56 protein-coding genes and 1 tRNA gene (1 of these 57 running past the window's edge) are annotated in these 54,458 nt (G+C 63.3%); 39 read left to right on the forward strand and 18 right to left on the reverse strand.

Annotated features, from left to right (window positions below; all coding sequences use genetic code 11):
* Positions 1-255: 255 nt before the first annotated feature.
* From AC0L3H_RS26840 to AC0L3H_RS26855, 4 genes are all read right to left on the reverse strand, one after another.
* Positions 256-1,452, reverse strand: a complete 1,197-nt coding sequence (locus AC0L3H_RS26840; RefSeq protein WP_473492256.1) for a porin — start codon at positions 1,450-1,452, stop codon at positions 256-258.
* A gap of 403 nt (positions 1,453-1,855) precedes the next feature.
* A tRNA-Ser gene (locus AC0L3H_RS26845) sits at positions 1,856-1,946 on the reverse strand.
* 52 nt (positions 1,947-1,998) lie between these two features.
* Positions 1,999-2,907, reverse strand: coding sequence for an alpha/beta fold hydrolase (locus tag AC0L3H_RS26850; RefSeq protein WP_473587465.1), 909 nt, complete (start codon positions 2,905-2,907; stop codon positions 1,999-2,001).
* 177 nt (positions 2,908-3,084) lie between these two features.
* On the reverse strand, positions 3,085-5,139 hold the full coding sequence (locus AC0L3H_RS26855) for a lytic transglycosylase domain-containing protein (RefSeq protein ID WP_473587501.1): 2,055 nt from the start codon (positions 5,137-5,139) through the stop codon (positions 3,085-3,087).
* Between the two features lie 334 nt (positions 5,140-5,473).
* On the opposite strand from AC0L3H_RS26855, the gene dapA reads away from it, so the two are divergent.
* The 3 genes from dapA to AC0L3H_RS26870 all read left to right on the forward strand — a co-directional run bounded on the left by dapA (position 5,474) and on the right by AC0L3H_RS26870 (position 7,943).
* A complete protein-coding gene (gene dapA, locus AC0L3H_RS26860) occupies positions 5,474-6,355 on the forward strand; it encodes a 4-hydroxy-tetrahydrodipicolinate synthase (protein ID WP_473587466.1) in 882 nt (293 codons plus the stop codon).
* Between the two features lie 246 nt (positions 6,356-6,601).
* Positions 6,602-7,081: an SsrA-binding protein SmpB gene (smpB, locus tag AC0L3H_RS26865; protein WP_128172698.1), complete on the forward strand. Its 480-nt coding sequence runs from the start codon at positions 6,602-6,604 to the stop codon at positions 7,079-7,081.
* A gap of 118 nt (positions 7,082-7,199) precedes the next feature.
* On the forward strand, positions 7,200-7,943 hold the full coding sequence (locus AC0L3H_RS26870; RefSeq protein ID WP_473587467.1) for a glycoside hydrolase family 25 protein: 744 nt from the start codon (positions 7,200-7,202) through the stop codon (positions 7,941-7,943).
* Here the strand turns inward: AC0L3H_RS26870 and AC0L3H_RS26875 are convergent.
* Together AC0L3H_RS26875 and AC0L3H_RS26880 are read right to left on the reverse strand one after the other, a co-directional pair.
* Complete coding sequence (locus AC0L3H_RS26875) at positions 7,915-8,589, reverse strand: uracil-DNA glycosylase (RefSeq protein ID WP_473587468.1); 675 nt, start codon at positions 8,587-8,589, stop codon at positions 7,915-7,917. The genes AC0L3H_RS26870 and AC0L3H_RS26875 overlap by 29 nt on opposite strands.
* Positions 8,586-9,167 (reverse strand): LabA-like NYN domain-containing protein, encoded by a 582-nt coding sequence (locus AC0L3H_RS26880; protein WP_023800773.1) that lies wholly within the window; start codon positions 9,165-9,167, stop codon positions 8,586-8,588. Before AC0L3H_RS26880 ends, AC0L3H_RS26875 begins: the two co-directional genes overlap by 4 nt.
* Before the next feature lie 320 nt (positions 9,168-9,487).
* On the opposite strand from AC0L3H_RS26880, the gene rpoZ reads away from it, so the two are divergent.
* The 4 genes from rpoZ to AC0L3H_RS26900 all read left to right on the forward strand — a co-directional run bounded on the left by rpoZ (position 9,488) and on the right by AC0L3H_RS26900 (position 13,416).
* Positions 9,488-9,889 carry a DNA-directed RNA polymerase subunit omega gene (rpoZ, locus tag AC0L3H_RS26885; protein ID WP_473587469.1) on the forward strand — a complete coding sequence of 134 codons (402 nt, stop codon included), beginning with the start codon at positions 9,488-9,490 and terminating at the stop codon, positions 9,887-9,889.
* A 111-nt stretch (positions 9,890-10,000) separates the two neighbouring features.
* Entirely contained in the window at positions 10,001-12,229 is a 2,229-nt protein-coding gene (locus tag AC0L3H_RS26890) for a RelA/SpoT family protein (protein WP_023800771.1), read from the forward strand.
* Between the two features lie 127 nt (positions 12,230-12,356).
* The gene (gene pyrE / locus AC0L3H_RS26895; RefSeq protein WP_473492262.1) at positions 12,357-12,935 is read left to right on the forward strand and encodes an orotate phosphoribosyltransferase; all 579 of its coding nucleotides are present in this window, start codon (positions 12,357-12,359) and stop codon (positions 12,933-12,935) included.
* Between the two features lie 100 nt (positions 12,936-13,035).
* A complete protein-coding gene (locus AC0L3H_RS26900) occupies positions 13,036-13,416 on the forward strand; it encodes a VOC family protein (RefSeq protein WP_027152729.1) in 381 nt (126 codons plus the stop codon).
* 117 nt (positions 13,417-13,533) lie between these two features.
* On the opposite strand, the gene AC0L3H_RS26905 is transcribed toward AC0L3H_RS26900, so the two are convergent.
* Positions 13,534-14,037 (reverse strand): MarR family winged helix-turn-helix transcriptional regulator, encoded by a 504-nt coding sequence (locus AC0L3H_RS26905; RefSeq protein ID WP_473587502.1) that lies wholly within the window; start codon positions 14,035-14,037, stop codon positions 13,534-13,536.
* Positions 14,038-14,120: 83 nt separating this feature from the next.
* Between AC0L3H_RS26905 and AC0L3H_RS26910 the strand changes: the two genes are divergently transcribed.
* From AC0L3H_RS26910 to AC0L3H_RS26980, 15 genes are all read left to right on the forward strand, one after another.
* Complete coding sequence (locus AC0L3H_RS26910) at positions 14,121-14,666, forward strand: DUF417 family protein (protein WP_473587470.1); 546 nt, start codon at positions 14,121-14,123, stop codon at positions 14,664-14,666.
* 3 nt (positions 14,667-14,669) lie between these two features.
* Positions 14,670-15,239, forward strand: coding sequence for a putative glycolipid-binding domain-containing protein (locus AC0L3H_RS26915; RefSeq protein WP_473587471.1), 570 nt, complete (start codon positions 14,670-14,672; stop codon positions 15,237-15,239).
* A 351-nt stretch (positions 15,240-15,590) separates the two neighbouring features.
* Positions 15,591-15,992, forward strand: coding sequence for a holo-ACP synthase (gene acpS, locus AC0L3H_RS26920; RefSeq protein WP_473587472.1), 402 nt, complete (start codon positions 15,591-15,593; stop codon positions 15,990-15,992).
* An 89-nt stretch (positions 15,993-16,081) separates the two neighbouring features.
* Entirely contained in the window at positions 16,082-16,831 is a 750-nt protein-coding gene (lepB, locus tag AC0L3H_RS26925; protein ID WP_473509948.1) for a signal peptidase I, read from the forward strand.
* 3 nt (positions 16,832-16,834) lie between these two features.
* Positions 16,835-17,560: a ribonuclease III gene (rnc, locus tag AC0L3H_RS26930; protein WP_473587473.1), complete on the forward strand. Its 726-nt coding sequence runs from the start codon at positions 16,835-16,837 to the stop codon at positions 17,558-17,560.
* Positions 17,557-18,489, forward strand: coding sequence for a GTPase Era (gene era, locus AC0L3H_RS26935; RefSeq protein ID WP_473587474.1), 933 nt, complete (start codon positions 17,557-17,559; stop codon positions 18,487-18,489). Before rnc ends, era begins: the two co-directional genes overlap by 4 nt.
* 41 nt (positions 18,490-18,530) lie before the next feature.
* Complete coding sequence (locus tag AC0L3H_RS26940) at positions 18,531-19,454, forward strand: aminoglycoside phosphotransferase family protein (RefSeq protein ID WP_473587475.1); 924 nt, start codon at positions 18,531-18,533, stop codon at positions 19,452-19,454.
* 41 nt (positions 19,455-19,495) lie between these two features.
* On the forward strand, positions 19,496-20,257 hold the full coding sequence (recO, locus tag AC0L3H_RS26945; RefSeq protein WP_027152721.1) for a DNA repair protein RecO: 762 nt from the start codon (positions 19,496-19,498) through the stop codon (positions 20,255-20,257).
* The gene (locus AC0L3H_RS26950) at positions 20,254-20,448 is read left to right on the forward strand and encodes a hypothetical protein (RefSeq protein WP_473587476.1); all 195 of its coding nucleotides are present in this window, start codon (positions 20,254-20,256) and stop codon (positions 20,446-20,448) included. Before recO ends, AC0L3H_RS26950 begins: the two co-directional genes overlap by 4 nt.
* Positions 20,449-20,511: 63 nt before the next feature.
* Positions 20,512-23,247, forward strand: a complete 2,736-nt coding sequence (locus tag AC0L3H_RS26955) for a DUF2339 domain-containing protein (RefSeq protein ID WP_473587477.1) — start codon at positions 20,512-20,514, stop codon at positions 23,245-23,247.
* A gap of 66 nt (positions 23,248-23,313) precedes the next feature.
* Entirely contained in the window at positions 23,314-23,556 is a 243-nt protein-coding gene (locus tag AC0L3H_RS26960) for a type II toxin-antitoxin system VapB family antitoxin (protein ID WP_473587478.1), read from the forward strand.
* A gap of 293 nt (positions 23,557-23,849) precedes the next feature.
* Positions 23,850-24,368 carry a sigma-70 family RNA polymerase sigma factor gene (locus AC0L3H_RS26965; RefSeq protein WP_128172707.1) on the forward strand — a complete coding sequence of 173 codons (519 nt, stop codon included), beginning with the start codon at positions 23,850-23,852 and terminating at the stop codon, positions 24,366-24,368.
* Positions 24,365-25,156, forward strand: a complete 792-nt coding sequence (locus AC0L3H_RS26970) for an anti-sigma factor family protein (RefSeq protein WP_473492275.1) — start codon at positions 24,365-24,367, stop codon at positions 25,154-25,156. The genes AC0L3H_RS26965 and AC0L3H_RS26970 overlap by 4 nt, the downstream gene beginning before the upstream one ends.
* A 259-nt stretch (positions 25,157-25,415) precedes the next feature.
* Positions 25,416-26,513 carry a peptidase C39 family protein gene (locus tag AC0L3H_RS26975; RefSeq protein ID WP_473587479.1) on the forward strand — a complete coding sequence of 366 codons (1,098 nt, stop codon included), beginning with the start codon at positions 25,416-25,418 and terminating at the stop codon, positions 26,511-26,513.
* Positions 26,514-26,518: 5 nt separating this feature from the next.
* Positions 26,519-27,982, forward strand: coding sequence for a RimK family protein (locus AC0L3H_RS26980; RefSeq protein ID WP_473492278.1), 1,464 nt, complete (start codon positions 26,519-26,521; stop codon positions 27,980-27,982).
* A gap of 101 nt (positions 27,983-28,083) precedes the next feature.
* Here the strand turns inward: AC0L3H_RS26980 and AC0L3H_RS26985 are convergent, their stop codons facing one another.
* Together AC0L3H_RS26985 and ygfZ are read right to left on the reverse strand one after the other, a co-directional pair.
* Positions 28,084-28,716, reverse strand: coding sequence for an HD domain-containing protein (locus AC0L3H_RS26985; RefSeq protein ID WP_128170814.1), 633 nt, complete (start codon positions 28,714-28,716; stop codon positions 28,084-28,086).
* Positions 28,716-29,576: a CAF17-like 4Fe-4S cluster assembly/insertion protein YgfZ gene (ygfZ, locus tag AC0L3H_RS26990; RefSeq protein ID WP_473587480.1), complete on the reverse strand. Its 861-nt coding sequence runs from the start codon at positions 29,574-29,576 to the stop codon at positions 28,716-28,718. Before ygfZ ends, AC0L3H_RS26985 begins: the two co-directional genes overlap by 1 nt.
* Before the next feature lie 82 nt (positions 29,577-29,658).
* Here ygfZ and AC0L3H_RS26995 point away from each other — a divergent pair, with 82 nt between their 5' ends.
* Positions 29,659-30,990, forward strand: coding sequence for a dihydroorotase (locus tag AC0L3H_RS26995; RefSeq protein ID WP_473587481.1), 1,332 nt, complete (start codon positions 29,659-29,661; stop codon positions 30,988-30,990).
* Between the two features lie 122 nt (positions 30,991-31,112).
* Here the strand turns inward: AC0L3H_RS26995 and AC0L3H_RS27000 are convergent, their stop codons facing one another.
* From AC0L3H_RS27000 to AC0L3H_RS27015, 4 genes are all read right to left on the reverse strand, one after another.
* On the reverse strand, positions 31,113-31,916 hold the full coding sequence (locus AC0L3H_RS27000) for a hypothetical protein (RefSeq protein ID WP_473587503.1): 804 nt from the start codon (positions 31,914-31,916) through the stop codon (positions 31,113-31,115).
* A 118-nt stretch (positions 31,917-32,034) separates the two neighbouring features.
* Positions 32,035-32,292, reverse strand: coding sequence for a hypothetical protein (locus AC0L3H_RS27005; RefSeq protein ID WP_023800747.1), 258 nt, complete (start codon positions 32,290-32,292; stop codon positions 32,035-32,037).
* Positions 32,293-32,638: 346 nt separating this feature from the next.
* Positions 32,639-33,016: a TIGR02301 family protein gene (locus AC0L3H_RS27010; RefSeq protein ID WP_473587482.1), complete on the reverse strand. Its 378-nt coding sequence runs from the start codon at positions 33,014-33,016 to the stop codon at positions 32,639-32,641.
* Positions 33,017-33,064: 48 nt separating this feature from the next.
* Positions 33,065-33,484 (reverse strand): NUDIX hydrolase, encoded by a 420-nt coding sequence (locus AC0L3H_RS27015; RefSeq protein ID WP_473587483.1) that lies wholly within the window; start codon positions 33,482-33,484, stop codon positions 33,065-33,067.
* Positions 33,485-33,608: 124 nt separating this feature from the next.
* Here AC0L3H_RS27015 and AC0L3H_RS27020 point away from each other — a divergent pair, with 124 nt between their 5' ends.
* Positions 33,609-34,367 carry an SOS response-associated peptidase gene (locus tag AC0L3H_RS27020; protein ID WP_473587484.1) on the forward strand — a complete coding sequence of 253 codons (759 nt, stop codon included), beginning with the start codon at positions 33,609-33,611 and terminating at the stop codon, positions 34,365-34,367.
* Between the two features lie 79 nt (positions 34,368-34,446).
* On the opposite strand, the gene AC0L3H_RS27025 is transcribed toward AC0L3H_RS27020, so the two are convergent.
* Positions 34,447-34,602 (reverse strand): hypothetical protein, encoded by a 156-nt coding sequence (locus AC0L3H_RS27025; protein WP_023800743.1) that lies wholly within the window; start codon positions 34,600-34,602, stop codon positions 34,447-34,449.
* 389 nt (positions 34,603-34,991) lie between these two features.
* Here AC0L3H_RS27025 and cysS point away from each other — a divergent pair, with 389 nt between their 5' ends.
* The 8 genes from cysS (at position 34,992) to AC0L3H_RS27065 (ending at position 42,215) form a co-directional block, all read left to right on the forward strand.
* Complete coding sequence (gene cysS, locus AC0L3H_RS27030; RefSeq protein WP_473587485.1) at positions 34,992-36,461, forward strand: cysteine--tRNA ligase; 1,470 nt, start codon at positions 34,992-34,994, stop codon at positions 36,459-36,461.
* A gap of 121 nt (positions 36,462-36,582) precedes the next feature.
* The gene (locus tag AC0L3H_RS27035) at positions 36,583-36,969 is read left to right on the forward strand and encodes a VOC family protein (RefSeq protein ID WP_473587486.1); all 387 of its coding nucleotides are present in this window, start codon (positions 36,583-36,585) and stop codon (positions 36,967-36,969) included.
* A gap of 4 nt (positions 36,970-36,973) precedes the next feature.
* On the forward strand, positions 36,974-37,465 hold the full coding sequence (locus AC0L3H_RS27040) for a GFA family protein (RefSeq protein ID WP_473587487.1): 492 nt from the start codon (positions 36,974-36,976) through the stop codon (positions 37,463-37,465).
* Positions 37,462-37,938 (forward strand): GFA family protein, encoded by a 477-nt coding sequence (locus AC0L3H_RS27045; protein ID WP_473492290.1) that lies wholly within the window; start codon positions 37,462-37,464, stop codon positions 37,936-37,938. The genes AC0L3H_RS27040 and AC0L3H_RS27045 overlap by 4 nt, the downstream gene beginning before the upstream one ends.
* The gene (gene pip / locus AC0L3H_RS27050) at positions 37,935-38,891 is read left to right on the forward strand and encodes a prolyl aminopeptidase (protein ID WP_473587488.1); all 957 of its coding nucleotides are present in this window, start codon (positions 37,935-37,937) and stop codon (positions 38,889-38,891) included. Before AC0L3H_RS27045 ends, pip begins: the two co-directional genes overlap by 4 nt.
* A 2-nt stretch (positions 38,892-38,893) precedes the next feature.
* Positions 38,894-40,510: a citramalate synthase gene (gene cimA / locus AC0L3H_RS27055; RefSeq protein WP_473587489.1), complete on the forward strand. Its 1,617-nt coding sequence runs from the start codon at positions 38,894-38,896 to the stop codon at positions 40,508-40,510.
* An 83-nt stretch (positions 40,511-40,593) separates the two neighbouring features.
* Complete coding sequence (rarD, locus tag AC0L3H_RS27060; protein ID WP_473587490.1) at positions 40,594-41,514, forward strand: EamA family transporter RarD; 921 nt, start codon at positions 40,594-40,596, stop codon at positions 41,512-41,514.
* A gap of 14 nt (positions 41,515-41,528) precedes the next feature.
* Entirely contained in the window at positions 41,529-42,215 is a 687-nt protein-coding gene (locus AC0L3H_RS27065; RefSeq protein WP_473587491.1) for a glutathione S-transferase family protein, read from the forward strand.
* 9 nt (positions 42,216-42,224) lie between these two features.
* Here AC0L3H_RS27065 and AC0L3H_RS27070 read toward each other — a convergent pair whose 3' ends face one another.
* Entirely contained in the window at positions 42,225-43,226 is a 1,002-nt protein-coding gene (locus AC0L3H_RS27070; protein WP_473587493.1) for a transporter, read from the reverse strand.
* A 205-nt stretch (positions 43,227-43,431) separates the two neighbouring features.
* Here AC0L3H_RS27070 and AC0L3H_RS27075 point away from each other — a divergent pair, with 205 nt between their 5' ends.
* Entirely contained in the window at positions 43,432-44,763 is a 1,332-nt protein-coding gene (locus AC0L3H_RS27075) for a PQQ-dependent sugar dehydrogenase (protein ID WP_473587494.1), read from the forward strand.
* Positions 44,764-44,865: 102 nt separating this feature from the next.
* Here AC0L3H_RS27075 and AC0L3H_RS27080 read toward each other — a convergent pair whose 3' ends face one another.
* Positions 44,866-45,477 (reverse strand): LOG family protein, encoded by a 612-nt coding sequence (locus AC0L3H_RS27080; protein ID WP_473587495.1) that lies wholly within the window; start codon positions 45,475-45,477, stop codon positions 44,866-44,868.
* 164 nt (positions 45,478-45,641) lie between these two features.
* Here AC0L3H_RS27080 and AC0L3H_RS27085 point away from each other — a divergent pair, with 164 nt between their 5' ends.
* From AC0L3H_RS27085 to AC0L3H_RS27095, 3 genes are all read left to right on the forward strand, one after another.
* On the forward strand, positions 45,642-47,054 hold the full coding sequence (locus AC0L3H_RS27085) for an Ig-like domain-containing protein (RefSeq protein WP_473587496.1): 1,413 nt from the start codon (positions 45,642-45,644) through the stop codon (positions 47,052-47,054).
* A gap of 64 nt (positions 47,055-47,118) precedes the next feature.
* Positions 47,119-47,445: an ArsR/SmtB family transcription factor gene (locus AC0L3H_RS27090; protein WP_473509986.1), complete on the forward strand. Its 327-nt coding sequence runs from the start codon at positions 47,119-47,121 to the stop codon at positions 47,443-47,445.
* 97 nt (positions 47,446-47,542) lie between these two features.
* Positions 47,543-49,429: an ABCB family ABC transporter ATP-binding protein/permease gene (locus AC0L3H_RS27095; protein WP_473509988.1), complete on the forward strand. Its 1,887-nt coding sequence runs from the start codon at positions 47,543-47,545 to the stop codon at positions 49,427-49,429.
* 3 nt (positions 49,430-49,432) lie between these two features.
* Here AC0L3H_RS27095 and AC0L3H_RS27100 read toward each other — a convergent pair whose 3' ends face one another.
* On the reverse strand, positions 49,433-50,305 hold the full coding sequence (locus tag AC0L3H_RS27100) for an SMP-30/gluconolactonase/LRE family protein (protein WP_473509990.1): 873 nt from the start codon (positions 50,303-50,305) through the stop codon (positions 49,433-49,435).
* A 244-nt stretch (positions 50,306-50,549) separates the two neighbouring features.
* Between AC0L3H_RS27100 and AC0L3H_RS27105 the strand changes: the two genes are divergently transcribed.
* The 3 genes from AC0L3H_RS27105 to AC0L3H_RS27115 all read left to right on the forward strand — a co-directional run bounded on the left by AC0L3H_RS27105 (position 50,550) and on the right by AC0L3H_RS27115 (position 52,523).
* Positions 50,550-51,248 carry a phosphatidylserine decarboxylase gene (locus tag AC0L3H_RS27105; protein ID WP_473587497.1) on the forward strand — a complete coding sequence of 233 codons (699 nt, stop codon included), beginning with the start codon at positions 50,550-50,552 and terminating at the stop codon, positions 51,246-51,248.
* Between the two features lie 3 nt (positions 51,249-51,251).
* Entirely contained in the window at positions 51,252-52,067 is an 816-nt protein-coding gene (locus tag AC0L3H_RS27110; protein ID WP_023800727.1) for a CDP-alcohol phosphatidyltransferase family protein, read from the forward strand.
* A gap of 192 nt (positions 52,068-52,259) precedes the next feature.
* A complete protein-coding gene (locus AC0L3H_RS27115) occupies positions 52,260-52,523 on the forward strand; it encodes a hypothetical protein (RefSeq protein ID WP_023800726.1) in 264 nt (87 codons plus the stop codon).
* A 137-nt stretch (positions 52,524-52,660) separates the two neighbouring features.
* Here the strand turns inward: AC0L3H_RS27115 and AC0L3H_RS27120 are convergent, their stop codons facing one another.
* Positions 52,661-54,458 carry the 3' portion of an AMP-binding protein gene (locus AC0L3H_RS27120; RefSeq protein ID WP_473587498.1) on the reverse strand. Its footprint extends 425 nt past the window's final position, so 1,798 of the gene's 2,223 nt are visible here — the last part of the coding sequence; the start codon falls outside the window, past its right edge — the gene reads right to left on this strand; it ends in the stop codon at positions 52,661-52,663.

Consider the following 54,458-nt stretch of genomic DNA (forward strand, 5'->3'; position numbering starts at 1 on the left):
AATGTGGCCTGATTGCGTTTCAAAAAACGCCCCATGCGCCATCTGCGCCAAACTTCGGCCCCCGTGCAAAGCCCTCACAAGGGGAGAAGGAAGAGCCCTGTCCGGCAGGACAGAGGGGGGCGCGAAGGATCGCCGCTGCTTTCATTCTGTGCAGCTGCATTATTCGGCTGAAAACATTCCGCCCTTGACAGGCACGCCGACACGAAAAAACCCGGCGGTTGCCCGCCGGGTTCGATTTCAGTCAGACGATGCTGATTAGAACGAGCGCTGGAAGCGGAGCATGCCGCCGAGGCTGTCTTCGTCGTCCGCGTCGGTCCAGTTGTCGAAGCCGGCCTCGCCGAACTCGCCGGCGTGCAGGTAGTCGACTTCGGCCGTGATCGTCAGGCCCGGAACGATGTCGTAAGCGATGTTGGCAGCGATGCCGAGGTTTTCGCCTTCGTCATAGGAGATCTGGGTGTTGAACGAGGTCTTCTCGTTGATGGTGTAGGTGCCACCGCCCCAGACCGCCCAATTGCCGCTCCACAGCTTGTACATGCCGCGGCCGCCGGTGGCGGGGAGTGCAAAGGTCCCGTCCGTGTAGTTGTCGTCGGTGCCGTAGCCGGCCATGATGAACAGCGACAGGTTCTCCATCGGGGTGAGGTCGAGGCGAACCTTGCCGGCCACCTCTTCGTAGTTGGCGTCGTAAGCAATGACGCCGGTGATGGCGCCCCAGCCCTGCGTCCACTTCAAGCCGCCGACGACATGCGGAACATAGCTGTCGATCGTGAAGTCGCCATAACCCTGTTCGAGCGAGGCGACGGCCGAGAAGCCGTTGCCGAAGTCGAAATAATACTGGACGACGTTGGTGTCGAAACCGCCGTAGGGAACCAGCGTATCCTGGATGACGTTGCCGGCATAACCGATGAACGTATCGAAGGCCGATTCGTCTTTACCGACGCGCAGGCCACCGAGCTGGATCCAGGCGAAGTTCAGCGAAATGCCTTTGTTTCCGGCAGGGTTATCGACAATGGTCGTGACCGGCAGCAGCGGACCGGCACCGTCCGGATCGACGGTGTCGATGCTGACGTGTCGGTTGTTGTTGCCGAAGTTGAAGCGGGTCTCGGTGAAGGTCTTCAAGGTGCCGAGTTCGGTTTCCTGGCCGGTCCAGGTCCTCAGCGTGAAGCGGGCCTGCTTGTAGTAGGTGTCCTGGATGTCGCCATCCTCGACGTCGAAGTTCTCAGCACCGTCGAACGAGCCGACGTCGCCGACGCCGATGTCGTAGCGGATGTAGCCGCCGATGCGCAGGCAGGTCTCGGTGCCGGGGATGTAGAAGTAGCCAGCGCCGTAGACGTCGCAGATGCGGACGTATTCAGCGGGTTCCGGCTCGGCGACGACGACGGCGTCGGCGGCGCGCGCACCGGAAACTGCGACCAGAGCCGCAGCGGAGCCAAGAAGAAGGCTCTTGATGTTCATTTTCTGACCTCCAGTCAAAAGTTAAAAAACGGGTCTGGGTATTCTTTGCTGAAGGACAGCGTTCCCTGCCCCATCCCCACTACCGAAAAAGATGCGCACCGCGCCGCTCCTTCGAACCCGACATTACCCATGAGGCGGCGGCGTTCAACAACCATCGCATCGGCGGCAGGTCTGTGCAGGCGCTATCACCCTGCCTTGTTGCACAAATGACACGATTTGGCCTCACTCGGAAAGCTCCCGTTAACCATCGAGCCGTCGCAGACCCTTGGGCGAGCCCTTGCAATCCGGCCGATTCCGGCAATTGGCTGCCGCAATTGCGGCGATGTCTGTGAGTCGCCGGCCAAGGCATTGCCGCAGAATCGCCGCATGGCGAAAAGCGGCGAGCGCGAAGCGCGAAGCGGGATGGCGGAGAGGATGGGATTCGAACCCACGAGAAGCTTTTGACCTCTACTCCCTTAGCAGGGGAGCGCCTTCGACCACTCGGCCACCTCTCCGTTGCGCTGGTGGATAAAGAAAAGCGCCGGCACAATCAACAAGCCTGACCCATTATCGTTGAAAAAACCGGCTCCCGGCGAAGCGTTGCTCGGTCCTGTCCAGAAAAGCGGCGATGGCGCCGGGCAGGCCGCCGGTCTCGAGGAAAGGCGCATGGCCCTGGCCTTCGACCGTGATCGTCTCGACACAAGGATGACGGTTTCGCATTTGTTCGAAGGTCTCGGCGGACAGCAGCTTCGAATTGGCGCCGCGTATGGCGAGCAAGGGTATTGCCTCCAGCGCCTCGAACTGCGGCCACATGTCTGGCAGCTTCTGGGTCAGGTCGAGTCCCGCCAGCGTCTCGACCAGCTTCGGGTCGAAATCCGGCAATAATCCTTCAACCGTCTCTCGGTAGAGCGCCGCTACCATCCGCTCCCAATCCGCCTCGGTCAGGGCAGGAAAGTCGCTGCCATGCGCGCCGCGCTGGGCGCCGACGGCCTCGGCGTGGGTTTTCGGCTTCGGCGCGCGCTCGAGATAGGAGCGGATATGGGCGAGACCGCCGGCCTCGAGCACCGGGCCGATATCGTTGAGCACGATAGCCCGCAGGACTGCCGGCCGCATCACGCCAAGCACATGGATGATCAGCCCGCCGCGTGACGTGCCGATGAAACCTGCCTCGTCGATGCCCAGCGCCGCCAACCCGGCGAGGATGTCACCGGCTTCGACGCCGATATTGTAGTGGCCGATATCGGGGTCGCAGGCGGATTGCCCGCGCCCGCGATAGTCGAAAGCGACGATTTTTCGCGGCGTTTGCGCCCGCCGCGACAGGTGCAGCGCCAGTTCATGAAAATCGCGGCTATTGCGGGTCAGGCCGGGCAGGCAGACGACCGGCCAGTGGCCGGAATTCGCTTCGCCATAGATGCGGGCGTGGAGTTCAAGCCCGTCCGGCGAGGCGTAGAAGAAGTCGGAAAAACCGCTCGACATTTTGGGACTCGATTCCTCGCCGTTGTCGGATCGTCTCGACTGCTACAGGCGAGGGCGGGGGTGGTCAAATCGAAGCGTCATTTTCGAGATGTCGGCGGGACAGCGCCCCCCTCTGAGGGGAGATGCCCGGCAGGGCAGAGGGGGGTGCTTCGCCAAGCCAGCCTTCGCCCGAACGGATCAACTCCGCCCGTTCACCAAATCCCCGACAATGTCGTACTTGCCGGAAATACGCATCTTGTAGACTTCGTAATTCTCCATCACGCGCTGGACGTAACTTCTTGTTTCGGTATAGGGAATCCGCTCGATCCAGTCGACGACGGCGTCGATGTCCTTGCCGCGCGGGTCGCCGTATCTGGCCACCCACTGGGCGGCGCGGCCGGGGCCGGCATTGTAGCCGGCGAAGGTCAGCACATAGGAGCCGTTGAAGCGGCCGAGCTGCTCGCCGAGGAAGGCGGCGCCCAAGGTCGCGTTGTAGCCGGCGTCGGTGGTCAGCCGCGCTTGCGAGAAGGTCATTCCGGCCTTGTCAGCCAATTGCCTGGCGGTCGCCGGCATCAGCTGCAGCAGGCCACGTGCGCCGGCGCTGGAGACGGCGCCGATGTTGAACTCGCTTTCCTGGCGGGCGATCGCATAGGCCAGCGCCTTGCCGGAGCCGGAAATGTTGGCCGTCTCGGGAATGACGCCGAGCGGATGCGAAAGCGCCCCGACATCGATGCCGCGCGCGCCGGCGATCTTGCCGACTTTCAGTGCCAGGAAGTGATTGCCCTGCTTTTCCGCCATCGCGGCCAGCAGCGCCAGCTCTCCGGGACTGCTCAACTGTCCGGCGAGGTCGCGGTAAAGCGTGTCGGCGTAGCGCTGATAGCCCGCCTGCTGCAGTCGCCTGATGGCGCTGACCGCCTCGCGGCTGGAAAAATTCCGGTGATCGCTGGCGCTCGGCTGCGGATGGGCGATGTTGAGGACCTGCCGGCCGACGCGCTCACCGGCGAGCTGGCCGTAGAACGTCGTGCCGTAGGCGGCGGCACGGCTAAAATAATCCCTGGCGCTGCCGGGGCCGCCGGCTTCGGCGGCACGGCCGAGCCAATAGTAGGCGCGCGACAGCGATATCGGCCCCTGGGCGAGACCGGCGATCCGCTCAAAATGCTTGGCAGCGGTGGCGGGATCGTTGAGGCCGCGCAGCGCGTACCAGCCGGCATGAAACTCCGCATCCGCCGCGTTGGTAGCAGTTTCGCCGGCGTGTGCGGCGACTATCCTGTAGGCGGTCTTCATGTCGCCCTGGTCGACCAGTTCGCGCGACAGCACCCGGCGCTCGGCCCACCAGACATCCGGGTCGATCAGAGCGTTGCGGTCGCTCGGCGCCTTCATCACCATTGCGGCGGCGTCGGAAAACTTCTGCTGCTTGCGCAGATATTGGGCTTGGGCGAAGAGATAGCCGGCCGAACGCTGCGCGGCGGGCACCGCCTTCAGCAGTCTGGCCGCGTTCTTGTCGCCCGCATTCTTGTCGCCCTTGTCCGCCGCGGCCCAGGCGTCGGCCAGTTGCCGGGCGCGCGCAAGGCCGGCGACGCGCAGCGCCGAACTGACCCGGTCGGCATAAAACATGCGCTCCATGCGGAAACGGTGGTCGGCTGCGGGGATCAGCGTGCCGAATTCCTGGATGATCGCCGCCTCGTCCCTGGCTTGCAGTTTTTCGGTGCGCCAGAAAGGCGACAGCACCGAGCGCGCCGCCTGGACGTTGCCCTGCGAGACATAGGAGCGGGCGAGAATCACCACGCCCTCGGCTGTTTGCGGCTGGCTGCCGCCGAAAGCCTGCACCACGATCTCAGGCGCGGGGTTCTCGCGGTAGAGCGCGCGCTCGCTGTTCTTGCGCAAGGCGATCATGCCCGGCCAGTTCGGCAGCATTTTCGCAGCATCGGCGATGTCGCCGCTTGGCACCTTGTCGCCGCCATAGAGCGCGATCGCCCAGGCAAGGATGTGCTGGTCGAGCGAATTGACCGGCAGGGCGTCGCGCACCTGGCGCGCACCGGCAATGTCGTTTGCCGCCAGCGCATCGAGGCCGCTCTTCAACCTGGCGACGCTGGCGGGAGGGGATTCCGGACCCTGCAGGCCGGTATCCAGCAGGTTTGGCTTCGGAATGGTCGACGTGACCTGTGCATCGACCTTGCCGGCGGCCACAAGGGTCGGCGTCAACAGGAGAATTGCGCCAAGCAGCGCGAAAAAATGAGGCTGCCGGGTCGGCATCGTCTTCATCATTTCCTGTCTTGCACAATCACCAACAGGCACAGATCAACTGAAGCCTAGTTGGCTGTGGTGAAGAGCCTGTAAACGGGGCTATCGAAGTCGTTCAAATTGCGCTTGCTGGCATTCTTGTCATGCTTGCCGCGCAACAATGTCGAGACTATGGTGCGCCGCTTCGCTTTCGGCTAGAAGGCGCGCACGACAAAACACCTGCAGCGCCGCGCGTCGTCTCGGACGCGCAAAGGACGCTGTCGCACTTTAAATTTTGGCGCATGATCTTTCCGTGAATCGGCTCCGATTTTCGGGCTCGTGCGCCAGTCCCAAGGAGTTGGACGACATGCTGAGAGGCTCGCTTACCGCGCTCGTGACACCGTTCGAAAAGAGCGGCCGTTTCGACGAGAAAGCGTTTCGCGCCTTCATCGCCTGGCAGATCGCTGAAGGCACGACCGGCGTGGTTCCGGTCGGCACCACCGGCGAGTCGCCGACGCTGTCGCATGACGAGCACCGCCACGTCGTCAAAGTGTGCGTCGAGATGGCAAAGGGCCGCGTTCCGGTCGTCGCCGGCGCCGGCTCCAACAACACCGAGGAGGCGGTTGGCCTGGTGCAATATGCCGAGAAGGCCGGCGCCGACGCGGCACTCGTCGTCACGCCCTACTACAACCGGCCGACGCAGCGCGGCCTCTATGCGCATTTCGCTGCCGTCGCCAAGGCGACCAGCCTGCCGATCATCATCTACAACATTCCGCCGCGCTCGGTGATCGACATGATGCCCGAGACGATCGGCCAGTTGGTGCATGACTTCAAGAACATCGTCGGCGTCAAGGACGCCACCGGCAAGGTCGAGCGGGTTTCCGAGCAGCGTGCCACGTGTGGCAAGGATTTCATCCAGCTTTCCGGCGAGGACGCCTCGGCACTCGGTTTCAACGCCCATGGCGGCGTCGGCTGCATCTCGGTGACGGCGAATGTCGCGCCGCGGCTGTGCGCCGAATTCCAGGAGGCGACGCTTTCCGGCGACAGCGCCAAGGCGCTGGACTTGCAGGACCGCCTGCTGCCGCTGCACAAGGCGATTTTCCTGGAACCCGGCGTGTCCGGCGCGAAATATGCGCTGTCGAAGCTCGGCAAGGTCGAGAACGTGCTGCGTTCGCCGCTGGTCACCATCGAGCAGTCGACCGCCGAAAAGATCGATGCGGCCATGAAGCACGCCGGCTTGATTAACTAGCGAGCCCGTTTGGAAACTCTACTCCTGCGGCCAACTGAAGGCGTCACCTGCGCTTCCGGTGCTCACGTACTATATGTACGCTCCGCTCCGGTTCTCGCATGGCCCCGAAAGCGTTCGCTTTCGGAAAGGACCATGCGCAAGCTCAGGCTTCTAGAGCGTCCTTTGCGCGTTTGAAAAACGCGCGGCGCTCTAGTGCCACCATCATCTGACTCGCAGGAGCGAGTTTCGAAACGGACTCTAGACGTTATGAACCAGGTCAGAAAAGCCGATCCCAACAACAAGACCGTTGCGGAAAACCGCAAGGCGCGGTTTTCCTACGAGGTGCTCGACACGATCGAGGCCGGCTTGGTGCTGACCGGCACCGAGGTGAAGTCGCTGCGCCAGGGCCAGGCCAACATCCAGGACAGCTACGCCTCGGTCGAGGGCGGCGAGATCTGGCTGATCAACTCCTATCTGCCGGAATATCTGCAGGCCAACCGCTTCAACCACGAGCCGCGCCGGCGCCGCAAACTCCTGCTCAACAAGCGCGAGATGGCCAAGCTGTCGCAGAGCGTCGATCGCGAAGGCATGACGCTGGTGCCGCTAAAAATCTATTTCAATGAAAAAGGCAGGGCGAAGCTTTTGCTCGCCGTCGGCCGCGGCAAGAAACTGCACGACAAGCGCGAAACCGAAAAGCAGCGCGACTGGTCGCGCGAAAAGGGCCGGCTGCTGAAGGAGCGTGGGTGAGGAGCGGTCCGCGAAGCGGACGAAAAGCCAACGATTTGGCTTTTCGAGCGACGAACGCCCGGAGCCATAGCGGAGGGCAGGGCGGTTCAACAGGGATAGGCCTCTTTTGAAGAACCGGATGAGGTACCGGATTGTCCTTTGGGGTGCGGCCAGCCTGATCCTGGCGTGCCTTGTCACGGCCGCCGGCTATTTCTACTCCCGACCGTTTTCTCCGGACCGCGGCAAATTTCCGGTCAGGGGCATCGACGTTTCGCATCATCAACGACAGATCGACTGGCGGCGTGTTGCCGCCGATGATGTCGCCTTCGCCATCATCAAGGCAACTGAAGGCGGCGACCATGTCGACGATGCCTTCGCCGCCAATCTGAGCGAGGCGCGTGCGGCTGGTCTGGCGGTCGGCGCCTATCATTTCTTCACCTTCTGCAGGCCTGGCGCCGATCAGGCGAAGAATTTCATCTCCGTCGTGCCGCGCGATCAAACGCTGCTGCCGCCGGTGGTGGATATCGAATTCGTCGGCAATTGCCCGCGGCGGCCATCGCCCGAAGAACTGAGCGTTGAACTCTCGGCTTTCCTCGGCCCTGTCGAGGCAGCTTTCGCCAAGACGGCGATCCTCTATGTGACCGACGACGCGGCACGGGCCTATGCCGGCCAGATCGTCGGTCGCCGGCGCTGGGTTCGTTCGCTGGCGCTGCAGCCAGGTCATGACGACTGGATCTATTGGCAGTACCACGACAGCGGTCGCGTCGACGGCATCACCGGCGATGTCGATCTGAATGTGCTTCAGGGCGGGCCGGAGAAATTGGCCGAGCTGTTTGCGTCGCCGCCCGAATCTATCACTCCAGAAACGCCGCTATCTCCCTGAAGACGTTGACGAACATTGCTTCCGTCAGCACGCCGGTGTTGGTGTTGTAGCGCGAGCAATGATAGCTGGAAAACAGCGTCACGCCATTGATTTGCTGCTGCCCGCCATGCTTGAACGGATAAGCGGCGACACGCTGGCCGAGCGCCCGCACGGTCGACTGGTGCGCGATCGAGCCCAGCGCCAGCACGGCGCGCAGGTTCTTGAACCGCGCGATCGTCGGCACCAGGAACGTCCGGCAGGTGGCGATCTCGGCGCCGGCCGGCTTGTTGTCCGGCGGCACGCAGCGAACTGCATTGGTGATCGCCGTGCCGACAAGCTCCAGCCCGTCATCGGGCCGCGCCTTGAATTGGCCACGGGCAAAGCCGTGTGCGATCAGCGTGTTGTAGAGCAGGTCGCCGGCAAAATCGCCGGTGAAGGGGCGTCCGGTGCGGTTTGCGCCGCGCAGGCCCGGCGCCAGTCCGACGATCAGCAGCCGCACCGCATCCTCGCCCTCGGGTGGCAGAAAGGTCGGCACTGGTGCATTGAACCATGACGGCTCGCGCTGCCGCCATTGCGCGATAAAATCGTGCAGCCGCGGGCAGAGCGGGCAATCGCGGTCGGGCTCGGAGGACGCGACCAGGGGAGCGGTCAAGACCGCCGCCGTCAATACTCGTCCTCGTCGACTTCGGCCGGTTCGGGCCGGCGCACCGGCCGCTCGGACGGATCGCGGCCGACATCGCTCTTCAAGGTAATCAGGTCGATGAAATGATCGGCCTGGCGGCGCAGATCGTCGGAAATCATCGGCGGCTGCGAAGCCATGGTCGAGACGATCGAGACCTTGCGCCCGCGCCGCTGCAGCGCCTCGACCAGCGTGCGGAAATCGCCGTCGCCGGAAAAGATGACATAGTGGTCGACGACATCGGCGAGTTCCAGTGCATCGACGGTCAGCTCGATGTCCATATTGCCCTTGATCTTGCGGCGGCCGGTCGAGTCGGTGAACTCCTTGGCCGGCTTGGTCACCACCTTGAAGCCATTATAGTCGAGCCAATCGATCAGCGGCCGGATCGAGGAATATTCCTGATCCTCGACCAGCGCGGTGTAGTAGTAGGCACGCAGCAGGTAGCCGCGCTTCTGGAAGTTCGACAAAAGCCTGCGGTAGTCGATGTCAAAGCCGAGCGCACGCGAGGTGGCGTAAAGATTGGCACCGTCGATGAAAAGAGCGATTTTTTCACGAGGGTCGAACATGGAAATATTCCTTTTCGAAAATAAGCGGTCGTCTAAATGCGCGTGACTATCGGTCGGCTTGAAATAACCGGCTGACCTTCGTCATTCGAGATAACGCCGGTTTTACGGCAATCCAAGGGTATGATGCTGCATAGCAAGCAATTGTGATCGGTGCCGCATGTCGCAGGCGGCGCGCGCCCAGACTGGCCTTGGCCAGACCCGGGGCCGAGGCCCCCAGGCCCGGCTTTGTCCGGCACTGCCAAGAAGCTTGTATTTTGGCGGCGTTCGGGTTATGGACCGCGCCTGTTTTCCATCAAATCCAGGCATGAAAGGGGCAGCTCATGGCCCGCGTAACCGTTGAAGATTGCATCGACAAGGTCAACAACCGCTTCGAGCTCGTGCTTCTGGCCGGCCACCGCGCCCGTCAGATCAGCCAGGGCGCGCAGATCACCGTTCCTCGTGACAACGACAAGAATCCGGTCATCGCGCTGCGCGAGATCGCCGAGGAGACATTGTCGCCCGATGACCTCAAGGAAGACCTGATCCACTCGCTGCAGAAGCATGTCGAGGTCGACGAGCCGGAAGCCGAAGGCGAGGCGATCGCCGACCAGACCGGTACCGCCGCTGCGGCAACCGACGCCGACGACACCGAGGACAACATCACCTTCGACCGCATGACCGAGGAAGACCTCCTGGCCGGCATCGAAGGTCTGGTGCCGCCGGAAAAAAGCGACGATTATTGATCTTCCCACCGGCCGCCGACACTTTCGCGCCGGCGGTTTCGTGGTTATCTATGACATGCGCCGTACGCCAGTGCGGCGCATGATTCATTTCAGCACTGCGAGATCCCGCCCATGATGCGTCAGTATGAGCTTGTCGAGCGCGTCCAGCGCTACAAGCCTGACGTCAACGAGGCGCTGCTCAACAAGGCCTATGTCTACGCCATGCAGAAGCATGGTCACCAGAAGCGCGCCTCCGGCGATCCCTATTTCTCGCATCCGCTCGAAGTCGCCGCCATCCTCACCGAAATGCACATGGATGAGGCGACCATCGCGGTTGCCTTGCTGCACGACACGATCGAGGACACCACGGCGACCAGGGCCGAGATCGACGAGCTGTTCGGTCCGGAAATGGGCAAGCTGGTCGAAGGCCTGACCAAGCTGAAGAAACTCGACCTCGTCTCCAAAAAGGCCGAGCAGGCGGAAAACCTGCGCAAGCTGTTGCTGGCGATATCGGAAGACGTTCGCGTGCTGCTGGTCAAGCTTGCCGACCGCTTGCACAACATGCGCACCCTCGACCATGTGCCCGAAGCCAAGCGCCTGCGCATCGCCGAGGAAACGATGGATATCTATGCGCCGCTGGCCGGGCGCATGGGCATGCAAGGCATGCGCGAGGAGCTCGAGGAGATCGCCTTTCGCTTCATCAATCCGGAAGCCTACCGCGCCGTCACCGCGCGGCTCGCCGAAATCTTCGAGCGCAACAAGGATGTGCTGTCCGAGATCGAGAAGGCGCTGTCCACGCTGTTCGACAAATATGCGATCAAGGCCGAGGTCAAGAGCCGTCAGAAGAAGCCGTGGTCGGTGTTCCGCAAGATGGAGGCCAAGGCGCTGTCCTTCGAACAGCTGTCCGACATTTTCGGCTTTCGCGTCGTCGTCGATACCGTCGAGGACTGCTACCGCGCGCTCGGCGCCATCCACACCACGTGGTCGATGGTGCCCGGCCGCTTCAAGGACTACATCTCGACGCCGAAGCAGAACGACTACCGTTCGATCCACACCACCATCGTCGGACCGTCGCGGCAGCGCGTCGAGCTGCAGATCCGCACCTATCAGATGAACAAGATCGCCGAATATGGCGTTGCCGCGCATTCGATCTACAAGGACAGCGGCGGCAAGGTGAACGGCACCGCCCACGCGATCTCGAAGGAGACCAACGCCTATGCCTGGCTGCGGCGTACCATCGAGCAGCTTGCCGAAGGCGACAATCCCGAGGACTTCCTCGAAAACACCAAGCTGGAACTGTTCCAGGACCAGGTTTTCTGCTTCACGCCCAAGGGCATGCTGATCGCGCTGCCGCGCGGCGCGACGCCGATCGATTTCGCCTACGCCGTGCACACCGATGTCGGTGATACCTGCGTCGGCGCCAAGGTCAACGGCCGCATCATGCCGCTGATGACCGAGCTGAAGAATGGCGACGAGGTCGAAATCATCCGCTCCAAGGCGCAGGTGCCGCCGGCGGCATGGGAATCGGTGGTCGTCACCGGCAAGGCGCGCTCGGCGATCCGCCGCGCCACCAAGAATGCCATCCGCAAGCAGTATTCGGGTCTCGGCATCCGCATACTGGAACGTGCTTTCGAGCGGTCAGGCAAGATTTTTACCAAGGAAAGCTTGAAATCGGTGCTGCATCGGCTGGCACGCAAGGACATCGAGGATGTGCTGGCCTCTGTCGGCCGCGGCGAACTTGCCTCTACCGATGTCATCAAGGCGGTGTTTCCCGACTACAAGGACGAGCGCATCACGCTGGCGGCGCCCAAGCAGCGCGAGGAGGGCTGGTCGAAGATCCGCAACGCCGCCGGCATGCTGTTCCAGATTCCGGGCCGCGCCGCACGCAAGGACAAGGACCAGCCAAGGGACGGCGCCGTACCGATCCGCGGCGTGCGCGGCGACCTGCCGGTGCGCTTCGCGCCGGAAGGTGCTGTGCCCGGCGACCGCATCGTCGGCATCGTGCAGCCGGGGACCGGCATCACCATCTATCCGATCCAGTCGCCGGCGCTGCAGGCCTTCGACGACCAGCCAGAACGCTGGATCGACGTGCGCTGGGACATAGACGAGCGCACCAAGGAGCGGTTTCCGGCGCGCGTCTCGGTCACCGCCATCAACGCGCCGGGCTCACTGGCCGACATTGCGCAGGTCGTTGCATCCAACGATGCCAACATCCATACATTGTCGATGGTGCGCACCGCGCCTGATTTCACCGAAATGCTGATCGATCTCGAAGTCTGGGACCTGAAGCACCTGAACCGGCTACTGTCGCAGCTCAAGGACAATTCGAGCGTCAGCGACGCACGGCGGGTGAATGGGTGAATGGCGAGAGTAGTGAATAGTGAATAGTGAATAGTGAATAGTGAATAGTGAAAGAAGGGCGCTCTCACTGCCGACTACTGACCATTCACTATTCACCATTCACCATTCACCATGAACGGAGCGAACAATGAACACCGACGAAGTGCTGGGCGTTTTCCGTGAGGCCGGTGCCGTTCTCGAGGGGCATTTCATCCTGACTTCGGGTTTGCGTAGCCCGGTCTTCCTGCAGAAGGCGCGGGTCTTCATGCATGCCGACAAGACCGAGCGCCTGTGCAAGGCGCTGGCCGAAAAAATCCGCGCTGCTGTGTCCGGCAGGATCGATTACGTCGTCGGCCCGGCGATCGGCGGGCTGATCCCGGCTTACGAGACCTCGCGCCATCTTGGCGCACCGGCGATCTGGGTCGAGCGGGAAGCGGGCGAGTTCAGGCTCCGCCGCTTCGAGATCGCCAGCGGGTCGCGCGTCGTCATCGTCGAGGACATCGTCACCACCGGCCTGTCGATCCGCGAGACCATCGACTGCCTGCGCGCGCTTGGAGCCGAGGTGGTTGCCGCTGCCTGCATCATCGACCGCTCGGCCGGCAAGACCGATGTCGGCGTGCCGCTGATCGCGCTCGCCGAATATGAGGTTCCGGCCTACCCGGCCGACAGGCTGCCGCCCGAGCTTGCCGCCATACCGCCGGTCAAGCCCGGCAGCCGCAACATATAAGGCATGTCGCCCAAAAGCATGCCCTCCTTGGACTTGAACCGGGGCTTGAACCGAGGGTGCGCAGCGGTTTGGGGACACGAACATTAACTGAGGCGCTACGTTGATTGCCGGTATCGATCATTTCGTGCTGACGGTTAGCTCCGTAGAGGACACCTGCGCCTTCTATCAGCGCGTGCTCGGCTTCAATCGCCTCGACGAGCCGGACCGGCCGACGGCGCTGCTGTTTGGAACGCAAAAGATCAATGTGCATGAGGCAGGCCACACTTTCGAGCCGAAGGCCAAGGCGCCGACGCCGGGCTCCGCGGATTTTTGCCTGGTCGCCGCGCGCCCGCTCGCAGAGGTATGCGCCAGCCTGGCTGCCAACGGCGTTGCGGTCGAAGTCGGGCCGGTCGAGCGGATCGGAGCCCGTGGCCCGATGATGTCGGTCTATTTCCGCGATCCGGACGGCAATCTCGTCGAGATCAGCTGGTACAACAGGTAACCGGGATTTTCGGCGAGAACGAAGTGCATTGGCAAGGTCGGCTTGCGGGCAACCGTGTTCTCGCCTGCCGCAGCCATCGTCCAGGTGCGACGCGCTTTAGTTTGCCAAAGCCACAGCTCAGGCCAGTTCCGCTTCCACAGGGCAGTCTTGGCAAGCGGTATAGTTGCAGAGCCGGCAAATACGGTATGCATGGTCCTCGGTGCTGACGAGCCCACGCAACAGCTTGGCGGCAAGATTACCGAATTCCTGCAGCTCCTCCTGACTTAGAACAGCGAGCGCTGACGCGAGCCCTTTCTGGCGAGCGGAAAGAATAGCACTGCAGGTCGTCTCGCCCAGAGGAGTGAGCCTTAGCGCTACCGCGCGATAGTCGTCAGGCGCCGAGAACCGAGCCGCCAATCCCTCCGCGACCAGTCGATCGACTAGTCTGACGGTGCCCGAATGGGACAGTGACAATGCACGGCGCAGCCTCTCGATCGACAGGCCCGGTACGTGGCCAATGAGGGTGATCGCGGAAGCCGCTGGGCCGGGCTCCGGTGCTTTGGCCTGAGCGTCCCGCTGCAAAATGTCCGCAAAGGCGAGCGCTAGAGCGCCAATCACATTTTCAATCCTGGAATCGGTCATCGCCAAAAAATATATGCTCGGCGCATATACATCAAGGTCGAATTATTATATGCTTGGAGCATACAAATCGAAAGGAGAAGGCCATGTTTACCTCTGCAACCGCCAACGCTCCGTTCGTGGCGCGCATCAATCAAGCTGGCTACCACCTTGCTGCCGTCGGTCGCGCGGTAACCCTTCTGGGGGTGGTGCTCCCTCTGCTGTTGATCGGCATTTTGAAATTTACTGCAATCGAGATCGAGGCGCTTAGGCCATTCATCGAGAATACGCCTTGGCTGGCATGGCTCTATCCCGCGTTCGGATCTGCGGGAGCCTCCTACTTCCTGGGCGTGGTCGAACTGGTCACAGCGCTTCTGCTGATAGCATCTGTCCGCAGCGTTTGGGCCGGCCTCGTGGGGGGTGCCATCGGCTCAGTCATCTTCGCGCTGACATCCTCGACAATGCTCACCCTGCCGATCTGGGAAACGGGCTCCGGAGGGTTTCCCTTCCTCAACGGGTTAGGTGCCTTTCTGATCAAGGATGTCGCCTTGCTCGGAGTGAGCCTGGTCATATTGGGGAGCAGCCTTCAGCAACTCGTATCCGACCTCGGCCGAAAAATTGATCGTGGTGATGAACAACGCATCGAGAGGTGAAAGATGTCTCTACTCGCTATCTGGCGCAGGACGGACGAACCAGGGCACGATGTCGTGCAGCTAAAGCAGACAGACCTCGGCTGGCACTTGAATGGAGCCGCTGTATACCTGTCGGATGCGGGCCCGGCACGTTTGGACTACACTGTGCAACTGGCCGAAGATTGGACGACCAAATCCGGCAGCGTTCGCGGGTTCATCGGTTCCCAGTCAGTCGATCTCACAATAATCCACAACGAGACCGGCTGGACTGTCAATGGGCAGCGGCAGCCGGCGGTTCAGTCGATGGTGGACCTGGACTACAGTTTTACGCCGGCGACGAACCTGCAACAAATTCGCAGAATGAACCTGAAGGTCGGCGACAAGGCGGATTTTCCGGTGGCCTGGCTGGTGGCTGGCGTGTCGAGTTTGGTTGTTCTGCCGCAAACCTACCATCGTGTGAGTGAGACCGAGTACATCTACGAGGCTCCCACAGTGCCATACCGTGCTACGCTGCTCATTCCCGAAGCTGGCTTTGCCGAGGATTACCCCGACGGCTGGGTTTTCGAGACCGGCAACGCCGGCCGCGCACTATAGGATTGCGGCTGAAGCTTGGCGCTCGCAAGCTGACATCCATGCAACTTGCTGCTTCGGAGCAAGGCGAACCCGTCGCATTTGGTTACCTCCTGTGGCAGACCATCGCGGCAGCGATTCGTTGTCTTGGGGCTTGGGTGTCGCTATATCGAAGCCTTGATTGCCTTCCGGCGTGCAACCGGGTGGCCGGGCCGGCGTATTGGATCAGGACAGGAACAGAGTGCTTTTTCGACGCCGCAAGCCTGATGGTCTTCTCGAGCGGGTGCGTCTCCATGTATGGCCACGCCGCTGTTTCTCGCGCTCCATGCGCCTGATGAACAGAGCTGGAACGGCCGGACGGGAAGTTCCCGCCCAATGATCATTGGCATCGGCAGCGACCTGATCGATATCAGACGCATCGAAAAATCGCTGCAGCGCCATGGCCAGCGCTTCATCCAGCGTATCTACACCGAGGTCGAACAGGCCCGCTCCGAAAACCGCGGCGCCCGCGCCGCCTCTTATGCCAAGCGTTTTGCTGCCAAGGAGGCCTGCGCCAAGGCGCTGGGCACCGGTATGGCGCAAGGGGTGTTCTGGCGCGACATGGGCGTCCTCAATCTGGCCAGCGGCAAGCCGACCATGGCGTTGACCGGCGGGGCGGCGGCGCAGTTGGACAAGATCCTGCCTGAAGGGCACAGGGCCGCGATCCACCTCACCATCACCGATGATTTTCCGCTTGCTCAAGCCTTTGTGATAATCGAGGCGATGCCCGTCGAATAAGCGCCATATTGATCGCATCTGACCACCGGCATGACGTTGCCCAGCGCGCGCCGAGACTCTATACCAACCAACGCATAATCGAGGACGACATGAGCGTGGCTGAAAAATCCCAGAAGAAATCCGGCGGGCTTGGCGAAACCGTCAGCGTCATCGTCCAGGCGCTGTTGCTCGCTTTGGTCATCCGCACGCTTCTTTTCCAGCCATTTTCTATACCGTCCGGGTCGATGCGGCCGACCTTGCTCGAAGGCGACTATCTCTTCGTCACCAAATGGTCCTATGGCTTCTCGCGCTATTCGCTGCCGTTCGGGCCGGACCTGTTTTCGGGCCGCATCTGGGGCGCCGAGCCGAAGCGCGGCGACGTGGCGGTGTTCAAGTTCCCGCCGGACCCCTCCGTCGACTACATCAAGCGCGTCGTCGGCCTGCCGGGCGACAAGATCCAGGTCAAGGATGGCCAGCTCTTCATCAACGGCGTCGGCGTGCAGCGCCAGAAGGTCGGGCAGATCGACAATCGCGACATCACCGAGGAGAGCGGGCCGGTCGACGTCTATCGCGAGACATTGCCGAATGGCGTCAGCTATGACACGCTCGACCTGATACCCAACTCGATCGGTGACAACACCCAGGAATTCGACGTGCCGCCCGGCCACTATTTCATGATGGGCGACAACAGAGACAATTCCTCGGACAGCCGCTTCACCGTCGGTTTCGTGCCCGACGAGAACCTGGTCGGTCGCGCCAACCTCATCTTCTTCTCGATCGGTGGCAGCGCCAGCCCGCTCGAAATCTGGAAATGGCCGTCGCAGATGCGCGCGTCGCGCCTGCTCCATTTCGTCAGATAGGTCATGGTGGCGACAAAACGGCTGACCGTCGACGCGCTCGCCGAAGCGCTCATGGAGCGCACCGGCCACGCCTTTGCCGACCGACAGCGCTTGCAGCGCGCGCTGACCCATGCCAGCGCCCGCAGCAGCCATGCCGGCATCGACTATGAGCGTTTCGAATTCCTGGGCGACCGCGTCCTCGGCCTGGTCGTCGCCGACATGCTGCTGGCGGCGTATCCTGACGCTGCCGAAGGTGAGCTGTCGCTCCGGCTCAACGCGCTGGTCAATGCCGAGGTGCTGGCGGACATCGCCGAGGAGATCGGCCTGCCGGAGTTGATCCGTGCCGGCTCGGACGTACGCGGCCTGGACGGGCGTAAACGCGTCAATCTGCGGGCTGATGCGCTGGAATCGCTGATCGCCGTGCTCTATCTCGACGGCGGGCTGGAGGCGGCCCGCGCCTTCATCCACAAATACTGGCGGCCGCGCTCGCAGGCCATCGGCGCCGCCCGCCGCGATGCCAAGACCGAACTGCAGGAATGGGCGCATCAGGCGGCAGGCGCCGTGCCGGTCTACATAATTGACAGCCGCGAGGGACCGGACCACGATCCGCTGTTCACCGTCACCGTCAAGGTCGGCGCCTATCCGCCGGCGACCGGCAGCGGGCGCTCCAAGCGCGAGGCCGAGCAAACCGCCGCGACTGCGCTGCTGTTGCGCGAAGGCGTCTGGCTGAACAAGGGGAGCGCGGTATGACCGCCACCGAAGACGTCCCGCCGGCAACAGAAGCCGCCACCAGGCATTCCGGCTTCGTCGCGCTGATCGGCGCGCCCAATGCGGGGAAATCGACGCTGGTCAACCAATTGGTCGGCGCCAAGGTGTCGATCGTCACCCACAAGGTGCAGACGACGCGCGCCATCGTGCGCGGCATCGCCATCCACAACAACGCACAGATCGTCTTCGTCGACACGCCGGGCATTTTCAGGCCGAAGCGGCGGTTGGACACGGCGATGGTGACGACCGCCTGGGGTGGCGCCAAGGACGCCGACATCGTGCTGCTGCTGATCGACGCCGAGCGCGGCATCAGGGGCGACGCCGACGCGATCCTCGAACGGCTGAAGGATGTCCGCCAGCCGATGGTGCTGATCCTCAACAAGGTCGATCGGGTCAAGCCCGAGGCGCTGCTGGCCCTGTCCGCGGCAGCGAATGAAAGGGTGCCCTTCAAGCGCACCTTCATGGTCTCGGCGCTAACCGGGTCGGGCTGCAAGGACGTGCTCGACTATCTCTCGGAAACCCTGCCTGCCGGCCCTTGGTATTACCCGGAAGACCAGATCTCCGACTTGCCGATGCGTCAGCTGGCGGCCGAGATCACCCGCGAAAAGCTCTATCTCAGGCTGCATCAGGAACTGCCCTATTCCTCCCATATCGAGACCGAGAAATGGGAAGAGAAGAAGGACGGCTCGGTGCGCATCGACCAGACCATCTATGTCGAGCGTGACAGCCAGAAGAAGATCGTGCTCGGCCACAAGGGCGAGACGATCCGTGCCATCGGCCAGGCGGCACGCATGGAGATATCCGGTATCCTCGAACAGAAGGTGCATCTTTTCCTGTTCGTCAAGGTGCGCGAGAACTGGGGCGACGACCCCGAGCGCTATCGCGAGATGGGGCTGGAGTTTCCGCATTAGAGCATGTTCCCGAAAAGTGGGAGCCGGTATTCGGAAAGATCATGCTCGAACAAGAAGTCACTATCGATACAGCCCTCGTGAGCCGGTTGGTCGCCACGCAATTTCCCCGATGGAAGGATCTTGCTGTCCGGCCGGTTGCATCAGGCGGATGGGACAACAGGACCTTTCATCTCGGAAACCATATGCTGGTGAGGCTGCCGAGTGCGGCCGCCTATGCCTTGCAGGTCGAAAAGGAACATCGCTGGCTGCCAAGGCTTGCGCCTCTGCTGCCGCTGCCTGTCCCTGTCCCGCTGGCGATGGGAGCCCCGGCCGACGACTATCCCTGGCATTGGTCCGTCTACCGCTGGATCGAAGGCGAGACGGCGACGCTGGAGCGTATTGCCAGCCTGCCGCAATTCGCGGCCGGCCTGGCCCAATTCCTGATCGCCCTGCAACGGGTCGATCCCGCCGGTGGACCGGCGCCAGGGCAGCACAACTTTTTTCGCGGCGGACCACTGAGCGTCTACGACGGTGAGACCCGGCAAGCAATTGCAGCCCTCGACGGCAGGATCGACACGGCCGCCGCGAGTGCGGTGTGGGAAGCAGCGCTTGCCGCGACATGGCACGGCGCGCCCGTCTGGTTCCACGGCGACGTCAGTTGGGGAAACCTGTTGGTCAGGCAAGGTGCTTTGAGCGCCGTGATCGACTTCGGAACTTCAGGCGTGGGCGATCCCTCGTGCGACTTGGCGATTGCGTGGACGCACTTCGAAGGGAAAAGCCGAGAGGTGTTTCGCGCCGGTCTTCAGGCCGGTGAGGCAACCTGGGCGCGAGGCCGTGGCTGGACGCTATGGAAAGCGCTGATTACGGTCGCCGGCCATATAGACATCAATCCAATCGAGGTTGAAAAGTCGCGACGCGTGATCGATGAAGTGCTTGCCGATCACCTCCGCGCGGACCGCCGCGGAGGGCACCGACACAGCGCCTGAAAAACTTGATTTCGCCACCGAAGCGGTGACAAGCTGCGTTCATGGAATGGCGCGACGAGGGAATTATTCTCGGCACCCGCAAGCATGGCGAAACCAGCGCCATTCTTGAGGTCATGACGCGTGCGCACGGCCGCCACCTCGGCCTTGTGCGCGGCGGCCGCTCGCGCAAGCAGCAGCCGGTTCTGCAGCCCGGCAACCGCGTCGACCTGTTGTGGCGGGCGCGACTCGACGAGCATCTGGGCACCTTCCAGGCCGAGGCGATCGAGATGAACGCCGCCCGGCTCATGGACAGCGCCGTCGCCATCTATGGGCTGCAGACCATGGCGGCGCATCTGCGCCTGCTGCCCGAGCGCGACGCGCATGACGGCCTCTACGAGACGCTGGCCGTGATGATCGCCCATCTCGACGATGCGGACGCCGCCGGCGAGCTGGTGGCGCGCTTCGAATTGCTGATTCTCGACGAACTCGGCTTTGGCCTCGATCTCAGCCAGTGTGCCGCGACCGGCGCCAGGCAGGACCTTGCCTATGTCTCGCCGAAGTCCGGGCGCGCCGTGTCGCGCGCCGCAGGCGCGCCATGGCGCGACAAGATGCTGGTGCTCCCCGCATTCCTGCAGCGCGGCTCCGGGCTGCGCGCCGATCCGGCGGCGATCGAGGACGCCTTCCGGCTGACCGGCTTCTTTTTTTCCCGCCATGTCTACGAGCCCCGCGGTATCGAGGCGCCCGGCGCCCGCACCGGCTTCCTCGCCGCCCTACGCAAGCACCATGCGCTGCACAAGGTGATCGGGGGAGAGACCGTTACATGAGCGAAGCGGAACTCTATCCCGGCCGTGTGTCGCCGCTCCGCCTCGGCACCATTTCGCACGCCGACATCGCTGAATATACCGGCCTGGAATTGCTCCAGCGCATTATCGACAACAAACACAAGGCGCTGCCGCTGGCTTTCGGCACCGAAACGTGCTCGATCTTTCCGGCCGCCAATCTGGCGGCGGGCTGACTCGGCTGGCCGCCTGGCCGCCGTATTTGTCGGTCACTACTGGCTTGGTTTGGGGGAACCGCCATGTTCGAAAGCCTGATCGGCCTCGTCGCGATCATCGCGCTGTTCGTCATTATCTCGCGCCAGCAGAGCCGCATCGGCCTGATCGAGCGCGAAATTGGCGCGCTGCGCAGCCTCGTGCTTTCGGGCGTCCATGTTGGCCCGCCGCAGCCCAAGCCGGTAGAACAGGCCGCAAACGACAGCATGCCGGCAGACGCGGCAGTTGCAGCCGTGACCGACATTGCCCCGCCAGCGGCGGGCGAAGCTGAGGAAAAGCCGTCCATAGAAGTTGAAGCCGGGGAGGCCGCATCCGGACCGTGGGCTGGGGGCGAAGCGGCGCCGGCTGGATCTGCACCTGCGCCACCGGCCGCAGCGACGGCGAAAGCGGCCCAAAAACCCGACATTGAAACGGCGCTCGGCACCCGCTGGGCGGTCTGGGTCGGCGGCATCGCGCTGGCGCTGGGCGGGCTGTTTCTGATCCGCTACACTATCGAGGCCGGCATTTTCGGTCCCGGCGTGCGGCTGAGCATGGCAGCAATGCTCGGGCTGGTGCTGGTTGCCGTCGGCGAGTTCATCCGCCGTACCGGCTTCAAGGTTCCGGTGCAGGGCGTCGCCGGCGCCTATATTCCGGCGATCCTGACGGCGGCCGGTGCTTTCATCCTTTTCGGCACGGTTTATGCCGCGCATGGCGTCTACGGCTTCATCGGGCCGGCGCTCGCCTTCACGCTGCTCGGCGCCATCGGTGTGGCGACGATCGCAGCAGCCCTCGTCCATGGCCAGGCGCTGGCCGGCGTCGGCCTGCTCGGCGCGGTGGTGACGCCCATGTTGGTCGCCTCGCAGGCACCGAATCCTTGGGCGCTGTTCGGCTATTTGGCGATTGTGCTCGCCGCTACCGGCGTGATCGCCCGCCTGCGCGACTGGAAATTGCTGATGGCGGCAGCGTTCGTCGGCACCGGCCTCTGGACCATTCTTTACATGACCGATGCGCCGGGCACCAACCTGCCTGTCGTCCTCTTTATCAATGCGGTGACCCTGGCGGTGCTCGCCCTCGTCTGGCTCGGCCGTCGCGGTGGCGAAGCAGAACCCGCCAGGGGCTTCGACTGGCCATCGGTCGCGCCTGGCTTCTTCGTCGGCCTTGCGGCGATGGCGCTGTTCGTCGACCCCGCATACGCTGCCGGCGATGCTCTGCCGGGTGCAGCCCTTATCGCAGCTCTGGTCGCGGTAGCGCTCTACCGGCCGCTGGCGCTGGCGCTTCTGCACGCCGCAGGGCTGGCGACGGTTCTGGTCTATCTCGGCATCATTCCGCCAACCTCTGTCGTTTCAGACTTTTCGGATGGCGCTCTCGGCGTCGATGGCCTGCCGGCGGCAGTTGCCGATACGCTGATGCTCAGGATCGGCATCTTTCTCGGACTTGTGTTCATCGCAGCCGGCTTCTGGGCAGCGCGCAAATTTGCTGCATCGGCTCACATCCGCGCCGCCTCATGGGCGGCATGGGGTGTTGTCGCACCACTGGTCACTCTGTTGGCGCTCTGGTTCACCTTCGGCAATCTCGACCGCGATCTTGTCTACGCGGCGGTTGCAGCCATTCTGGTGGGGGTCTTCGCCACCGGCGGCGAGTGGATTGCGCGCGGTGAACAGCCGCCGCTGCAGGGCGGTGCGGCCGTCTCGTTCGCGCTTGGCGGGGCAGCAGTCGCTGCCTTGCTGATGCTCTACATGGCCTTTGGGTCCGGCTGGACGACCATGCTTCTGGGTGCCGCGGCCATCGTGCCGGCGCTGGCCACCCGCTGGCGCGCCTATCCGGTGCTCGGCTGGATTTCGGTCGCTGCGGTCATCGCGGTGCTCGGCCGCATTGCCTTCGATCCGACAATCGTCGGCGCTGAATTCCTGTCGAGGACGCCGGTGTTCAACTGGCTGCTGCCGGGCTACGGCGTGCCGGCGCTTGCCTTCGGCTTCGCCGCCTGGCAACTCGCCCGCACCACAAATGGCCGGCCACGCCTCGCCATGGAAGCGGGCGCAGCACTGTTTGCAGTGCTCACGGTTGCCATATTGGTGCGCCATGCCATGCATGGCGGCGTCATCGACATGGGTGCTGCGACGCTCGCCGAGCAGGCGATCTACACTTTGATCGCCATCGGCGCCGGCGCAATCCTGGTCGCCATCGACATGCGCTCGCCAAGCTTGGTGCTGCGCTATGGTTCGCTTGCCGCGGGCGTCGTCTCGGTCGCCTTCATCGTCATCCAGCATTTTGTGGCGCTGAACCCGCTGTTTACCGACGAATCGACTGGCCGGATCCCGGTGTTCAACCTGCTGTTCCTCGCCTATCTCTTGCCGGCCCTCGCTGCCGGGGGGCTCGCGCTCTACGTTCGCGACAAGCGGCCGAAATGGTATGCCCCGATGCTGGCGCTGGTGGCGGCGCTGCTCGCCTTCGTCTATGCGACGCTATCGGTGCGGCGGCTGTTCAAGGGCGAGTTCATCGGCCTGTGGAGTGGCCTCGGCCAGCTCGAGACCTACACCTATTCCGCGCTGTGGCTGATCATCGGCGTGGCGCTGCTAACCGCCGGCGTCTGGCTGAAGTCGCAGGTGCTGCGCGTTGCGTCGGCCGCCCTGATCTCGGTCGCCGTGTTGAAGGTGTTCCTCTTCGACATGTCGGAACTGGAAGGCGTGCTGAGGGCGCTGTCCTTCATCGGCCTTGGCGCAGTGCTGATCGGCATCGGCCTGTTTTATCAGCGACTGCTGACAAGAGCGGCGAGAGGAACCTAAGGGATCGTCTGTTTGAATGTCCAATAAAATGGAATAGTTTGAACGTTCAGCAGGAGATATTCAAAAGTGCCTCTCTATATTCGCGACAAAGAAGTGGGTGCGCTGGCCGCAAAATTGCAGTGCGAGATCAACGCTGCCAGTAAAACGGAAGCAGTGCGGATTGCACTCTTGCATGAACTTGAGCGTAACCACGCCCGCAAGCCTTTGCGTGACAGGATTGCGGTGTGGCAGGAGAAGTGTGCCGCGTTGGGGCCATCCGACCCCAACTTCGACATGAAGGCATTCACCGACGAGGCATGGGAAGACTGACGTTGGCGAGCCCGATCCGGGCGGTTCAACTGTGAGTGCCAATACGGCGTGGGATTCCGCAGCGCTGGGGGATGCGAAGGAACTCGACGGCTCGATTGTAGATCGCTGCGCTTTCCGGCACATGCCACGACTCTGCCTTCCCTCTCAATCCCACCGGGAATAAACCAGTCCGCGCCAGCGTTATCTTGTTGCTTGGGTGGCCGGGCGGCGGACCGCTTCGCGTTGGCCGCTTGCGCCGCGCCGTGAAGGCGCGTTCAATCGGATGAACAAAGGCGACCTTAGAACCAGCGGTCATGGACGACAAGAAGGCAGCAATCCTGGGCGAGATACCACGCCTGCGCCGTTATGCGCGCTCGCTGCTGCGCGATCGCGATTCCGCCGACGATCTCGTTCAGGACTGTCTCGAACGGGCGCTTGTGCGGCTCGACAATTGGCAGACTGGAGAAAGCCCCAGGAGGTGGCTGTTTACGATCATGCATCATTTGTTCATCGACCAGATGCGCAAGGTGAACCGGCGCGGCGAAGCAGCGATCCTGCCGCTGGAAGCGCGCGAGGCGCAGGCAGCGCCCGCTGAGCAGGTGGAGAGCATCGCCTCGCGCGAGATCATCGACGCGTTGCAGGCGATCAGCCCCGATCGGCGCGCAGCACTGGTCATGGTCGCCATCGAAGGCTTTTCCTATGCCGAGGCCGCCAATATCCTCGGCGTCCCGGCCGGCACGCTGATGTCGCGCATCGCGCGCGGGCGTGACGAGTTGCGCGGGTTGCTGGATGATGCCGCGCGTCGCCGGGCGATAAGGATCGTCGAGAAATGACCCGGCGCGACTTTTCCGAACGCGACATCCATATGGCCCTCGATGACGAGCTGCCGGTTGACGAGCGCGTGGCTTATGATGCCTGGCTCGAGGCCAATCCTGAAATGAAGGCGAGGAGCGTCCGCTATGTCGCCGACCGCGCAGCACTGCGCGCCGCCTTCGCCGGCGTGGTCGACGAGCCGGTGCCGGCGCGGTTGCAAAATATCGTGTTCGGCGAGGCGCCGGTCAAGACGGCGGCATCGAGCTCGCGCTGGTGGCGGGCGGCTGCCGCAGCGGCGATGCTGGCCATCGGCGGTGTTGGCGGTTATGTCGCCGGCATCGACCATCTCGGTGTGGAAGATCCGGCCGAGGACCAACTCGTCGAGCAGGCGATCGCAGCCCATGTCCTCTATGCCGCCGAGCAGCGGCATGCTGTGGAAGTGCCGGCCAGCGACAAGGATCATCTGCAGACCTGGCTGTCCAATAGGGTCGGCCTGAAGCTGGTCGCACCGGATCTGGCGGCGCAAGGATTCCAGCTCGTCGGCGGTCGGCTGCTGCCCGCTGGCGAGAGCAAGGCCGCGATGTTGCTTTATGAGGACGCCAAGGGCGAGCGCATCTCGCTGTTCGTCACAGCGGAATCGGCCGAGAAGACCAAGGGCACTTATGGATCGGAAGAAGACGGCCCCGAGGCGATCTACTGGTTGGACAAGGGCTATGGCTGCGCCGTCGTCGGCTCGCTGCCGCGCGCGCAGCTGACTGCAGTGGCGAAGAGCGCCTACAGCCAGCTTGTCGCCGGGCTTGCCAGCTGAGCTGCGCTGTTTTTCAAAGCTTGCGTCTACAGCGCCGCGTCTTTGGACACGCAAAGGACGCTGTATCACTTTAATTTGCGCATCATCCTTTTCGAAAATCGATTTCGATTTTTTTTGGGGGTCATGCGCCGCCGAAACTGTCACAATTCAGCCCGAATCGAGGTGCGATAGCGCTTGACGGATGCTGGCGCTTCGGCTGTGTTGTCGACACTTCTAACCAGGCCTTTCCAAGAATCCAATCGAGGTTTTCCAAGCCCGCATGCCTGCCGAGATTCGCACGGCCCGCGCGTCCGACGTCGATGACCTCGCGGCGATCGAAAAAGCTGTTTTCTCTGGCGACCGCATTTCCCGCCGTTCCTTTCGTCAGTTGATCGAACGCGAGACCGCCGAGATGCTGGTTGCCGAAAACGACGGCCGCATCGCCGGCTATGCGGTCGTGCTGTTTCGCAAGGGCAGCGGAGTCGCGCGGCTCTATTCCATTGCCACCGGTCCGCTTTTCGGCGGGCTCGGCATTGGCCGCATGCTGCTTGACCGGGCCGAGGAAGCCGCCTTCGAGCACAACCGCATGATGCTGCGTCTCGAGGTGCGCGAGGACAACAGCCGAGCCATCCGCATTTACGAGCAGAGCGGCTACCGCAAGATCGGCCGCGAACCGGGCTATTACGAGGACGGCGCCACGGCGCTGCGCTACGAAAAGACCCTGCGCGGCGACATTCCGGTCGCCACCAGGGTGCCGTTCTACCAGCAGACCTGCGAATTCACCTGCGGCCCGTGCTGCCTGATGATGGCGATGTCCAATTTCGATGCCGGCTTCGTGCCCGACCCGGTGATGGAAATCCGTTTGTGGCGCGAGTCGACCACCGTTTTCATGATGTCGGGGCCGGGCGGCTGCGAGCCGTTCGGCCTCGCCGTTGCCGGCCACGAAAGCGGGCTCTCTGCCGAGATATATGTCTCCTTCCATGGTGCGCTGTTCCTGCAGTCGGTGCGCAGCCAAGACAAGCGGCGCGTGATGGAACTGGCGCAGGTCGACTTTCGCCGGCGCGCGGAACGTTACGGCATCCCGGTGAATTACCGTCCATTCGCCATCGATGATATCCGCACCGCAATCGCAGAAGGAAAACTGGTGTTGGTCCTGATCAGCGGCTTCCTTATGTTCGGCAAGAAGGTTCCGCACTGGGTGCTGGCCATCGGCGACGATGGTGACCATATCCTGATCCACGATCCCTGGGTCGAAGACGAGAGACAGGAGACCATCCTTGATGCCGCCAACATTCCGGTGCCTTACGGCATCTTCATGAACATGGCGCAATTCGGCCGCGATGGATTGCGTGCCGCCATAATCCTCGGAAAGCGCTGAAGACAATGACCTGGGTCATCCTTACCGGCCGGCAGAACGATCTCGATCAGGTGGCGACTCCGCACAAGATCATCACCAATCGCGACTATCTCGCGCATCCAGCGCTATTTCGCGGCCAGCGGCCGAAAGTCATCAACCTGTCGAACAATTACGGCTACCAAAGCCGCGGCTACTATGCCTCGCTGCTCGCCGGTTCGCGCGGTCACAAGGTCATTCCGACGGTCGAGACGATGATCGACCTGTCCGAGCGCAAGCTCTACGAGCATGCGCTGCCGGAGCTGGAACTCGCGCTCAACAAATGCCGCAAGGATCTGGGCGGAGCCTTTCCGCAAAAAGTCTGCATCTTCTTCGGCATCGGCTCGTCGAGGATATGGGATCGCTTCGCCAAGCTTTTGTTCGACTGGTTCCGGGCGCCGGCGTTGGAAGTCCACATCACGGACAGCGCCGAATGGGCCTCGATCCGCAAGATCGGCTTCCATCCGCTGGCCAGGATGACCGAGGAGGAAGAAAAGCGCTTTCTTCAAAGCCTCGAGACCTACACCAGCCGCGAGTGGCGTGACACCAAGGGCCGCACGCCGGCGCGCTACACCTTCGCCACGCTGGTCGATCCGCATGAGGAGTTGCCGCCATCGGAGATCTCGTCGCTACGCTATTGGGCCAAGATCGCCGAGAAGATGGGGGTCGAAATCGAGCCGATCACCAAAAAGGATCTGGCCAAGCTCGCCAACTACGACGCGCTGTTCATCCGCGAGACGACTTCGATCTCCAATCACACCTACCGCTTCGCGCGCCGCGCCCAGCAGGAAGGCATGCCGGTCATCGACGATCCGCTGTCGATGATCCGCTGCACCAACAAGGTCTATCTCAACGAGCTGATGACCTACAACAAGGTGCCGGTTCCGCCGACGGTGATGATCGCCGGCATCTCCGACCTTGAAGTGGCGGCGCAGACGCTGGGCTTTCCGCTGGTGCTGAAAATCCCGGACTCGTCGTTTTCACGCGGAGTCAAGAAATGCGCTACCTTTGAGGAGCTGAAGACGCTTGCCACCGAATGGCTGGAGGATTCCGATCTCCTGATCGCACAGAAATTCATTCCGACCCAATATGACTGGCGCGTCGGCGTGCTCGGCGGCCAGCCTCTGTTTGCCGTGCACTACCTGATGGCCAAGAAGCACTGGCAGATCGTCAACCACAAGGCCAACGGCAAGCCCGACCAAGGCGGCATCAAGACCTTCACCTTGAAGGAGGCGCCGGCCCATGTCGTCGAGACGGCGGTGAGGGCGGCGCGCTGCATCGGCGATGGCCTCTACGGCGTCGACCTCAAAGAGACCAAGGACGGTGTCTTCGTCATAGAGGTCAACGACAATCCCAACCTCGACCATGGCTGGGAGGACTCTGGCGAAAAAGATGAGGTCTGGGTGCGGCTGACGCAGTGGTTCCTGGAGCGGCTCGACCGACAGGGACGGTAGCAGGGGTTCTATCCGATCGACGCCCCAGCCTTCTATTCGTCGCGGCAGGCTCACACCTTCGGCTCCCCGCCCGAACACGGCGCTGTATCCCTCAGCGTTTTTCAGTCGGCCGGCTGCACTGTTTGGCGCCGCGATTTCTCGATTGCCGCATACCGTTTGAGAAACGCGTTTTGCGCCCAGGTCACCGAACGCGGGGTGAAATCGAAGCGGTCGGCATTGAAGCCGCGCGGCCGGCCGAAGAATTCGGTCGCCTCGGCGGTCGAAAAACCGGCAAGCAGCGTCGCCTCGAAATAGGCGGCGATCTGGTCGGCGCGCTTGATCTCCTTGCGCAGGCCCGCAACCGGTTCGACCGGCAGCAAAAAGCGCAGATGGATGGCACGCTGCAGCCTCAGCTCGCACTCCTTGTAGCTGCCGCCCATCACCGATTTGAACGGTGAGATCATGTCGCCGATGACATATTCCGGAGCGTCGTGCAGCAAAGCCGCCAGCCGCGCATCGGCTGGGGCGTCCGGCACCAGCTCGCCGAAAAGCGCCTCGACCAGCAGCGAATGCTGGGCGACGGAAAAGGCGTGATCGCCGATGGTTTGGCCATTCCAGCGGGCGACGCGGGCAAGCCCATGGGCGATGTCCGAAATCTCGATGTCGAGCGGCGAGGGGTCGAGCAGATCGAGCCGCCGGCCCGACAGCATGCGCTGCCAGGCGCGCGGCGGCGCGCCGGGACGGTCGGCCGCCATCAGGCCTCCTCCGCGCCGACGGGTTCCTGCGGGAAGATGAATTTCGCCCAAGCCGGGATGGTGAGCGACACCGGGACGTCATCCGCCATGATCGGCTGGCCGGCTTCGAGCGCTGCCTTGACGCGGTCGATGCGGGCTATGGCGAGGCCCGCCGTGCCGGCGGCCGTGCCAAGCGTGCCGACCGGTCGCCCTGCAACTGTCACCTCTGTGCCGGGAGCGGGCAGGGGCCGTTCGGCCGAAACGATCAGCACCCGCCGTCTGGCGGTGCCGCGATGCTGCATCCGCGAAACCACCTCCTGGCCGACATAGCAACCCTTACTGAAGCCGACGCCGCCGGTCTCGTCGAGCAGCACATCATGCGGGAAGGCGTCGCCGAGCTGATAGTCGCTGCCACTTTCGGCAATCCCGTGGCCGATGCGCAGAGCTTGCCATGCGGCCGGGTCGCCGCCGGCGGCAGCGGCGCCATAAAAGCGATTGACGACTGCGTCGCGGAACCGTGCATCGGCAACCGGCGTTGAATCAAACTGCGAAGCAGTTGAATCATTCCCCCAAACAACAGCGACAAGTCCCTGATCTGCCTTGGCGATCTCGACCTTGGCCCGCAATTTGTAGAGCATCAGCCGGCGCATGAAATCGTCTGATATATCGGATCGGCATTCAAGGCGGAACAAATTCTCGCCAGCGCGGGAGATCAGGAAGTCGAACAGAATCTTGCCTTGCGGCGTCAGCAAAGCGCCCGGCTTTGCCTCGCCGGCAGCCAGCGCGTCGAGGTCGGTGGTCAGAATGTTCTGCAAAAAACTCTCGGCATCCGGGCCTGACACGGAAACGAGCGCGCGGTCTTTCAACTGGGCGAAGGGCATGGGCGGAAAAGAACCTGATCTTGCAAAACGGTCGGCCATTACGTAAGCCGCTGGCACTCCCCCCGCAAGAGACCGGATCAGCATGGCCACGACCTACGACCTCATCCTGACAGGCGGCACGGTGGTCAACCACGACGGCGAAGGCCGGCGCGACATCGGCATCAACGGCGGGCGCATCGCCGCTATTGGCGATCTCGGCCAGGCTTCCGCTGGCGAAACGGTCGACTGTCGCGGCCTGCACATCCTGCCGGGCGTCGTCGACAGCCAGGTGCATTTCCGCGAGCCGGGGCTGGAGCACAAGGAAGATCTGGAGACAGGTTCGCGGGCAGCGGCGCTGGGCGGCGTCACCGCCGTCTTCGAGATGCCCAACACCAACCCGCTGACCACCAGCGAAGCAGCGCTTGCCGACAAGGTTCGGCGTGCCACCGGCCGCATGCATTGCGACTTTGCCTTCTGGGTCGGTGGCACCCGCGAGAACGCAAAGGACGCCGGCGACCTTGAGCGGCTACCCGGTGCTGCCGGCATAAAAGTGTTCATGGGCTCGTCGACCGGTGACCTTTTGGTCGAGGACGATGAAAGCGTTGCCTCGATCCTGAGGAATACCCACCGCCGTGCGGCCTTCCATTCCGAGGACGAATTCCGGCTGCGCGAGCGGCTCGGCGAACGCATCGAGGGCGACCCGGCCTCGCATCCTGTGTGGCGCGACGAGATCGCCGCCTTACGCTGCACCGAGCGCCTGGTGCGCATTGCGCGCCAGGTTCGCGCCCGCATCCACGTGCTGCACATCTCGACCGCCGAGGAGATTGTTTTCCTCGAACAGCACAAGGACGTCGCGACCTGCGAGGCGACGCCGCATCATCTGACGCTGAGCGCGGATGATTATGCGCAGCTTGGCACGCTGATCCAGATGAACCCGCCGGTGCGCGCATCGCGCCACCGCGACGGCATCTGGCGCGGCATTGCGCAAGGCATTGTCGATGTGCTGGGTTCCGACCACGCCCCGCACACGCTGGCCGAGAAGGCGAAACCCTACCCGGCCTCGCCGTCGGGCATGACCGGCGTGCAGACGCTGGTGCCGATCATGCTCGATCACGTCAATGCCGGCCGGCTGACGTTGCAGCGTTTCGTCGACCTGTCCAGCCACGGCCCGCAGCGTATCTTCGGCATGGCCAGGAAAGGCCGCATCGCCGCCGGCTACGACGCCGATTTCACGATCGTCGATCTGAAGCGCCGCGAGACCATCACCAATGCGCAGGCAGGCTCGAAGGCCGGCTGGACGCCCTATGACGGCAGAGACGTGACCGGCTGGCCGGTCGGCACGATCGTGCGCGGCCGGCGCGTAATGTGGGAAGGCGAGATCGTCACACCCGGACAGGGCAGTGCGGTGGAGTTTTCCGAGGCGCTGGCGGTATAGAGCGGCGGACTTTCAAATCGCATCGTCCCGCCGCTTATCTTCTGTTTGAGCATCGGATTTCCCAAAACCGGTATCCACTCCGATGCTCTGGGCGGGCTTGAGGGTAGGAGAGGCTATGCCGCTCAGTCTCCGGCGACGAAGAACGTCCACTGTCCATCCGGGGTGATGCCGACGCGGTAGAAGATGTAGGCGCCGAACTGCTTCATGCTGTCATAGTCGCCGGCGGTGACGATCTTGAACAGCTCGACCCGCTGCCTGGCGTCGAGTTTGTCCAGCGGCAGCGCGAAGAAATATGGCCAGACATAGAGCTCCTGCGGCGTGCCGACATCGACATGGACATAGCCGGCACTGAGCACCTCTTCCAGGATGGCGAGGATTTCCTGGCCTTCCGCGTCGCCCGAAAGCCCTTTCAGGAAGGTGATCGGATCGCCGTCGATCTCGGCCAGCGACAATTGGGTCATCGCATCGCCCTGGCCGATCAGCGGCCGGAGTTTTTCGATGTCGCCGCTTTTGCAGGCCCCGATAATCAAATCGTGCATGCGCCTGACCGGCTCCGGCAGCTTGCCGAGATCGTAGACGACCTCGGGCAAGGGTTCATCCGGGTCGACTTGCGGATTGGCTATGCCACCATCGTCTGTTGGCCCGCCCGGTTCGACCTGTTCCCGTTCGTCGGGTGGCGTCGGTTGGCTCGCCGCAGGCGGCGTCGCGCCGAGCGGGCCGGGCGTCGGCACCGCGGTTCCGGGCGGCGACATGTCGTCGTCGGCGGGCGGCGTGACTGGCGAGGGCAGGTCCTCGCGCTTGATTTCACTCAAAGCATAGGCGGGGCTGATTGCGAGACAAAGCGCCAGCGGAAACGCGGCGCAAAAAGCGGCAAGCCGGATGCTGAGGGCCAAGCCACGCGGCTGGCCTGACGTCGAAAAATTCACCGCCTGCCTCTCCATGATTCCGTCCAGCTGCCCGGGCCCTTACAGGTGCCCAGGCCCGCCCAGGTGCCCGGGGCATGACGCCCAAGCGGCACGCCGTCATCGAAGAGCCTTATGCCAGTCAGTGCCGCAGCCGTCCCGGCTCGAAGGCCCCAGCTATCACCTTTTCACGCATGCGGTCGAGCAAGGCAAGGGCCGAGGTCTCGCCATTGGCGCGCAGCATCTCGCCGAACGCGGTTTCGAGGGCCGCCTCGGCGATGATTTCCGTCTCGATTCCGGCCGAAAGCCCTTCCGCCCAGGCCTCGCTGTGGCTTTCCACTGCAGTCAGGCGCTTTTCTTCCCTGACCAGCGCGTCGATGTCGTTGACGCCATGTTCCATTGCGATGTCCACCCTTTTCAAGCGGCGATCCGGCGGATGCGGATCAGGCTTGGGCTGTCCCTTTTACTCGCAGGTTAAGTAAGTACTTGTAAATACGACATTTCTGGGGTCGTTTCGACAAGGGTTCGTTACGTTTTGCAAACCTGCGTTCGATCCGATTCAAAACTTAGCCGATTAGGCCGGCGAGCGGGATGAAAACCTTCAGTTTGAGTTAATTCCCCATCCGCGCCGTAACGTTTTGTTAACACCGTTGCAGAAGTGCAACACAACAATTGCACCAAGACGCCACCAGACACAAGCGGGCCGGGACACAAGCGGGTCGGGACACAAGCAGGGGGAGCCAGGCTCAGTTGCCGTAGCGCGAAGCGATGTCGCGCGACAGCGTCTCGCCTTCCTTCATGTAGCGGCCGATGGCTTCGGTCGCCGAGGCGGTACATTGTGTGTAGGTGCCGCCAAAGGAGCGGTAGCCGCGGTTGAAGCTGGCGATGAAGCGGGCGCGCCGCTCCGGGTTCGGGTTTTCCGAAGCAATCAGCTTCTCCATCTCGACCCGCCATTGGTCGCCCTTCTCGCCGCACAGATTACGCAGGAAATGCAGCGACCCAAGCACCTCGGCCAGCCGCATCAGCCCCGGCTCGAACGGCGACTCGGCGGCCATGGCCGGCCGCGCCCCGATTGCCGTACTGGCGGCGAGGCAAACTGCAAGGAAAACCGATGCACGGATCATAAATCTATGTGGCCAAACAATTTGTCGCCTGCAAGGCGATTTTGGAGGTTACTCGCCTGTATTCCTGAGCAATTCGTCGGCAACGGCAAACACCGAAGCGGCAATCGGCAGCGCCGTCATTTCGCTGAGTGTATAGAAGGCGGCGGTCTCGGCGTCGTCGCTGGCCACGGGCTCGCCGCCGGCATAGGTGGCGCCGAATACCGTCAGCAGATAGTCGACCGGGTGCCCGTCGCTGCCGCCGTCGATGTGGATTTCCCGAAGGCGGCGGTAGTTGTGCGCATGCAACCCGGTTTCCTCCAGCAATTCGCGCTGCGCGGCTTGTTCCAGCGTTTCGCCGGCCTCGACCTTGCCGCCTGGAAACGCGTAGAATCCTTGCGAAGGCTGCCGCGCCCGCTTGACTAGCAGCACCGTGTCGCCGCGGACAATGGCGACCGATACAGCCGGGAGTATTTTGCGCATCTCGTCCATGGATCTCCGATCGCTATTTGCCGCAGCCGGTTGTGGACCGGTCGGCGAGAGCAATCATTAGCGGTTGCGCAACGCCGGTTCCATCGCCACCTTCACATCCGACCAATCCAACGAGTTTCAGCTTATGTGCGGACGCTTCGCCTTGACCGCCACGCCGGACCGGGCTGCCGCTTTTCTCGGTCTGCCAGAACTGGAGGATTTCCCGCCCCGCTACAACATCGCACCGACGCAGCCGGTGCTGATGGCGATTGCAGGCGTGCCGCGGGCGCCAGGCTCGAACCTTCCAGACCGGCAGCCGATGCTGGTGCGCTGGGGGCTGATCCCGGCGTGGGTGAAGGACACGCGTGAGTTTCCGTTGCTGTTCAACGCGCGCGCGGAGGGAGCAGCGGAAAAGGCCTCGTTTCGCGCCGCCATGCGCCATCGCCGCGCTCTGGTGCCGGCTTCCGGCTTCTACGAATGGCGTCAATCAGGCGGCAAGCGGGGACAGCCCTATTGGGTGCGGCCGAAGCACGGCGGGCTTGTCGCCTTCGCCGGACTGATCGAGACCTATGCCGAGCCGGGCGGCTCGGAGATGGACACCGGCGCCATCCTGACCGTCAACGCCAATGCCGACATTGCCCATATCCACGACCGCATGCCGGTGGTGATAAATCCGCAGGATTTCGCCCGCTGGCTGGATTGCCGCACGCGCGAGCCGCGCGACGTGGCCGACCTGCTCAGACCGGCACAACTCGATTTTTTCGAGGCCGTCCCGGTTTCCGACCTCGTCAACAGGGTCGCCAACACCGGGCCGGAGATTCAGGAAAGGTGGCCGGAGTTCGAGAAGGCCAGGCGCCGGAAGCCGGGCGCCGACGACAGTCAGATGAGCTTGTTCCAGCAGTAGCTGCTATTTTCTGGGGCGCTTCAGCGCCTTCATTGCCGGCGCTGCCATTTCCGGGCGAACCCGCCGGCCGCACGTCACATCAGGCAGCGCGCGGCGAGGTGATCTTCTGCACTGGCTTCTTCTTCTTCGCTGTGTGGAGAAGGGCGGCGACGATCGCGGCCGGGCCGATCGCCCGGTATTGGCTGGCGAGCGCCGGTTGCTTGGCGCTGCTGGAGTCCTGCTTGGCTCGAGGCATCTTTCTCTTCCCTGGTAACGTCTTCGTGTCCGCGTTTGCTGGTCGAATCCGACCAAATCGTGACATCTGCTGATCTAGCCGGTGAATGTTTCATGACTGTGCCGAGATGTTTAATAAAATGTTTCGCCGCGTCATTACCTGTGATCCAGCGGCTCTTTTGCCGAAAGTTGCGACTTGACGGCAACACTGGCTGAGGCGATAAAGCCGCTCATGAGAACGTCTTTCGCCATTTGTGGCATCTGCATTATTGGCTAGCTTCGCGCTGGTCCGGACGTTTTCGCCTATCTTCCTTCTAGAGTGGACAAACGCCCCGGCCAGCAGGCTGGTGGCTGATTTGCGTCTCGGCGCAAGTGGCCCCAACCAAAAAGTAACGCACCGGGAAGGCACGAATGTCTGACGCATCGAAGGGCCTGCGCCTCTACAACACGCTGACGCGCACCAAGGAGGATTTCTTCCCGATCGATCCGCGCAATGTGCGCATGTATGTCTGCGGCCCGACGGTCTACGACTTTGCCCATATCGGCAATGCGCGACCGGTGATCGTCTTCGACGTGCTGTTTCGTCTGCTGCGCCATCTCTACGGGCAAGCGCACGTCACCTATGTGCGCAACATCACGGATGTCGACGACAAGATCAACGACCGCGCACTGCGCGATTTCGGCACCGAGATTGCCTCGGGAAAGCTGTCGCTGAACGAGGCGATCCGGCGGGTCACCGAAAAGACCGCTGACCAGTTCCACAAGGATGTGGCGACGCTCGGCTGCCTGCAACCTACGGTCGAGCCGCGCGCCACCGAATTCGTCGAGCCGCGCGCAGATGGCAAAGTCGATATGATCTCCTTGATTCAACGCTTGATCGAACGCGGCCATGCCTATGTTGCGGCAGGCGAAGTTCTGTTCGACACGGCCTCGATGCCGGACTACGGCCAATTGTCGAAACGCAATCTCGACGAACAGCAGGCCGGCGCTCGCGTCGCCGTCGATCCGCACAAGAAGAGCCCTGGCGATTTCGTGCTGTGGAAGCTGTCCTCGCCGGAAGAGCCGGGCTGGGACAGCCCGTGGGGCAGGGGCCGGCCGGGCTGGCACATCGAGTGCTCGGCGATGTCGGCCGCCTATCTCGGCGAGGTCTTCGACATTCATGGCGGCGGGCTCGACCTGATCTTCCCGCACCACGAGAATGAAATTGCACAGTCGCGCTGCGCCCACGGCACCGATGTGATGGCAAAAGTGTGGATGCACAACGGCTTCCTGCAGGTCGAGGGGCAGAAGATGTCCAAGAGCCTGGGCAACTTCTACTCGATCAACGAGTTGCTGGAGACGGAGACCTTTGGCGGCCGCAAATGGCCAGGCGAGGTGCTCAGGCTGGCGATGCTGATGACGCATTATCGCGAGCCGATCGACTTTTCCGTGCGCAAGCTGGAAGAGGCGGAAAATACGCTGCGCAAATGGAAGCGGGCGGCGGACCTGGCACCGGCGGCGGCCAAGCAATTGCCGGTCGAAGTGGTGGAAGCCTTGTCGGACGATCTCACAACCTATTCCGCGTTCCAGGTGCTGACGCAACTGGCCGGCGAGGCTGTGGATTCCAATGCTGCCGGTGGCGGCAACGCCGCCGCGGGCAACCATGCTGCCGCTTCGCTGAAGGCGGCACTGTCGTTCCTCGGCTTCGACGTTGCGCCGGCCAAGGTTGATGAAGATGCCATCGCCAGGGCCATCGCCAGGCGCCTGGAACTGATCGCCGCCAAGAACTGGGCCGAGGCCGACCGCATTCGCGACGAGCTTCTGGCGCAAGGCCTGCAACTGAAGGACGGCAAGGATCCGGTCACCGGCACCCGCATCACCAACTGGGAGGTAAAGCGGTGAAGGTGGCGCGAGGCACCCCCCTCTGTCCTGCCGGACATCTCCCCCTCAAGGGGGGAGATTGCAGTTTCGCCGACGGCGCCTCTCCTTCGACGTTGGCGATTGAAGCAAGGGAGGTAAAAGGATGATCGACCATCTTGGCATCACCGTTTCCGATTTCGACGTGTCGAAAGCTTTCTTCGACAGGGCGATGGCGCCGCTCGGTGCCTCGCTGCTCTACATGGTGCCGCAGGAATACACCGGTGGCGCCATGGTCGGCGGCTATGGCCGCGACCGGCCGGTGTTCTGGCTTCATCAAGGCAAGGACAAGCCGAAGGACCGCCAGCATGTCGCCTTCACCGCGCGCAGCCGCGCTGAAGTCGATGCCTTCCACGCCGCCGCCATCGCCGCCGGCGGCAAGGATAATGGTGGGCCGGGCCTTCGTCCGCACTATCACGCGAACTACTATGGCGCCTTTGTCTTCGATCCCGACGGCAACAATGTCGAAGCCGTCTGCCATGCCCCGGAGTGAAGTGATGAGCCTGGATAACAGACCGGTCTACACAGGCGGCTGCCAGTGCGGCGCCGTGCGTTTCCGTGTCGAAGGCGCGCTGGGCGACGCCTCCGTCTGTCATTGTCGCATGTGCCAGAAAGCAAGCGGCAATTTCTACCTGCCGCTGGTGTCGGTGCGTGGCGCAAAACTCGACTGGACGCGCGGCGCGCCCAAACGCTTTCGTTCCTCCAACGCCGCCTGGCGCGGTTTTTGCCCCGATTGCGGCACGCCGCTGACTTTCGAGGCGCCCGACGGCATCGCACTCGCCATCGCGGCCTTCGACCATGCGGAGGAGATCGCGCCGACCATCCAGTGGGGCACCGAAGCAAAACTCCCCTATGTCGATCACATCCACGAACTGCCTGGCGAGGACACGATGGCCGATGTTTCGTCGTCCTCCTATCTCGCCGATCTCGTCTCTTACCAGCACCCCGACCACGACACCGATCAATGGCCGCCGGAGGAAAGATCATGACCGAAACCGTTCGAACCGGCGGCTGCCAGTGCGGCGCCGTGCGTTTCCGCATTCGTGGGGCGCTTGGACGCCCTTCCATCTGCCATTGTCGCATGTGCCAGAAACAGTTCGGTTCCTTCTTCGGCGCGCTGGTGACGGTGCCGAAGGACGGTGTCGAATGGGTGCGCGAGGAGCCGAGCTATTTCCAGTCGTCGGTCAACATCGACCGCGGCTTTTGCAGCCGCTGCGGCACGCCGTTGACCTACAGGCAGCCTGGCGGGCTCGAGATCGCCATCGGCGCATTTGACGATCGCTCCGACCTCTCACCGCAGATCCAGGTCAACTACGCCGCCCGGCTGCCTTGGGTGGAGAAGATCTTCGACGCGCCGGTCCATGACGATCCTGACTACTACACAAGGCAGGAATCGATCATCTCCTTCCAGCATCCGGATCATGAGACTGCCAATTGGCCGCAGCAGGGCCTGAAATTATGAGCAATGACCTGCGCAGCCTCTATCCGGAGATCGAGGCCTTCGACTCAGGCATGCTCGATGTCGGCGATGGCCATCAGGTCTATTGGGAGCGTTCCGGCACCAGGGGCGCCAAGCCGGCCGTGTTCCTGCATGGCGGACCGGGCGGCACCATTTCGCCGAAGCACCGACGGCTGTTCGATCCGAAGCTTTACGATGTCATCCTGTTCGACCAGCGCGGCTGCGGGAAGTCGACGCCCAACGCCTCGCTCGAGGCCAATACCACCTGGCATCTGATCGCCGACATCGAGCGCCTGCGCGACATGTGCGGCTTCGACAAATGGCTGGTGTTCGGCGGCTCGTGGGGGTCGACGCTGGCGCTGGCCTATGCCGAGACGCATCCCGAGCGGGTCAGCGACCTGGTCGTGCGCGGCATCTACACGCTGACGCGCGCGGAGCTCGAATGGTATTACCAGTTCGGCGTCTCGGAAATGTTCCCCGACAAATGGGAGCGCTTCCTGGCGCCGATCCCCGAGGGCGAGCGCGGCGACATGATGGCCGCCTATCGCAAGCGGCTGGTCGGCAGCGACCGCAAGGCACAGGTCGAGGCCGCCCGCGCCTGGAGCCTGTGGGAAGGCGAGACGATCACGCTGTTGCCCGATCCGGAAACCAGCAGCCGGTTTGGCGAAGACGATTACGCCGTGGCCTTCGCCCGCATCGAGAACCATTATTTCGTCCATGCTGGCTGGCTTGAGGAAGGGCAACTGCTGCGTGATGCCTTCAAGTTGAAGGACGTCCCCGGCACCATCGTCCATGGCCGCTACGACATGCCGTGCCCGGCGCGCTACGCCTGGGCGCTGCACAAGGCGTGGCCGAAGGCGGACTTCCACTTGGTCGAGGGCGCCGGCCATGCCTATTCGGAGCCGGGCATCCTCGACCGGCTGATCCGGGCGACGGATAAGTTTGCGGGGAAATGATCATGGGCCGCGAGCGCCTCTATCTCTTCGACACCACACTGCGCGATGGCCAGCAGACGCCAGGCATCGACTTTTCGGTCGAGGACAAGATCGCCATTGCCGGGCTGCTTGACGCGTTCGGCGTCGACTATATCGAAGGCGGCTATCCCGGTGCCAACCCGACCGACACCGCCTTCTTTGCCAAGCACCGCACGGCAACCGCCAAATTCGTCGCCTTCGGCATGACCAAGCGGGCCGGGGTGTCGACCTCGAACGATCCAGGCCTTGCCGCACTGGTCCAGTCGAAGTCGGACGCCATCTGCTTTGTCGCCAAGAGCTGGGACTACCACGTCCGCGTCGCGCTGGGCTGCACCAACGAAGAAAACCTCGAGGCGATCAAGGCGTCGGTCGAGGCGGCGGTTGCTGCCAGGAAGGAAGCACTGGTCGACTGCGAGCATTTCTTCGACGGCTTCAAGGCCAATCCCGATTATGCGCTGGCTTGCGCCAGGACCGCTTACGACGCCGGCGCGCGCTGGGTGGTGCTGTGCGACACCAATGGCGGCACGCAGCCGTCGGAAGTGCGCGCCATCGTCGAGAAGATCATCGAGGCAGGCATACCGGGCGACCATCTCGGCATCCATGCCCATGACGACACCGGCCAGGCGGTGGCAAATTCGCTGGCCGCCGTCGAGGCCGGCGTGCGCCAGATCCAGGGCACGCTGAACGGCATCGGCGAGCGCTGCGGCAACGCCAATCTGATCTCGATCGTGCCGACGCTGGCGCTGAAGCCGGCCTTTTCCAACCGCTTCGAGACAGGCATCTCGGCCGAAGCATTGGCCGGCATATCGCGCCTGTCCCGCGCCTTCGACGAATTGCTGAACCGCGCGCCGGAAGCGCAGGCGCCCTATGTCGGCGCTTCCGCCTTCGCCACCAAGGCCGGCATCCATGCCTCGGCGCTGGCCAAGGAGCCGGCCACTTACGAGCATGTGCCGCCGGAAGCGGTCGGCAACCGCCGCCGGGTCATGGTCTCGGACCAAGGCGGCAAGGCCAATTTCCTCGCCGAGTTGAAACGGCGCGGCATCGAAATGCCGAAAGACGATCACCGGCTGGACGCGCTGATATCAGTGGTCAAGGAGCGCGAGGCCGAGGGCTATGCCTATGAAGGCGCGGATGCCAGCTTCGAGCTGCTGGCGCGCAAGATGCTGCACGGCCTGCCGGAATTCTTCAGCGTCACCTCGTTCCGCTGCATGGTCGAGCGCCGCTTCGACGCCAATGGCCAGCTGAAGACGGTCTCAGAGGCGATCGTCAAGGTGCTGGTCGATGGCGAGGAGAAGATGTCGGTGGCGGAAGGGCACGGTCCGGTCAACGCACTCGACATCGCGCTGCGCAAGGATCTTGGAAAATTCCAGAACGAGATCGCCGACCTCGAGCTTGCCGACTTCAAGGTGCGTATCCTCAATGGCGGCACCGAGGCGATCACGCGTGTGCTGATCGAATCGCACGATGCAACCGGCGCCCGCTGGTGGACGGTCGGCGTCTCAGAAAACATCATCGACGCTTCATTCCAGGCGCTGATGGATTCGATCGTCTACAAGCTGATGAAGAACCGCGAGATGGCCGGGCTGGTCGCGGCGGAGTAGGATTGAACCATCAGCGAAAGTCCATTGATCCATCAGAACTTTGCGATGGTCTTGGCCCGGCGGCTGGCGCATAGCGTCGGGCCATGGCCATGGATGCAATTCAGCTCGAAGCAGACTCAAAGGCCCGGCGTGGATTCCTGCTGGCGCTGGGCGCCTATCTCCTGTGGGGGTTGCTGCCCTTCTATATGAAGGCGGTCGCACATCTGCCGCTGGCCGAAGTCATCGCGCACCGCATCGTCTGGTCGGTGCCCATCGCGGCGGCCGTTTTGATCTGGGCCGGCCGCACGGCGGATTTCAAAGCGGCGTTGCGTTCGCCGCGCATCATTTCCATGGCGGCGCTGACGGCGGCGCTGATTTCGGTCAACTGGGGCATCTATGTCTGGGCCATCGCCGTCGACCGTACTATCGAGACCGCGCTTGGCTACTACATCAACCCGCTTGTCAGCGTCGTCGTCGGCGCGCTGCTGCTCAGCGAACGGCTCGACCGGCTGCAAATCGCGGCGGTGGTGCTGGCGGCCATCGCGGTCGCGGTGCTGACGATCGACGCCGGCAAGCTGCCCTGGGTGTCGCTGGTGCTGGCGTTTTCCTTCGCCGCTTACGCCTTCTTCCGCAAGACGCTGCCGATCGGTCCCAGCCAGGGTTTCTTGCTTGAAGTGCTTTTGCTGTCGGTGCCGGCCCTCGGCTACATCATCTTCCTCATCGTCACCGGGCAGGACCATTTCGTCTCCAGTTCCCTGAACGATACCGCACTGCTGATCGGCTGCGGCCCGGTCACCGCCATACCGCTGCTGCTGTTTGGCTTCGGGGCAAAGCTGCTGCGTCTCTCCACCATCGGCATCATGCAGTATATCGCGCCGACCATTGTGTTCCTGATCGCCGTGCTGATTTTCGGCGAACCCTTCGGCAGCACCCAGGCCATCGCCTTCGGCCTGATCTGGTCGGCGCTGGCGGTCTATTCCTGGTCGATGTTCCGCGGCCGCGAGATCCGGCCGGCAATGCGTTAGAGCGAGGATTTTCGATGTACGTTCTGCACATAGCAAACAAGAACTATTCCTCGTGGTCGCTGCGGCCATGGGTGCTGATGCGGACATTGGACGTCGCCTTCGAGGAGCGGCTGACACCGTTTCCGACCGGATCGAGTTGGAGCCTCTACCGGCCGTTCTCGCCCAGTGGCCTCGTACCGTGCCTGATTGACGACGGCTGGGCAGTTTGGGATTCGCTCGCCATCACCGAATACCTGGCCGAGCGCCACGCTGGCGTCTGGCCTGCCGAGCCGAAGGCGCGAGCCTGGGCGCGGTCGGCAGCGGCCGAAATGCATTCGAGCTTCACCGCCTTGCGCGGCTCCTGTCCGATGAACTGCGGTGTCCGCGTCGCGCCGGTGCCGATGTCGGATGCGCTGAAGCACGACCTTTTTCGCCTCGGCGATCTCTGGGACGACGGGCTTCGCCGCTTCGGCGGACCGTTCCTGGCTGGCGATCACTTCACTGCCGTTGACGCCTTCTTTGCCCCGGTGGCGTTTAGGGTTCAGTCCTACGGACTGTCCTTCGAGGGCGCAGCTGCCACCTATCCGGCGCGATTGCTGGCTCTGCCGGCGATGCGCGAATGGTACACGGCAGCCCTTGCCGAGGAGTGGCGCGAGCCGAACCACGAAGCGGAGGCGCGCGCTGCCGGCACTGTCATCGAGGATTTTCGCGCGACCTTGTAACGGTTGCCGCTACATCCCGCGCCCCAGCCGCCTAACGAACAGATAGACGACCACCGCGACGGCGAGCGATATCGCCGACGCCACCCAAAAGCCCACCGGCGTATCGACCAGCGGCAGCCCGCCGACATTCATGCCGAACAGGCCTGAGACGATCGTCATCGGCAACAGCACCGCGGTCATCACCGACAGCATGTAAAGCAACTGGTTCGACTGCGTCGTCAGCTTGGCCATCAGCTCGTCCTGCAAGAGCCGGGCGCGGGCCTGCAATTGCTCGCCGTCATGATGCAACGTATGGGCGCGGTGCGAAAGCCGTGCCGCCATGTCGTTGATCGCGTCCGGCAGGTCATTGCGATGCGAATGGTCGAGATGGCGGAACAGGCTGGTCAGCGTCGCCATCTGCCGATGGATCACCACCAGTTGCCGGCGCGCATCGACCAGCGCCTGCCGCTCATTGTGCCATGCATCGCAGACGATGCGGTCCTCGATGCCATCGAGCGTGTCGCCAAGGCCAGCGAGTTCCGTCGTCATGCCGTCGAGCGACTGGCCCATGACAGCCTCGATCAGTTCGGCCGGAGAGCGGAACTTTCGCGATCCGTTGTCGATCGCCTTGCGGATCTTGTCGACCGATTGCAGCGGTTGCTTGCGGCCGCCGATCAGCATCGTGTGGTTGAAGGCGAAGCGGAAATGGCCAAGCCCGCGCGCCTCCGCCGAATAGTCGTGGCGCAGGTCCGGCAAATCGCCGTACAGCCAGTCGCCCTCGAGGTCGATATGGCAGCCATGGCCGGCCGACAGGAAGGCATCGCGCACCGGCGGCGGCAAAGCCGGCTCGGTGGCGATCTCGTGGCGGGCGCGCATGTCGGAAAGCTGGTAGCTGCGCCAGGTCCAGTGTGTGGCGGTCGCGTCTTTGGTTCTCGCGCCTTCGGCGGTGAAGTGATAGACGAAGAACAGCCCGTGCTCGTCCGGCAGGTAAGGCGACAGATCGCTGCCGTCTGGATTGAGAGGGATGTTCATGATCGCGTCGCCAGTCTCTCGAATACGCCGCGTGGTGGCGACCTAGACTGTGATTATTAGCACGGGCGAACCGTTTTCGTGTGACTGTTTTGACGGTCATCCGAGGCGGCGTACCAACGCCGTTGTTTGGAGCCAGTTTGGAATAATACGTCGTTGTCTCGCGTTTGCGTAAAGGGCACGACGCAATCCATGCGGAGGACGTCCGATGCATGCCGGCTTCCCACGAAGCCTACTCATAGCGGTATTGGGAGCCGTCATTGCGGGCTGCGCTGGCTTTTCGGCGCAGAAAACGGGGGCAATAACCGGCTATGGCCCCAACCCAACCTTACCGAAACCAAGACCGACGCTGATCCCGACCGTCAACATCGCCGAGGCGAAAGGCTGGCAGAAAGGTGATATGCCGACCCCGGCGAACGGGCTGACGGTGAACCCCTACGCCACCGGCCTCGACCATTCGCGCTGGCTGCACGTGCTTCCGAACGGGGACGTGCTGGTTGCCGAAACCAATGCCCCTGCCAAGCATGACGAAGGCTTCAGCCTTAGAAAGGTCTTTATGGACCTGGCTATGAAGCGCGCCGGGGCCGCGACCAAAAGCGCCAACCGCATCACGCTCCTGCGCGACACCAATGGCGACGGCATTGCGGATGTGCGCAGGACGTTCGCAGAAGGCCTCAATTCTCCCTTTGGTATGACGCTGTCCAAAGGCATTCTCTATGTAGCGAACACCGACGCGCTTGTCGCTTTCCCCTACTCCAATGGCCAGACCCGAGCCACAACGCCGCCGGAAAAGATCGTCGACTTACCGGCCGGAGATCTCAACCATCATTGGACCAAGGATGTGATCGCAAGTCCGGATGGACGCAAGCTCTATGTCACCGTCGGCTCCAACAGTAACGTTGGAGAAAACGGCATGGCCGCGGAGAAGAACCGCGCCGCCGTCCTTGAAGTGGACCGGTCGACCCGCCATACCCGGGTCTTCGCGTCAGGGCTGCGCAACCCGAACGGGCTCTCCTGGAACCCTGAAACCGGCAAGCTTTGGGTCGCCGTGAACGAGCGTGACGAGATCGGCGACGATCTTGTGCCGGACTATATGACCTCGGTTCGTGACGGCGCTTTTTACGGCTGGCCCTACAGCTATTTCGGACAGAACGTCGACGAACGCGTCAAGCCGCAGCGCCCCGGTCTCGTGGCTAGGGCGGTCAAGCCCGACTACGCTCTGGGTTCCCATACCGCCTCGCTGGGACTGACCTTCTCCAAAGGGGCGTCGCTCGGCCCAGCCTACGGCAACGGCGCGTTCGTTGGTCAGCACGGCTCGTGGAACAGAAGTGTGCTCAGCGGTTACAAGGTGATTTTCGTGCCGTTCCGCGGTGGTAAACCGAGCGGTCCCCCGAAAGATGTGCTCGCTGGCTTCGTCGGGCGTGACGGCAGGGCGATGGGCCGTCCGGTCGGCGTTGCTATCGATCAGAGCGGCGCACTGCTCGTCGCCGACGATGTCGGCAATATCATCTGGCGGGTCAGTAGGGCAGTAGGGCAGTAGGGCAGTAGGGCAGTAGGGCAGTAGGGCAGTAGGGCAGTAGGGCAGTAGGGCAGTAGGGCAGCGCCTCATAAGAGCGGCATGCACTACATACTCCTCTACCCCCTAAAGCTTGTCGATCACCGACTGCACGCCTTCGGTCGGTGCGTCGACCGACGATCCCGCGACCATGATGGCAGCGACGATCGCTTCCGGATCGTCGACCACCAGCGGCCTGACCCGCTGCGCGGTATGGATGAAGCCTTCGGCCATCATATGGTCGAGCAGCGCCAGCATCGGGTCCCAGAATCCTCCAACGTTGCCGAAGACGATCGGCTTGCGATGATGGCCGAGCTGGCCCCAGGTCATGACCTCGATGATTTCCTCGACAGTGCCGATGCCCCCCGGAAGCGCCACAAACGCGTCGGATTTCTCGAACATCGTATGTTTGCGCTCGTGCATGTTTTCGGTGATGACGAGCTCGTCAAGCCGGTCAAGCGCGGTTTCGGTGGCCTCCCTGTTGATCAGGAAGCGCGGAATGATCCCCGTCACCTTGCCGCCGGCCCGCATTGCGCCCTCGGCGACGGCTCCCATGATGCCCCTGGTGCCGCCGCCATAGATCAGACGCAGGCCGGACTTGGCGATCGAACGCCCAAGCAGGTGTCCGGCCTTGGCATAGGTTACATCGCGGCCCGGCGACGAGCCGCAATAGACGCAGATGGATCGAATCGTGTTCATGAGATGATTGGTGATTGGGTCTTTATTCGCGGTCAAGCCCGGGCGGGTTTTTTCTTGTCGGCCCCGTTTATTCGTGTCGGCCCTTTTTCCTGTCGGCCCCCCTTGTTCTTGTCGCCTTGGGCAAAACAGGCTAGACCGCATTAGGTGGGTAAGGGCAGGGAAATATGGCAATTAATCCTTTGAAGGCGTTTTTGTTCGTCGTCGGCGGCTCCGTCGCCGCGGCGGGAACCGCCTATGTGTCGGGCGCGCTCGATCCGTATCTCGCTCGCACGCCGCCGGCGGAAGTGGCATCGCTGACGCCGCCGGTGGAGACGCCGGCCGAACCAGTGACCGATGCACCGCCGCCGCCGGCGCCTGCCGCTGGTGCGATGGCACCGGCAGCGCCGGCCACGGCCGATGCGATTGCGCCGACTTTCGACATCGTTCGGGTCGAGATCAAGGGCTCTATTGTCGTCGCCGGCAAAGCCGCACCCAACGCCAAGGTCGAGATTCTCAACGGTTCGACGGTTCTCGGCTCGACGGTCGCCGGTGCCGATGGCGCTTTTGCCATCGTTCTCGACGATGCGCTGAAACCCGGCGATTACACGATCGCGCTGCGCTCGATGACCGGCAATGTCGTGACCCCCTCGGCGCAGACGGCTATCGTCTCGATTCCCAAGAGTCCTGCTGGCCAGGTGCTGGCGATGATCGAGGAGCCGGGCAAGGCCTCCGAATTGCTCACCGTTCCTACACCCGAGACAAAGCCGGAATCGCCGCCTGCCGGCGACAAGGCGGCCGCCCCGGCTTCCGAGGACTCCGCTGCCGAGGACCCCGCTGCCGCAGCACCAGCCCCAGCCGCACCGGCTGCCACGGCGCCGGCCACCGTCGAAGCCGTCCCCGCGCCCGCTCCGGGCGGGCCGGCCGCACCGGCGACACCAGCTGCAGGGCCAAAGGTCGTCGTCGAAGCGATCGAGATCGACGGCAACAAGATCTTCGTCGCCGGCCTCGCCGACCCCGGCCGCAAGGTGCGCGCCTATGCCAACGATATCTTGCTCGGCGACGCGAAGACTTCGCCCGACGGCCATTTCCTGGTCGAGGCGACGCGCAACATTCCGGTCGGCACCTACACGATCCACGTCGACGCGCTCGATTCCGACGGGGTCACGGTGGTGGCCCGTGCCGCCGTGCCGTTCGAGCGCGAGCCGGGCGAGTCGATCGCCGCCGTGGCGCCTGCCGAGGCAAAGCCGGCCGCGCCGACAACCACGCCTGCGGCGCCCGCGGCCGAGGCGCCAGCCGATATGGCGGCTGCGACGCCCCCGACCGGAGTGCCCGAGACCGCGGCGCCGAAGCTCGAACACGCCGACAGCGCCGTTATCATCCGCCGCCGCGATACGCTGTGGCGGATTTCGCGGCGCGTCTACGGCCAAGGCGTTCGCTACTCGACCATCTACCTCGCCAATCAGGATCAGATCAGGAATCCCGACCGCATCTGGCCGGGGCAGGTGTTCAAGGTCCCCGGAAAATCGCAGGAAGGCGAAGCCGCCAACCTCAAGGCGATGGGCGACCAGATGACGACGGCGCCGACAAAGGCCAACTAGAAATCCTTTTCTTCTCTAGCGGGCTCTTGCGGAAAGTTCATTCATCGTCTATCGCCGATAGACGATGAACGCTCCCTTGACCGAGAAGACCTGCGGCTTCGCCGACAGCCAGATCGTCGCCGCGAAGCTCGCCGCGCTTTCGCATCCGACCCGGATCGAAATTCTCCGGCACCTTTCGGCCAGCCGCTCCTGCTGCTGCCGCGAGGTCGTCGACCATCTCGACCTGGCGCAGTCCACCGTTTCGCAGCACCTGAAGATACTGGTCGATGCCGGGCTCGTCCGCTACCAGCCGGATCGGCAACGCTCGCGCTATGAAGTCGACAGCGATGCGCTCGAAGATGTTTCTGCATCGCTGGCCGCGCTGGTCAATTCGTGCTGCTCCCGCCGCTAGGCCATCATCCCGAACGAAGGCCGCGTCAGCGAAAAGTGGAAGCCGGTTTTCGGTAAAGATCATGGTCAAGCAATAAGAAATACGAAAAGGCGATAAAATGGCCGAAAAAACCGTCTCCGCCGATTCTGGCTCGACCTTCAAGACATTGCGCAATCTTTGGCCCTATATGTGGCCGGCCGACCGTGCCGACCTGCGGGCGCGGGTGGCGTGGGCGACCGTGCTTCTGGTCGTCGCCAAGCTGACGCTGGTTGCGGGTCCCTACTTCTTCAAATGGGCGACCGATGCGCTGGCTGGTGACGCCAAGTCGGCGCCGCCGCTGCCGGCCTTCATGCTGGCGCCAGTCATGCTGGTCATCGCCTACAATGTCGTGCGGCTGGTGCAGCTCGGTTTCAACCAGCTGCGCGACGCGCTGTTTGCCCGCGTCGGCCAATATGCGGTGCGCCAGCTCGCCTTCCGCACGTTCGTCCACATGCATCAATTGTCGCTGCGCTTCCATCTCGAGCGCCGCACCGGCGGCCTGTCGCGCATCATCGAGCGCGGCACCAAGGGCATCGAGACGATCGTCCGCTTCACCGTGCTCAACACATTGCCGACCATCCTCGAATTCGCGCTGACAGCCGGCATATTCGCGGTCACCTATGGCTGGAAGTACGTGGCTGTGGTGGCGGTGACGGTCTGCCTCTATATCTGGTTCACCATCAGGGCGAGCGACTGGCGCATCGTCATTCGCCGCGACATGAACGACAGCGACACCGATGCCAGCACCAAGGCGATCGACTCGCTGCTCAATTTCGAAACGGTCAAGTATTTCAACAACGAGGGCATGGAAGCCGAGCGCTTCGACCGTTCGATGGCGCGCTACGAGACCGCCGCCACCCGGATATGGACCTCGCTCGGCTGGCTGAACTTCGGCCAGGGCGTCATCTTCGGTCTCGGCACGGTTATCGTCATGTGCCTTTCGGCGCTGGAGGTGCAGGCCGGCACGCAGACGGTTGGCGACTTCGTCTTCATCAACGCCATGCTGATCCAGCTTTCGGTGCCACTCAACTTCATCGGCTTCATCTATCGCGAAATCCGCCAGGGCCTGACCGACATCGAGCAGATGTTCGATCTGCTCGATGTGCCGCAGGAGATCGTCGACAAGCCGGGGGCCAAGCCGCTGGTCGTCGGCTCCGGCAAGGTCGAGTTCCGCGACGTGCAGTTTTCCTACGATCCCAACCGCAAGATCCTGAAAGGCGTCAGCTTCGAAGTGCCGGCCGGCAAGACGGTTGCCATTGTCGGGCCATCGGGCGCCGGCAAGTCGACCATTTCGCGGCTGCTGTTCCGTTTTTACGACATCCAGGGCGGCAAGATTCTGATCGACGGCCAGGACATTCGCGACGTGACTCAGGAGAGCTTGCGCGCGGCGATCGGCATGGTGCCGCAGGACACCGTGCTGTTCAACGACACCATCGCCTACAACATCCGCTACGGCCGCGTCGATGCCAGCGAGGAGGATGTGCGCAAGGCGGCAGAACTCGCCCAGATCGGGCCGTTCATCGAGCGGCTGCCCGACGGCTACCGTTCGATGGTCGGGGAGCGCGGACTGAAACTGTCCGGCGGTGAGAAGCAGCGCGTGGCAATCGCCCGCACCATTTTGAAGGCGCCGCCGATCCTGATGCTCGACGAGGCGACCTCGGCTCTCGACAGCCATACCGAACAGGAGATCCAGGCGGCACTCGACCTCGTCAGCAAGGGTCGCACCACCATCGTCATCGCCCACCGGCTGTCGACGGTGATTTCGGCCGACGAGATCATCGTGCTGCAGGACGGCCAGATTGCCGAGCGCGGCACGCATGCCGCCTTGATGCGCAAGGCCGGCCTGTACGCGTCGATGTGGGACCGCCAGCGTGAGGCAACCGAGGCCGAGGAGCGGTTGCGCATTGCTCGCGAGCGCGACGAGTTCGGCGTTGTCGTCCGCCGCCGCCCCTCCGAGGTGTCGTAGCCCTTACGGCCAGCCAGCGCCCGGCGCGGAAGCCTCGATGCTGAGCACCTGGCCTGTGCGCGCATCGCTGATCATGTGCTCGAAGCCGCGCCATTCGGCGGCGACGATGAACAGCGTCTTGCCGTCGGCGCCGCCGAGCATGCAGGCAAAGCAGCCGCGATCGGCATCGACGCTGTCGAGCATCGCCCCGCCCTCGCGCACCCGCACGCAGTGCCGGTTGGGGACGTCGGCATACCAGATGGCGCCTTCGGCATCGAGGCAGATGCCGTCGGGAAAGCCGTTGCCGAGGTCGGCCCATCGCCGCCGGTTGGCAAGGCCGCCATCGGCGGCGATGTCGAAGGCGGTCAGCCTGTTGGCGTGGGACTCGGCGACGATCAACGTCTTGTTGTCAGGCGACACCGCCATCCCATTGGCGAAGGCGATCTTGTCCGCCACCTGCCGCACGGACCCGTCCGGTGCAATCAGCACGATGGTGCCGGGGCCGAAATGCTTGCCGGGAACCGGCGCTGGCCCACCGCCATTGACGTAGATGTTGCCGCGCCCGTCGACGACGATCTCGTTCCAGGGGTTCCCTGAGAGGTGTCGCAGATCGGCGTGGGTGACCAGCGTCCCGTCTGCTTCCTGCCGCAGCACCAACCCCTCACGCCCGCAGACGACGACCAGGCGACCGTCCGGCAGCCAGTCGACCGAATAGGGCAGGGTGGCCGGCACGGTGAGCATGATCTCACTGTTGCCGTCGGCATCGACGGCGATGATCTGGCCGGTTCCCCAGTTGCAGAACCAAAGCCTGCCATCATGCCAGCGCGGCGATTCGCCGAACGCCAGACCGTTCATCACGACCCGCGCTTCCTTTGCTGCTGATTTCCGTGACAGCATTTTGTTGCCTCCAGCTTTCGTTCGGCGGGCGCTTTGACAAGGCCCGTATCTCCAAGGACGCGTGAGGCCGGTTCGCCCCGACACCAGTCATGCTTTTTTGGACAGGCGCATTGGAACCCTTCCACGCCCGCGATCGGCTAATGCGGACGAGAACGCTGGATCCGGCGTTCCCTCATTGTCGCGTTGCGGCCACAGGGTGTTTCCGCTATTGAGGCCGGACCTGAAACTAGGCTGTTTCCATTCCATGGACCTCGTCGAAACGATCAAGAAAACGTTGGTTCCGATCCATCGCGAAGGCTATCCGTTTATCGCCGCCTTCGCAGCGGTGACGCTTTTCCTCGGCTATTTCTCTTCGATCCTGTTCTGGGTCTGCCTCATCGCGACGGCCTGGTGCGTCTATTTCTTCCGCGATCCCGAGCGCGTCACGCCGGTCGACGACCGGCTGGTGGTGAGCCCGGCCGACGGCATCATCACGGCGGTCGGTCCGGCAGTGCCACCGCGCGAACTTGGCCTCGGGGGCGGCGAGATGACCCGCATCTCGGTGTTCATGGACGTCTTCTCCTGCCACGTGAACCGGGCTCCGGTGCGCGGCCGCATCACAAGGATAGAGCATCGGCCCGGCCAGTTCCTCAACGCCGCACTTGACAAGGCGAGTGCCGACAACGAGCGCAATGGCCTGGTCATCGACAGCCCGAACGGCACGGTGGCCGCGGTGCAGATCGCCGGCCTGGTGGCGCGGCGCATCGTCTGCTGGGCCGAGACCGGCGGCACGATCGGCATCGGCGAGCGCTTCGGGCTGATCCGCTTCGGCTCGCGCGTCGATGTGTTCCTGCCGTCGACCGCAACGCCGCGTGTCGCCGTCGGCCAGACTGCGGTCGGCGGTGAAACCATACTGGCCGAATTCGGCGGCGTTGCCGCAACGCCGCTCGTGCGGGTGTCCTGAGCCGTGGGCGCGCCGTTCAAAAAATTCGAGGCGCATGGCAGCGGCGGCCCGCGCATCCGTGAAATTCCGATGCGCATGGTGCTGCCCAATCTTGTCACAGTGCTCGCCATCTGCGCCGGCCTCTCGGGCATCCGCTTCGGCTTCGAAGGCCGTTTCGAGCCGGCAGTGGTGATGGTGCTGCTGGCCGCCTTCCTCGACGGCATCGACGGCCGTCTGGCACGCATGCTGAAGGCGACGTCCAAATTCGGCGCGCAGATGGATTCGCTGGCCGACATCGTCAATTTCGGCGTAGCACCCGCGCTGGTGCTCTATGCCTTCCTGCTCGACCAGGCCGGCTCGCCGGGCTGGATTGCCGCGCTGCTGTTCACCATCGCCTGCGGGCTGAGACTCGCTCGCTACAACGTGCTCGACGAAGAAACTGATCGCCCGCAGTGGCAGACCGAGTATTTCGTCGGCGTGCCGGCGCCGGCGGGCGCCGTGCTGGTGATGCTGCCGCTTTACCTGTACTTCCTGCGGCTTGGTGTGGAGCCGTCCCGCCCAGCCGCATTCATCGCCGCCGGTTTCACCGTTCTGATAGCCTTCCTGCTGGTCAGCCGGCTGCCGGTCTATTCCGGAAAAAGCCTGAAAGTCCCGGGCGACAAGGTGCTGCCGATCATCCTCGGTGTCGTCCTCTACATCCTGCTGTTGATGACCTATCCCTGGTACACGCTGACGGCGTCGGTTGCCGGCTATCTGCTCTTCCTGCCGCTCAGCATCCGCGCCTATTCCAGGCGCGCCAAGCGCGAAGGCGAGAAGGTGCCGCCTTCGGACTTCGGCTGACAGATCTGTCGCCAATTCGCTGATAGTTCAATTAGTTTAGTTCAAGTCGGACGCATCCCGCTCTAGCGGGAACCTGCCGGCGTCTTGACCGTTCTGTCTCAGCGGGCGAGGCGAGCGACGTCGCGAACGCCTCGCTATCAGCCCTCGAAGCTGCTGTCCCAGGCGCAGGAGCTTAAAGAAGAGTGAGGAGAAATGGCTGTCGTCCTCATTGGCGCGTTGCTCATTGTCGCTGGCGTTGTGTATATGGCCGGCGCAGCCCTTTGGCGTGGGCGGCTCAGCGATCCGGCGCCTGCTCGCGCGGCGCCGGACCGCTCGACGCCAAATCTTGCAACGCCAGGCCCGACACTTGAGCCGCGGCGGCGCGGCCTTGGTTTCCTCGGCCTGTCGCAGAACTGGCCGGGCCTGCTGATGATGGCGGTCGGGTTCATCCTGCTGTTGTCGGTGGTGGTCCTCTAATGTAATGCATGTCGCCCAAAAGCATGCCCTCGGGCCTGACCCGAACCTGCGCAGCGATTTTGGGACAACGAGATGCATTCAAGCAAGAACTTAAAGCGCGTCGCATAAATCCCTCCAGACGCGACGCGCTTTAGGCGCTAGGCCGCCGCGCTGAGTCCCAGTCGGTCAATCGCCAGTTTGCGGGTCGAGACGTAGTCGGTCTTGCCAGAGCCCAGCACCGGGATTTCCTCGACCTTGATGATGTCGTTCGGCACCATCAGATCGGCGGCGCCGGCTTGTCTGCCGAATTTGCGCAATTCATCGGGGTCGGCGTCATCGGCGGTGGTGACCAGCACGATACGCTCGCCGCGGCGCTTGTCCGGCACCGCCACCACAGCGTGGTGCTCTTCCGGCCACAGCGACTGCACCAGCATCTCGACCGCGCCCAGCGACACCATCTCGCCGGCGATCTTGGCGAAGCGCTTGGCCCGGCCGCGAATGGTAATGAAGCCCTCGCGGTCAACAGAAACGATGTCGCCGGTATCGTGCCAGCCGTCGAGCGGCTGCAATTCCCCGGGCCGATCTGAGGTCATGTAGCCCATCATCAAATTCGGCCCCTTGAGCAATAACCGTCCGGCGCCGCTGATGCCCTCGACCGGCTCGAGCTTCATGCGCATGGCCGGCAACAGTCGCCCGACGGTGCCGTCGCGGCCGTGGATGGCGGTGTTGACGGCAACGACGGGCGCTGCCTCGGTCAGCCCGAAACCTTCGATGATCTCGGCCTGGAAGCGCTCCCGGTAGACGCGGCGCGTCTCCGGTTTCACCGCTTCGGCGCCGGCGACGATGAAGCGCAGGCTGGAGAAATCGCCGTTCTTGGCGGTGCGCGCATAGTTGGCGAGGAACGTGTCGGTGCCGAACATGACCGTCGGCCCTGCCTTGCGTGCGACCTCGGGGATCAGCTTGTAGTGCAGCGGCGAGGGATAGAGGAACAGTTTCACGCCGGTGACCAGCGGCAGGATGGTGCCGCCGGTGAGCCCGAACGAGTGGAACACCGGCAGCACGTTGAGCAGGATGTCGGCCGGCGAGATGGTGATGCGGGCCTCAGCCTGCATGGCGTTGGCGAGAAGATTTCTGTGCGACAGGACCACCGCCTTCGGCGTGCCTTCCGAGCCTGAGGTGAACAGGATCACCGCTGGTTTGGCCGCATTCTGTGGCTGCAGCGGCCAGCGCCACAGCAAGGCGGCGGCGAGCTTGTCCAGCACGGTTACGCTGGCCCGCACATCCTCCAGCCACAACAGCCTGGCGCCGCCTTCTTCTACCGCCGCGACGATGTCAGCGAGGCTGGCCTTGTCGACAAAGGCGCGCGACGAGACCACGGTGCGGATCTCCGCCGTGCGCACAGCGGCGGTGACGCTGGCCGGGCCTGCGGTGTAGTTGATCATCGCCGCCACCCGGCTCGCTGACAACAGGCCAACGAGCGACAGCACGACACCGTTGGCGTTGGGCAGCAGCACTCCAACCGCTTCATTCGGCGCCGTCACCGCCTCGAAGCGGCGGCCCAGCACCCGCGCGCCGATGAACAGCTTTCTGTAATTCAGCGTGCCGCTGATCACGTCTTCGACGATAGGATGCGAGGCGCCGACTCGGTCGGCGGCGTCGCGCATGGCGAGGAACAGGCCGCGGTCAAGATCGCTGCCGAAAAGCCGGGCTTCGGCGAAACGGTCGAACAGCGCATTGGTGTTCGAGGATTGATCAGGGTTTCGCGCTACCAGCTCGGCGATGGTCATCGGCTCCAGCACGCTGATCGACAGGAGCGGAAACCAGCGCCGGGGCGCCTTGTCCGCCGCAGTCAGCGATACCGGCAGAGTGCGCGCGCCGGCGACGAAGATCGGCACGATGCGGGCGTCGGCCTGCATGGCGATGCGGGTGACGGCGCGAAACAGGCGAAATGTCTTG

The sequence above is a fragment of the Mesorhizobium sp. WSM4816 genome, assembly GCF_055811535.1.

What these genes read in the sequence shown, in the direction of transcription:
- AC0L3H_RS27040 (WP_473587487.1), top strand. Translation starts at nt 36,974, where the DNA reads ATGAGCCTGGATAACAGACCGGTCTACACAGGCGGCTGCCAGTGCGGC.
- AC0L3H_RS26955 (WP_473587477.1), top strand. Translation starts at nt 20,512, where the DNA reads ATGTTCGAAAGCCTGATCGGCCTCGTCGCGATCATCGCGCTGTTCGTC.
- pip (WP_473587488.1), top strand. Translation starts at nt 37,935, where the DNA reads ATGAGCAATGACCTGCGCAGCCTCTATCCGGAGATCGAGGCCTTCGAC.
- ygfZ (WP_473587480.1), bottom strand. Translation starts at nt 29,576, where the DNA reads ATGCCCTTCGCCCAGTTGAAAGACCGCGCGCTCGTTTCCGTGTCAGGC.
- AC0L3H_RS26950 (WP_473587476.1), top strand. Translation starts at nt 20,254, where the DNA reads ATGAGCGAAGCGGAACTCTATCCCGGCCGTGTGTCGCCGCTCCGCCTC.
- AC0L3H_RS27085 (WP_473587496.1), top strand. Translation starts at nt 45,642, where the DNA reads ATGGCAATTAATCCTTTGAAGGCGTTTTTGTTCGTCGTCGGCGGCTCC.
- AC0L3H_RS27075 (WP_473587494.1), top strand. Translation starts at nt 43,432, where the DNA reads ATGCATGCCGGCTTCCCACGAAGCCTACTCATAGCGGTATTGGGAGCC.
- AC0L3H_RS27015 (WP_473587483.1), bottom strand. Translation starts at nt 33,484, where the DNA reads ATGGACGAGATGCGCAAAATACTCCCGGCTGTATCGGTCGCCATTGTC.
- AC0L3H_RS26910 (WP_473587470.1), top strand. Translation starts at nt 14,121, where the DNA reads ATGTTTACCTCTGCAACCGCCAACGCTCCGTTCGTGGCGCGCATCAAT.
- AC0L3H_RS27065 (WP_473587491.1), top strand. Translation starts at nt 41,529, where the DNA reads ATGTACGTTCTGCACATAGCAAACAAGAACTATTCCTCGTGGTCGCTG.
- lepB (WP_473509948.1), top strand. Translation starts at nt 16,082, where the DNA reads ATGAGCGTGGCTGAAAAATCCCAGAAGAAATCCGGCGGGCTTGGCGAA.
- AC0L3H_RS27090 (WP_473509986.1), top strand. Translation starts at nt 47,119, where the DNA reads ATGAACGCTCCCTTGACCGAGAAGACCTGCGGCTTCGCCGACAGCCAG.
- pyrE (WP_473492262.1), top strand. Translation starts at nt 12,357, where the DNA reads ATGAACACCGACGAAGTGCTGGGCGTTTTCCGTGAGGCCGGTGCCGTT.
- AC0L3H_RS26855 (WP_473587501.1), bottom strand. Translation starts at nt 5,139, where the DNA reads ATGCCGACCCGGCAGCCTCATTTTTTCGCGCTGCTTGGCGCAATTCTC.
- AC0L3H_RS27010 (WP_473587482.1), bottom strand. Translation starts at nt 33,016, where the DNA reads ATGATCCGTGCATCGGTTTTCCTTGCAGTTTGCCTCGCCGCCAGTACG.
- dapA (WP_473587466.1), top strand. Translation starts at nt 5,474, where the DNA reads ATGCTGAGAGGCTCGCTTACCGCGCTCGTGACACCGTTCGAAAAGAGC.
- AC0L3H_RS26980 (WP_473492278.1), top strand. Translation starts at nt 26,519, where the DNA reads ATGACCTGGGTCATCCTTACCGGCCGGCAGAACGATCTCGATCAGGTG.
- AC0L3H_RS26850 (WP_473587465.1), bottom strand. Translation starts at nt 2,907, where the DNA reads ATGTCGAGCGGTTTTTCCGACTTCTTCTACGCCTCGCCGGACGGGCTT.
- AC0L3H_RS26975 (WP_473587479.1), top strand. Translation starts at nt 25,416, where the DNA reads ATGCCTGCCGAGATTCGCACGGCCCGCGCGTCCGACGTCGATGACCTC.
- AC0L3H_RS26890 (WP_023800771.1), top strand. Translation starts at nt 10,001, where the DNA reads ATGATGCGTCAGTATGAGCTTGTCGAGCGCGTCCAGCGCTACAAGCCT.
- AC0L3H_RS26965 (WP_128172707.1), top strand. Translation starts at nt 23,850, where the DNA reads ATGGACGACAAGAAGGCAGCAATCCTGGGCGAGATACCACGCCTGCGC.
- AC0L3H_RS26905 (WP_473587502.1), bottom strand. Translation starts at nt 14,037, where the DNA reads ATGACCGATTCCAGGATTGAAAATGTGATTGGCGCTCTAGCGCTCGCC.
- AC0L3H_RS26970 (WP_473492275.1), top strand. Translation starts at nt 24,365, where the DNA reads ATGACCCGGCGCGACTTTTCCGAACGCGACATCCATATGGCCCTCGAT.
- smpB (WP_128172698.1), top strand. Translation starts at nt 6,602, where the DNA reads ATGAACCAGGTCAGAAAAGCCGATCCCAACAACAAGACCGTTGCGGAA.
- AC0L3H_RS27020 (WP_473587484.1), top strand. Translation starts at nt 33,609, where the DNA reads ATGTGCGGACGCTTCGCCTTGACCGCCACGCCGGACCGGGCTGCCGCT.
- AC0L3H_RS27115 (WP_023800726.1), top strand. Translation starts at nt 52,260, where the DNA reads ATGGCTGTCGTCCTCATTGGCGCGTTGCTCATTGTCGCTGGCGTTGTG.
- AC0L3H_RS27025 (WP_023800743.1), bottom strand. Translation starts at nt 34,602, where the DNA reads ATGCCTCGAGCCAAGCAGGACTCCAGCAGCGCCAAGCAACCGGCGCTC.
- AC0L3H_RS26870 (WP_473587467.1), top strand. Translation starts at nt 7,200, where the DNA reads ATGAGGTACCGGATTGTCCTTTGGGGTGCGGCCAGCCTGATCCTGGCG.
- AC0L3H_RS27070 (WP_473587493.1), bottom strand. Translation starts at nt 43,226, where the DNA reads ATGAACATCCCTCTCAATCCAGACGGCAGCGATCTGTCGCCTTACCTG.
- acpS (WP_473587472.1), top strand. Translation starts at nt 15,591, where the DNA reads ATGATCATTGGCATCGGCAGCGACCTGATCGATATCAGACGCATCGAA.
- AC0L3H_RS27100 (WP_473509990.1), bottom strand. Translation starts at nt 50,305, where the DNA reads ATGCTGTCACGGAAATCAGCAGCAAAGGAAGCGCGGGTCGTGATGAAC.
- AC0L3H_RS26915 (WP_473587471.1), top strand. Translation starts at nt 14,670, where the DNA reads ATGTCTCTACTCGCTATCTGGCGCAGGACGGACGAACCAGGGCACGAT.
- AC0L3H_RS27005 (WP_023800747.1), bottom strand. Translation starts at nt 32,292, where the DNA reads ATGGAACATGGCGTCAACGACATCGACGCGCTGGTCAGGGAAGAAAAG.
- AC0L3H_RS27045 (WP_473492290.1), top strand. Translation starts at nt 37,462, where the DNA reads ATGACCGAAACCGTTCGAACCGGCGGCTGCCAGTGCGGCGCCGTGCGT.
- AC0L3H_RS27105 (WP_473587497.1), top strand. Translation starts at nt 50,550, where the DNA reads ATGGACCTCGTCGAAACGATCAAGAAAACGTTGGTTCCGATCCATCGC.
- AC0L3H_RS26840 (WP_473492256.1), bottom strand. Translation starts at nt 1,452, where the DNA reads ATGAACATCAAGAGCCTTCTTCTTGGCTCCGCTGCGGCTCTGGTCGCA.
- cysS (WP_473587485.1), top strand. Translation starts at nt 34,992, where the DNA reads ATGTCTGACGCATCGAAGGGCCTGCGCCTCTACAACACGCTGACGCGC.
- cimA (WP_473587489.1), top strand. Translation starts at nt 38,894, where the DNA reads ATGGGCCGCGAGCGCCTCTATCTCTTCGACACCACACTGCGCGATGGC.
- AC0L3H_RS26985 (WP_128170814.1), bottom strand. Translation starts at nt 28,716, where the DNA reads ATGGCGGCCGACCGTCCCGGCGCGCCGCCGCGCGCCTGGCAGCGCATG.
- AC0L3H_RS27035 (WP_473587486.1), top strand. Translation starts at nt 36,583, where the DNA reads ATGATCGACCATCTTGGCATCACCGTTTCCGATTTCGACGTGTCGAAA.
- AC0L3H_RS27095 (WP_473509988.1), top strand. Translation starts at nt 47,543, where the DNA reads ATGGCCGAAAAAACCGTCTCCGCCGATTCTGGCTCGACCTTCAAGACA.
- AC0L3H_RS26880 (WP_023800773.1), bottom strand. Translation starts at nt 9,167, where the DNA reads ATGTTCGACCCTCGTGAAAAAATCGCTCTTTTCATCGACGGTGCCAAT.
- recO (WP_027152721.1), top strand. Translation starts at nt 19,496, where the DNA reads ATGGAATGGCGCGACGAGGGAATTATTCTCGGCACCCGCAAGCATGGC.
- rpoZ (WP_473587469.1), top strand. Translation starts at nt 9,488, where the DNA reads ATGGCCCGCGTAACCGTTGAAGATTGCATCGACAAGGTCAACAACCGC.
- AC0L3H_RS26940 (WP_473587475.1), top strand. Translation starts at nt 18,531, where the DNA reads ATGCTCGAACAAGAAGTCACTATCGATACAGCCCTCGTGAGCCGGTTG.
- AC0L3H_RS26995 (WP_473587481.1), top strand. Translation starts at nt 29,659, where the DNA reads ATGGCCACGACCTACGACCTCATCCTGACAGGCGGCACGGTGGTCAAC.
- AC0L3H_RS27080 (WP_473587495.1), bottom strand. Translation starts at nt 45,477, where the DNA reads ATGAACACGATTCGATCCATCTGCGTCTATTGCGGCTCGTCGCCGGGC.
- era (WP_473587474.1), top strand. Translation starts at nt 17,557, where the DNA reads ATGACCGCCACCGAAGACGTCCCGCCGGCAACAGAAGCCGCCACCAGG.
- rnc (WP_473587473.1), top strand. Translation starts at nt 16,835, where the DNA reads ATGGTGGCGACAAAACGGCTGACCGTCGACGCGCTCGCCGAAGCGCTC.
- rarD (WP_473587490.1), top strand. Translation starts at nt 40,594, where the DNA reads ATGGCCATGGATGCAATTCAGCTCGAAGCAGACTCAAAGGCCCGGCGT.